We start from the raw sequence: 56,377 nt of genomic DNA on the forward strand, positions 1-56,377 counted from the left end.
CGTCCTTCTTCTCGCCGACGTTGAAGCGCACGTTCTCGAGCAGGACCAGCTCGCCCTCGCCGACCTCGAAGCCGCCGCCGAGGTAGTCCTTGATCAGCGGCACCTCGCGGCCGAGCTTCTCGCCCAGGTCGGCGGCAATGGGTGCCAGGGAGTTGTCCTCGTCCCACTTGCCCTCCTCGGGACGGCCGCGGTGCGACATGACCATGACGCGGGCGCCGGCGTCCATGCAGTGCTTGATGGTGGGCAGGGACGCCGCGATGCGCGCGTCGGAGGTCACCTTGCCATCCTTGACAGGCACGTTGAGGTCGGCGCGGATGAGCACGCGCTTGCCGGCGAGATCGAGATCGGTCAGCTTGATGAAAGCCATGTTGAACTCCCTGATATGTTTGAGATGTCTGTAGCGGAACCCCGAAGCCGGCGCCCTTCCCCTGGAGCGGGGCAGCAGCCGGCGCGGCGGTTCCCGAAAAACCTTCGGGACAGGTCACCCTGTCCGGAAGACTCTCCGGAAACGGCCGGCCGCCGGGTTGCCCCGGCGGCCGGACCTTCACGGCATCAGTTGTTGGCGACGTGCCGCGCGAAACGCAGCATGTTGCAGGTGTAGCCGTACTCGTTGTCGTACCAGGAGACGACCTTCACGAAGGTGTCGTCCAGGGCAATGCCGGCGCCGGCATCGAAGATCGACGAATAACCGCAGCCACGGAAGTCGGTGGAGACCACCTTCTCGTCGGTGTAGCTCAGGGTGTCGCCGATACCCGGGGTCTGCGAAGCCTCTTTCATGGCGGCGCAGATATCGTCATAGCTGGCGGGTTTCTCGAGTTCCACGGTCAGATCCACCACCGAGACATCGGAGGTGGGCACGCGGAAGGCCATGCCGGTCAGCTTGCCGTTCAGCTCGGGCAGCACCACGCCCACGGCCTTGGCGGCACCAGTGGAGGACGGGATGATGTTCTCCAGGATGCCACGACCGCCGCGCCAGTCCTTCATGGAGGGGCCGTCCACGGTCTTCTGAGTGGCGGTGGCGGCGTGCACGGTGGACATCAGGCCACGCTTGATGCCCCACTTGTCGTGCAGCACCTTGGCAACAGGGGCCAGGCAGTTGGTGGTGCAGGAAGCGGCCGAGACGATCTTCTGGCCGGCATAGGTCTCGTGGTTGACGCCATAGACGAACATCGGGGTGCCGTCCTTGGAGGGCGCGGACATGATGACCTTGGGCGCGCCGGCGTCGATGTGCTTCTGGCAGGTCTCCTCGGTGAGGAAGAAGCCGGTGCACTCGAGCACCAGATCGACACCGATGTCGCTCCAGGCCAGGTTGGCCGGATCGCGCTCGGCGGTCAGACGGATGGTCTTGCCATTGACCACCAGGTTGCCCCCCTCGGCCTTCACGTCACCCTTGAAGTTGCCGTGCACCGAGTCGTACTTGAGCATGTACGCCAGGTAGTCGGCGTCCAGCAGGTCGTTGATGCCGACCACTTCCAGGTCGTCGGCGAAATCCTGGACGATTGCGCGGAAGGCCATGCGGCCGATGCGGCCGAAGCCGTTGATACCTACTTTGATCGTCATGTCGTCAACTCCTCAACTTGGGATTTCGATTTCTGGTTGAAAACCGGGGCAGCCGGTCAGCCGCAGACTTCGTCGATGGCCTTGAGAACGTTCTCCACGGTGAAGCCGAACTCCTTGAACAGCTCACCGGCCGGCGCGGACTCGCCGAAGGTGCCGATGCCCAGGATGCGACCGTTGCAGCCGGCGTACTTCCACCAGCCGTCGGTCGCAGCGGCCTCGACCACCACGCGGTTCTGTACCGAGGAGGGCAGCACCGACTCGCGGTAGTCGGCATCCTGCTGGTCGAACACATTGGTCGAGGGCATGGACACCACGCGGACCTTCTTGTCGGAGGCCTCGGCGGCCTTGATCGCCAGATCCACCTCGGAACCGGTGGCGATCACGATGCAGTCCGGGGTGCCGTCGCAGTCGCGCAGCACATAGCCACCGCGCGCGATGTTGGCGATCTGCTCGGGGGTGCGCTGCTGGAAAGGCAGACCCTGGCGCGAGAACACCAGGCTGGTCGGGCCGTCCTTGTATTCGATGGCGGCACGCCAGGCGACAGCACTCTCGACCGTGTCGCAGGGACGCCAGGTGTTCATGCGTGGCACCATGCGCAGGGTCGGGATCTGCTCCACCGGCTGGTGAGTGGGACCGTCCTCGCCCAGGCCGATCGAATCGTGGGTGAACACGAAGATGGAGCGGATTTTCATCAGCGCGGCCATGCGAATGGCGTTGCGCGCGTATTCCGAGAACATCAGGAAGGTGGCGCCGAAGGGGATCCAGCCGCCGTGCAGGGCGATGCCGTTCATGATGGCCGACATGCCGAATTCGCGCACGCCATAGTTGACGTAGTTGGCATGCGGATTGTCCTTGCGCATCGGGCGATGGCCAGACCACTCGGTGAGGTTGGAGCAGCCCAGGTCGGCCGAACCGCCGAACAGCTCCGGCAGGGCCGCGGCATAGGCTTCGATGGAGGCCAGCGAAGCCTGGCGGGTGGCCTTGTTTTCCTGCTTCTCGTTGCACTCGGCGACGAAAGCATCGGCCTTCTGTTCCCAGTCGGCGGGCAGTTCGCCGGCCATGCGGCGCTTGAACTCGGCGGCCAGCTCGGGATAGGCGGCCTCGTAGGCCTTGAACTTCTCTTCCCAGGCGGACTGCGCAGCCTTGCCCTTCTCGCGCGCATCCCAACCCTTGTAGATCTCCTCGGGGATCTCGAAGGGACCGTATTTCCAGCCCAGGGCTTCCTTGGTCAGCGCCACCTCGTCCTCGCCCAGCGGCGCGCCGTGACAGGCGTGCGAACCGGCCTTGTTGGGCGAGCCGTAGCCGATGGTGGTCTTGCAGCAGATCATCGAGGGCTTGTCGGTCACCGCCTTGGCCTCCTCGATGGCCCTGTTGACCGCCTCGGCGTCGTGACCGTCCACGTCACGCACCACGTGCCAGCCATAGGCCTCGAAGCGACCCGGGGTGTCATCGGCGAACCAGCCCTCGACGTGACCGTCGATGGAGATACCGTTGTCGTCCCAGAAGCAGATCAGCTTGCCCAGACCCAGGGTGCCGGCCAGCGAGCAGGCCTCGTGGGAGATGCCTTCCATCAGGCAGCCATCGCCCAGGAAGACATAGGTATGGTGATCGACGATCTCGTGACCGTCACGGTTGAACTCGGCGGCCAGGGCACGCTCGGCGATGGCCATACCCACGGCATTGGTGATGCCCTGCCCCAGCGGCCCGGTAGTGGTCTCCACGCCCGGTGCATAGCCGTATTCGGGGTGACCCGGGGTCCTGGAGTGCAGCTGACGGAAGTTCTTCAGATCCTCGATACTCAGGTCGTAGCCGGTCAGGTGCAGCAGCGAGTAGATCAGCATGGAACCGTGACCATTGGACAGCACGAAGCGGTCACGATCCGGCCATTGCGGATCGTTGGGGTTGTGCTTCATGTGGTCGTTCCACAGCACCTCGGCGATATCGGCCATGCCCATGGGTGCGCCGGGGTGTCCGGAATTGGCCTTTTGAACGGCGTCCATACTCAACGCGCGGATGGCGTTGGCGAGTTCTCTGCGTGAGGACATGGGTCTCTCCTGTCAAAGACGAAAAAATCTGTCCCGGCGCGGAGAGCGCCGAGAATTGGAAAATTCAATTGTCGTCGCGCAACGGCCTTCCGCGTTGGTCTCGAAGCGCCGTGGAAACGGCAGCAGGCCTGCGAACGCAAAATGGTGCGGTATTCTCGCCCAGGTGGGGCTGGCGGGGCAAGGTAAGGATTCCGCGAATATTCCAATGTGCCCATAAAGAGCCGGACACACCCCCTAACAGGAAACCACCAAGCATTTGATTTTTCGAGACTTGAACCGGAAAACGGTGAGTCACTCGTCTCGCCACTTGATCGAGCAGCCCATGCTGGGGATCTGCTCGGCCGGCCCCTTCCCCGTGAGCGCCACCTGCTTCATGGCCTCGAACAGGTCGCGGCGCACGTCTGGCGGCGCGGCATCCTTGCGACTGGCATCCAGCCGCCCCCGGTATTGCAGCTCGCGGTTCGCGTTGTAGCCGAAGAAGTCCGGGGTACACACCGCGCCATAGGCCTTGGCGACTTCCTGGGTTTCATCGAGCAGATAAGGGAAGGGGAAGTCCATGCGCTCGGCGATGGCCTTCATGTTCTCGAAGGAATCCTCCTCGTAGAGCGAAGGGTCGTTGGACATGATGGCCACGCTGCCGATGCCGTATTCCTTCAGTTCACGCGCATCGCGCACGATGCGATCCAGCACAGCCTTTACATAAGGGCAATGATTGCAGATGAACATCACCAGCACGCCTTTCTCGCCCATGCAGTCATCGAGCGTCCACTCTCGCCCATCCACGCCGGGCAGGCGGAAATCCACCGCGGGCTTGCCAAATTCACATACCGGGGTCTGCAGGGAAACCATCTACCACCTCGCTCTCGTCTCGTTCAGGTTGGTCATGAATCAGCCGCATTCTTCCAGATGCCCCCCGCCCCACAACAAATGCTAGAATCGCGCGCTTGGCGATTTGCGTGACACAGCTACAGGGACTCGAACCATGGCCAACGAATTCATCTTCACCTCCGAATCGGTCTCCGAGGGGCACCCCGACAAGATGGCCGACCAGGTATCGGATGCGATACTCGATGCCATCCTCGCCGAGGACCCGCATGCGCGCGTGGCCTGCGAAACCCTGTTCAAGACGGACATGTGTCTGATCGCCGGCGAGATCACCACCACCGCCAAACCCGATTACGAGCGCGTCATCCGCGAGACCATCCGTGACATCGGCTACACCAGTTCGGAAATGGGCTTCGACTGGGAGACCTGCGCGATCATGACCGCGCTCGGCGTGCAGTCGCCCGACATCAACCAGGGCGTGGACCGCGAACGCCCCGAGGACCAGGGCGCCGGTGACCAGGGCCTCATGTTTGGCTATGCCACCAACGAGACCGCGGAGCTGATGCCCGCCCCCATTCTCTACGCGCACCGCCTGGTGCAGCGCCAGACCGAGGTGCGCAAGAGTGGCGAGCTCGACTGGCTGCGCCCCGATGCCAAGAGCCAGGTCAGCTTCCACTACAAGGACGGCAAGCCGCTATCCATCGATGCCGTGGTGCTCTCCACCCAGCATGCGGACACCATCGGTCAGGCCGCCCTGCGTGACGCGGTGATGGACGTGATCATCAAGCCGGTGCTCGAACCTACCGGCCTGCTCACCGCGGACACCAAGATCCACATCAACCCCACCGGCAACTTCGTGATCGGTGGTCCCATGGGCGATGCCGGACTGACCGGGCGCAAGATCATCGTCGACACCTATGGCGGCTCGGCGCGCCATGGCGGCGGAGCCTTCTCCGGCAAGGACCCCTCCAAGGTGGACCGCTCCGCCGCCTATGCCGCTCGCTACGTGGCCAAGAACATCGTCGCCGCCGGGCTGGCCGACCGCTGCGAGATCCAGGTCTCCTACGCCATCGGCGTGGCCGAGCCGACCTCCATCATGGTCGACACCTTCGGCACGGGGCAGATCCCGGACGAGCGGATCGTGGAACTGGTACGCGAGCATTTCGACCTGCGCCCCTACGGCATCCTGCGCATGCTCGACCTGCTCAACACTAATCGCATCAAGTACCGCAGGACTGCCGCCTACGGCCACTTCGGCCGCGAGGACGAGGGCTTCACCTGGGAAGAGACCGACAAGGCCGAGGCCCTGCGCGCCGCCGGGGGCTGACCGGACCGGAAGACGGCGGGGGGCGAAAGGCGCCAGGGGAAACCTGCGGCACCGGAAATGTCGGCCGAAACCCGACCTGCAGCACCCGCCATCAGGGCGAACCGCAGGTCAGGCTTCGGCCCGATACCACACGACCACTGCGGCATCCCTCAGGGCTCTCTCAGCCCCTCTGCCTCCGGCGGCAACACCGTCTCGCGGTAGGCATGCCAGCTCGCGTGCCCCAGCAAGGGCAGCACCAGTGCCATGCCCAGCAGGGCGGTGGCGAATCCCAGCAGCATCAGCAGCCCGATCAGGACGGCCCACAGCAGCATCGGCCCCTTGTTCTTGAGCACCGCGTTGATGCTGGTGAGCGCGGCGGTGATGGCATCGGTATCGCGGTCGAGCATCATCGGCAGCGAGACCACACTGATCGAGAACACCAGCCCCGCGAAGATCGAGCCCACGGCGCTGCCGATGGCCAGGAACTGCACCACGCCCAGCCAGCCAGCTTCCTCGTCGACAGGCGCAAAGATGTTGACCATGGCCGCAGCGCGCGCCCAGATCAGCAATACCACCAGCAGCACGATGGCGAACAGCAGCTCATTGCGCAGCTGATAGCGGCTCTCGCGCAGACACACACCCAGGCGCGGCACCCGCCCCTGCTCGAGCTGGCGACTGATGGAATACAGGCCGAAGGCCAGCACGGGGCCGGCCAGGATGAAGGCCAGCACCAGCGAGAACAGGGCCACGGTGTTCCCACCGTCCCAGGCCAGCCAGCTCAGCAGGTCGAAGAAGATCACCAGCGAAAAGCCGTACACCAGGCTGGGACCGGGGGCCCGTTTCATGTCCTGCCAACCCAGGCGCAACCAGCGCAGGGGCGCGCCCATGTCCAGGGTCCGGATGGTATGGAACAGCGGCTCGAGCGGCCGCTGTTCATCGTCACGCTTGACGACGTGCGTCTCGGACATCTCTCTCTCCTCACTCTTGACTGAACGCCTCTCTGACGGAGGCTGTTGTCAACTATAGACCATCGGATCCGGGCGGCTGGCGGGCCACCCCGGAATCCGGGTAGAATCCGCCATCCGCCGCTCAAGACGCGCCACCACCGGCCGACACGGAGGGGCGGCAGGCACACAACGCCGATCCGAGGAGCGCTGCAACCCGCCAGGGCCAGGCTCGGATCCGCCACAGACGATGTTTCCAACGGCGCTCACTCGATGTTTTGACTTCAGGAGTGGAACCATGAGTGAGTTCACCGACTACAAGGTCGCCGACCTGTCCCTGGCCGACTGGGGCCGCAAGGAAATCGCCATTGCCGAGACCGAGATGCCGGGCCTGATGGCCCTGCGCGAGAAGTACGGCCGCGACAAGCCGCTGACCGGCGCGCGCATCACCGGCTCCCTGCACATGACCATCCAGACCGCGGTGCTGATCGAGACCCTGGTGGAACTCGGCGCCGAGGTACGCTGGTGCTCGTGCAACATCTTCTCCACCCAGGACCATGCCGCCGCCGCCATCGCCGCAACCGGCATCCCGGTGTATGCCTGGAAGGGCGAAACCCTCGAGGAATACTGGTGGTGCACCGAGCAGGTGCTCAACTGGCCGGACGGCAAAGGCCCCAACATGATCCTCGACGACGGGGGTGATGCCACCCTGCTGGTGCACAAGGGGGCCGAGTTCGCCGAGACCGGCGTGCCCGAACCGAAGGAAGGCGACGCCGAGGAATGGCGCGTCATCCTCGACACCCTGCGCCGCAGCCTGGCCGAGGACCCGCAGCGCTACAAGCGCATGGCCGAGGGCATCCGCGGCGTCACCGAAGAGACCACCACCGGGGTACACCGCCTCTACCAGATGATGGAGGAAGGCAAGCTGCTGTTCCCGGCAATGAACGTCAACGACTCGGTCACCAAGTCCAAGTTCGACAACCTCTACGGTTGCCGCGAATCGCTGGTGGACGGTATCAAGCGCGCCACCGACGTGATGATTGCCGGCAAGATCGCCGTGGTCTGTGGCTACGGCGACGTGGGCAAGGGCTCGGCGCAATCGCTGCGCGGCCTCGGCGCCACCGTCTGGGTCACCGAGATCGACCCCATCTGTGCCCTGCAGGCAGCAATGGAGGGCTACCGGGTAGTGATCATGGAAGAGGCCGCGCCGCTGGCCGACATCTTCGTCACCACCACCGGCAACAAGGACATCATCACCCATGACCACATGGCGGCGATGAAGGACCAGGCCATCGTCTGCAACATCGGCCACTTCGACAACGAGATCCAGGTCGAATCGCTGCGCCAATACGAGTGGATCAACATCAAGCCGCAGGTGGATCAGATCGTGTTCCCCGATGGCCACCGCATCACCCTGCTGGCCGAGGGCCGGCTGGTGAACCTGGGCTGCGCCACCGGCCACCCCAGCTTCGTGATGTCCAACTCCTTCACCAACCAGGTGCTGGCGCAGATCGAGCTGTTCACCAAGACCGACCAGTACCCGGTGGGCGTCTACATCCTGCCCAAGAAGCTGGACGAAGAGGTCGCCCGCCTGCACCTGGAGAAGATCGGCGCGCACCTGACCACCCTCACCCAGGAACAGGCCGACTACCTGGGCGTGCCGGTCGAAGGCCCCTACAAGCCCGATCACTATCGCTACTGACCGGGGGAAACCACAAAGGACACGAAGCGCACAAAGCGATATAGCTGAAAAGGCTCGCCTCTTTGAGTACAGCAGGCAACGGGGCGGTTTGTGGTAATAGGCGCAGCCTCAGACGGCCACTCATCCCTCGGAATCTGGACCTGACCCGGCCGCCTCTGCCCATATGCTCTTCGTGTTCTTTGTGTTCTTAGTGGTGAACAAAGCATGAACCCAGACAAAACCTTCAGTTTCGAGCTGTTCCCGCCCAAGACCGAGAAGGGCATGGTCAAACTGCAGTCCACGGTGGCTCGGCTGGCCGAGCGCCGCCCGGCCTTCTTCTCCTGCACCTACGGGGCGGGCGGTTCGACACGGGACCGCACCTTCGCCACCGTGGACTGGCTGGTCTCGCAGGGTATCGACACCGCGCCGCATCTCACCTGCATCGGCAACAGCATCGCCGAGACGCTAGAGATCCTGAACCGCTATCGTGAACAAGGCATCCGTCGTATCGTTGCACTGCGCGGTGACCCGCCCTCGGGCACCGGTCTGGGCGGTGGCGAGCTGACGCATGCCAGCGAGCTGGTAGCCCTGATTCGCGAGCATTTCGGCGATCACTTCCACATCGAGGTCGCTGCCTATCCCGAGATGCACCCGCAGGCGCCGAACTTTCTGGTCGACCTGGACAACTTCCGGACCAAGGTCGAGGCCGGCGCCGACTCGGCCATGACCCAGTACTTCTACAACGCGGATGCCTATGTGCATTTCGTGGAGCAGATACGCGCGCGCGGCGTGGACATCCCCATCGTGCCGGGGATCATGCCGATCACCAACTACAGCAGCCTGGCGCGCTTCTCCGATGCCTGCGGCGCCGAGATCCCGCGCTGGATCCGCAAGCGCCTCGAGGCCTATGGCGACGACGTGGAGAGCATCCGCGCCTTCGGCCTGGAGGTCGTCACCGGGCTATGCGAGCAGCTGCTGGCTGCCGGCGCACCGGGACTGCATTTCTACACCATGAACCAGGCCGATCCCACGCTGGCAATCTGGGACCGGCTGGGCCTCTGAGTCCCTCATGCGCGAGCACCGGATCTTCAGCCCGACGCCCCTGGAGACCGGCCAGACCGTGGCGCTGGACGCAAATGCCGCGCGCCACCTCCTGGCCACCCTGCGTCTGAACGATGGCGCCCGCATCCTGCTCTTCGACGGCAGCGGACGCGACTTCGCCGCCGTGCTGCGTATCACGGGCAGGCACCAGGCTGTTGCCGAGGTGGGTACCGTGCTGCGCGAGGAGCCCCCGCCGCCGTTGCACCTGCACCTGGCCATCGGCATCTCCCGCGGCGAGCGCATGGATTATGCGATGCAGAAGGCGGTGGAGCTGGGCGTGGCGGAGATCAGTCCGCTGTTCACCGAGCGCACCCAGGTAAAGTTATCGGGCGACAAGCAGGAGAAACGCCGACAACACTGGCTGGGGGTCATCCGGCATGCCTGCGAACAGTCGGGCCGCGCGCGACTGCCGCTGCTGCACCCGCCGCAGCGTCTGAGCGACTGGTTGTGCGCACCGCCGTTGCCCGGTCTGCTGCTCGACCACCGCGCAACGCGTTCCCTGCCCGAGCTGCCCGCACCGGGTGACCGCCTGTCGCTGCTGGTCGGACCAGAAGGTGGGCTGAGCGAGGCCGAGCGCAAGGCGGCGTGCACTGCGGGACTCACCGGAGTGCGTCTGGGCTCACATATCCTGCGCACCGAGACCGCACCACTGGCTGCACTGTCAGCGATCCAGGTGTTGTGGGGGGATTTTCGTTGAGCAGCGCAGAACTCAGGCCGGCGCAACGGCCTCCAGTTCACGCTCCAGTGCGGGCAGGTCGGGGATGACAGTCGCCTGCCCATCGAAACGCAACGCAGCACGCAGCGGTCGCTCACGCCAGTTCTCGGGCATCGGCGTACCTTCCAGCATCGACTCCTGGATACGGACAAGACGGGGAATGTTCGCTGCCACGATACCCACGAAAGGACGCCGCGCCTGCGGGTCGAGCACATGACAGACCACGATGCGCTGCCGCGGACTTTCCGCCACCATGGATTCGCCCAGCAGCATCTCGAAACGCACCACCGATAGCCGCCGCTGGCGCCAGTCCGTCTCACCCGCGACCCAGTCGGGCCTGTCCGGCAGGGCGGAGACACCGTGAAAATCTATGATCTCAGCCACCGCTGCATTGGGCAGCAGCAGCGAGACATCCGTTTGCAAGGGGATCACCAGCCCGCGGATCTCCCGTGGATAGGCCGGCGTATCACTCACGACGTCACCTCGGCGAGCACGGTATAGATGTTCTCCAGCAATTCCGACTCCTGGTAGGGCTTGCCCAGGTAGTGGCGCACGCCCAGCTCCTGTGCATGCTCCCGGTGCTTGCTGCCGGTACGCGAGGTGATCATGATGATGGGAATGTCCTTGAGCGCCTCGGTACTACGCATGTGCCGCGCCAGCTCGAAGCCGTCCATGCGCGGCATCTCGATGTCCAGCAACATCACGTCCGGCCGCTCGGTCTGCAACAGGGTCACCGCGTCCACACCATCACGCGCAGTGATGACTTGCATATTGTGACGCTCGAGCAGGCGACTGGTCACCTTGCGCACCGTGATCGAATCGTCCACGACCATGACCTTGACTCCGGCCGCTTCGTCGTCACGTTCCGCCAGGGGCTCGGGCATCGCCTGGCGCGCCGACTCCATGCGCACCAGGGCACCGATATCGAGAATCAGCGCGATACCCCCGTCAGCCAGAATGGTGCCACCTGTGAACCAGCGGATACTGGCCAGCTGGGTGCCCAACGACTTGACCACGATCTGGCGGTTGTCAAGCAGGCGATCGACCTGGATGGCCATGCGATGTTCACCGGAGTGCACGAGCAACAGGGGCATCCAGCGCTCGCCTTCAGGCAGGTGGGGAGACCCGGTGCCCAACAGGCGGCCGAGATAACGCACCGTGTATTCGTGTCCACCATAGGAGAAGGTCGCACGCTCACCCCGGTAGCAGGCCTCCAGCTCGCTGCGCGGAATGCGCGCGATACCGGCCAGACTGCCATGGGGCACGGCAAACACCTCGTCGTCGATCCCGACCAGCAGGGCATCGCTGATCGCCAGGGTAAAAGGCAGGCGTATGGTGAAACGGGTGCCGCTGCCCGGCTGCGAATCGATATCCAGCGTGCCGCCGAGCTGCTTGACCTCGTTGACCACCACGTCCATGCCGACGCCGCGGCCAGCCACCTGGGTCACCTCATGGGCAGTGGACAGCCCCGCCTCCAGAATGAAGGCATCCAGATCATCGTCGTCGATATGGGCCTCGGGATCGAGCAGACCACGCTCGATCGCCTTGCGGCGGATGGCCTCGCGATCCAGGCCGCGGCCATCGTCGCTGACCTCGAGCACCACGTCCGAGCCATCCCGGCTCACAACCAGCGACACCTTGCCGACCGGCGGCTTTCCGGCAGCCTCGCGATCGGCCGGCGCCTCGATGCCGTGTACCACCGCATTGCGCAGCAGGTGTTCGAGCGGCGCCATCATGCGCTCCAGGATAGCGCGATCCATCTCGCCCGCGGCGCCGGTCAGGGTGAGTTCGGCCCGCTTGCCGACCGTCTCGGCAGTCTGCCGTACCACGCGCTGCAGACGCGAGGCACGCGAGCCGACCGGGATCATGCGCGTCCTCAGCAAGCCATCCTGCAGGTCATTGATGACCCGCGACTGCTGCTGCAACAGGGTATCGGTGTCCCGGCTCTGCTCCTGCAGGGTCACGCTGAGGCTGTTCAGGTCCTCGGTGGTCTCGGCCAGGGCGCGCGACAATTGCTGGATGGTGGAATAGCGGTCCATCTCCAGCGGATCGAAACCATCCGGCAACTCGCCTTCGTGCTCGCGCTCGTGACGCGACAGGATCTGCGCCTCGGTCTCGTTCTCCAGCTTGCGCAGCTGTTCGCGCAGGCGACCGATGGTCTGCGCCAGTTCGTCCAGGTTGTAGCCAAGCGTCTTGTTCTGCTGCTCGAGGCGGGCGCCGTAGATACTGACCTCACCCGCATTGTTGACCATCTGGTCGAGCAGGTCGGCGCGCACCCGCACCCGTTCCTTCGAGGTGGTGCTCTTTTCCTCTTCGGGCGGCGGCGGGCGACGTGGCGGCTCGTTCTCCTCGGCAAGGCGACCGCGCGCGGGAAACTGGATGATCCGGGAATCTGCCGACACCCCCGCCAACAGTTCGCTGTCGCCGGCGGCGACCATGGACGATGAGGAAACGAGGTCCGACTCGATCAGCAACTCGGAATCGGTGAGCAACTGGGAATCGGTCAGCAAGGTGGACTGGGACAGGCCAGAGGCCGCCTGTTCCAGCGAATCCAGCTCCGTATCGTCCAGCAACTCCAGCTCACTGGCATCTTCCTCGATATTTAGCCGGGCCGCCCGGTCGTCGCCTGCCTCACCGGGTTCCTGCGTCGACAGGGCAAAGGATTCACCTCGTGCCGCCGCCTGGAGGTGCTCGACCAGGGCTTCCTGCACTTCGACCGCTTCGTCTTGTTCGAGCGCCTCGATCTGCGCCGTCAGGACATCCAGTGCCTGCCGGGTAAGGCGGACGATATCAGGAGTGGAATGTACCCGTTGATCGACCACGCTCTCGAGCAAGGACTCCATCGCGTGACTCAAATCACCGATGGCCGTCACCCCCGAGAGCCGCGCCCCGCCCTTGATGGTGTGCAAACCACGTTGCATGTGGACCACGGGCAGCAGATCGTCCGGCCTCGCCTGCCAGTCCGCCATGCCGGACTCCAGACGGTCGAGCAGTTCCCGCGCCTCGTCGACGAAGATGGCGACCAGCTCCTCGTCATAGGGCGACGTTTCGTCTCCCGACTGGGCCGTTTCAGCTCCTGTTCCGGTATCTTCGGCGCCCTCCAGGACCTCGATCTCGAGCTCGATCTCTTGCACCAGGGCCTGCCAGGAAGGCATCTGGGCTCCGGGCACATGGATTACCGCCAGCAACGCGCTGATCACGAAATGCCCGCGTTCGAGCAGATCGATAGCCGCCTGATCGGTCCGATGCGCCAGCTCGTGGCGCAGATTGGCCCAGCGCTCCAGGGCACCGGCCAACCCGGCCACCGAGGCGATCTGCGCCATGTGGGCACTACCGCGCAAGGTGTGCAGTGCACGACGCAGCTCATCGTTGAAGACACAGCCATTGGCGATGCCGCGGCAACGGGCAATAAAGGACTCCATCGTCGCCAGGTGGTTCTCTGCCTCCCGGACGAAGATCTGGTGCAGCGTCTCGTCCAGCTCGATGGGAGGGCGTTCTTCCGTGGTGGGGGTAAGGATGGACTCGTCTTCCTGATCTTCGGCTTCTGCAGACAACAGCGAAGAAATCTCCTCCTCATCGTCGTCCTCGTCGAGCGCGAGAATCAGCGGTTCGGTATCGACCTCGATCTCCGTTTCGGCCACCTCGCCTTCCAACACCACGTCGAACTCTTCTTCGAACCCTGAGGCCTGCTCGAGCGCTTCCTCAAGGGGTTCGTCTGCGGCCGCGGCCTCCTCGGACGGGGTACCTGCGGCCAAGGACTCCGCCCTGGCCTGCAGTTCCAGCACGCCGTCGACCGCAGCACTACCACTCTCGCGAGCCTCGATCAGCATTGGCAGCAGTTCGAGCGCTTCCTCGACAATCGTGAAAACCTCGGTATCCGCCCTGCGGGTACCGTCGATGACACGATTGAGCAGATTTTCCAGCGCCCAGGCAAACTCCCCTATCTCCAGGGCACCCACCAGGCGTCCACTGCCCTTGAGGGTATGGAAGGACCGCCGGATGCGCGTCAGCGCTTCACGATCGGCGGGGTCCTCCCGCCACACGGGGAAATGGGCCTGCAGGGTCTGCAGCTCCTCGCGTGCCTCCTCGACGAAGATCGACAGGATTTCGGAATCCAGCACCGAGGAGCCGTCGTCGGCCAGTGCCGAGACCGGCTCGCTGGAATAGACGCCGGCGTCTGCCTGCCCGCCCTCTTCGGCGCGCCCCTGGTCGGGTTGCTCGACCGCATTCACCGAGACCGAGTCGTCCCCGGTGACTTCCGTTGCCTCCGTCACCGGTGCCGACGGTTCAGCACCTGGCGCCTCGTCCTCCAGCGCGCCCGCAACAACCGGATCCTCGGCCACTGTCCGCTCTCCGGCGCAGGACGATTCGGCCAGCCCCAGATGATCGGCCGCCTCACCGGCCACCACCAGCGCACGTCGGCGATCAGGCGAAGGCTCGAGCAGCGATTCGCGATGCACCTCGATACCACTGATCATGTCTCCCAGGCGATCACGCTCGCCTGCATCGGGCGCTTCCCTCTGCCCGGACAGCAGCGCCTCGACATAACCCTGCAGACGCACGAACAGGTCGCCTACCACCTGTTGATCGAGCACGCTGAATACACCAGACAGACGATGCAGGATCGCCGGCACCGGGTCCAGGATGCCGACCGTGCCGGTGTCGAAATAGGTGCTCAGCGCTTCCTTGATCCGGGCCAGTTCGACGAAAGCCTGGTCGAGCGCCACTTTCAGATACTGCCGGTATTCGCCTTCCGGCACGATGGCCTCGTCGGCGGCCGCTTCATCCTGCGAGAGGGCCGGCTCCGAGAGCGTCGGCAAGGCCGACTGCACCGACAGCAGATCCCAGGCCAGGTGGTCGAGCCGGGCTTCATCGGGCGGTTCGCCTTTTTCCACCGCATCACGGATCATGTCGGCATGCGGTACCAGCCGGCTCCGCAACCCTCCCTGACCGATCATCCCCAGCGTATCGGCCATGCGGCGGATTGGCTCGGCGAGCGAGGCGAAACGTTCAAGATCGTGTCGGTCGCCCCGCATGTAGAGGTCGAGCTGGTCCTTGATGCGCTGCAGGTCCTCTTCCAGCGCCTGTGCGACACTCTCGAACAACTCGCGCCCTGCGCCGATGAACCGCCCCTCGCGCAGATCCTCTTCCGAGAGGTCGGGGAAACTGTTCGCCAGATCGGCTGCACGGCGCACCGCCAGCACCACGGGATCGGAAGAATCGGAACGGGCGATGTAATAGAGGAAGTTCTTCAGCAGCTCGACGGGGAAATCCTGGGCGACCGCCTCTTCCCCTTGATCGATCATCCGCTTGAACACCCGATCGAGTTGCCCGTAGAGCAGCTTGACGGCGGGCGTTGTCTGCACGCTGCCTTCGGCGATCGCAACCAGCAAGGCCTCGGCGGCATCCAGCAGGCGTCGCAGCCGCGCGGTTCCCGCGGCAGACGAGACCCGGTCAATCAGGCCTCGCAGCACCTTGAGGCCACCCGGCGTGTCGAGATCGCGGAACCACTTGAGCAAGGCGCGGTGGTAATCCATGCGCAGTCCCGCCACCAGCTCCGGGAGTTGCGGATTGCCGCTGCCTTGTTCCACGGGCTCGGCTGCCAACTGGGCATCCAGGCGCGGTGCGAACAACGAGGCCTCGGACACCAACGGCGCTTCGCGCGCGGCCCGCAGGTCGTTCATCAGGGGCAGCAGGATCAGCGGGATGTCGGGCTCTCCCGATTCAATACGGTCGAGGTAGGCCGGCAACTGCGCGATACCGAGCATGAGGACCTCGGCGGCGGCTTCGCGACTGCCGACACGATCCTCGTTCATGCCCCGGGCGAGCCATTCCAGTTCGTCTGCCAGCATGGCCGCGCCATGGATCTGGGTCAGCGTCAACGCGCCCCGGACCTGATGCAACGAGCGGATAGCAGGCGCCAGGTCCTCGGCATCGCCGGCGACAAAGTCTTCCAGCACCAGGCGGGCCTGGCGCAGGTTTTCCTCCACCTCCCGGCGTATCCAGTGCAGGCCGCTATGATCCAGGGACAGTTCTGTGGTCATCGTGCTGGCTCGTGCTGGCATCCTTGCGGCGATCAGCCGCGCAGTTCCTCGTTGGGCTCGTCCGGCAGCTTGAAGCGCGCCACCGTCTCCCGCAGCTGCTGCGCCATGTCGGCCAGCGCCTCGATGGAACGTGCGGTCTGCTCGGTTCCCTCGGATGTCTGGTGGGTAATCTCCTGGATGACGCTCATGGTGTCGTTGATGGACTTGGCATCATCGGACTGTCCGATGGCATCGGCAGCGATCTTTTCGATCTCTTCGGCAATCTGGCGCGATACCTCCTCGATCCGTTTCAGTGCCTCGCCGGCCTCCTCGGCCCGTTCGGCTCCGGAGATCACCTCGCTGGTACTGGCCTCCATGGAGATAACCGCCTCATTGGTGTCGGCCTGGATGGTCTTGACCAGGGTCTCGATCTGCTTGGTGGCATCGGTGGCACGCTCGGCCAGCCGCTGCACCTCGTCGGCCACGACGGCGAAACCCCGGCCCTGCTCGCCGGCCATGGCGGCCTGCATGGCGGCATTGAGTGCCAGGATGTTGGTCTGGTCGGCAATGTCCTCGATCAGTTCCACGATGTTGCCGATCTCCTGCGAAGACTCGCCGAGGCGCTTGATCCGCTTGGAGGTCTCCTGAATCTGATCGCGGATGCGATCCATGCCCTCGATGGTACGGCGCACCGTCTCCCCACCTTCGTGGGCAATCTCGAGCGATTCCCGCGCAACGCTCACCGAGTGGCTGGCCTTGGTGGCCATCTCGTCCATGGTGCTGGACATCTTGCGCACGATGTCCGAGGCGTTGACGATCTGTTCGCGCTGGTGTTCCGACGCTTCGGACAGGTGCATGGCCGTCGCCTTGGTCTCCTGGGCAGCACTCGACACCTGTACCGAGGTCTCGTTGATGGTTGCCACCAGACTGCGCATCTCTTCCACCGCCTGGTTGACCGAGTCGGCAATGGCGCCGCTGATGTCCTCGGTCACCGTGGCCTGGATGGTCAGGTCGCCATCGGCCAGGTCCACCATCTCGTCGAGCAGGCGACGAATGGCCTCCTGGTTGCGTCGGTTCTGCTCCGCGGCCCCAGCCTCGCGGCGTCGGGCATCACGCAGCATGGCCACCCCCAGCAGGATCAGCAGGCCGAGGGCGACTGCACCCAGCACCGTAACGATGGTCGGACCCAGCACAACCGGGCCAACACGGATCGTCCCCGCCTGTTCGCGATAGGCCGCAATCAGCGCTGCCGTATCACGGTCGAGCCTTTCCGACGACGGTGTGATCTCGTCGATCGCCTCGAGTGCCGGCAGCAGGGCAGGCGTCGCCTCGATGATCTCCCCCGCGTGATCGTTGACCGTGGCGAACAACAGGGCCACTTCTTCGAGGGCCTTGCGTCCCGCAGGGTCGGTCACCTTGCGAATGTTGAGCTGATTGTCTCCCTTGAGCATGCCTTCGAGTACTCGCCCGAACAGGTCGGCGTCCTGGGCAAACTGGTCGATGGCCGCCGCGGTATCGGCACCACCAAGCAGCACCTTGGCCACATTGTCGTCGATGCGCTGCGCCAGCATCAGTTGGCGGGTGGCGACATAGATCTGCCGTGAAGGCGCGTTGGCGCGCACCAGCAGCCGGACCACCTCGTCAGAGGTTTCCTGAAGTTGCGGGATCAATTCGCTGATCACGCCAATGAACTCTCCGATGGACAGGATGGTCTCGCGATTGCGCAAGATCTCGTCCGCATAGGAGCGCAACTCCAGCCAGCTGTTCTCGACCTTGCGCAGGGCGCCCATCACCTGCTCGGGAGACGGCGGAAGACCCTGCCCGGGAGCCCCGTTCTTGAGCTCGTTGATCAATCGCGAGAACTGATCTCGAGCAACCTGCAACTGCTGGAAAGAAGGCTCGTTGCCCCGCAGGGCCTCCAGCGAGAACTTGGCGATCTTCTGTCCCAGAACCTGTTGTTCGGCTCCCCTCAGCAGGTACTGCTGCTGGAATTCCTTCTGTCTCTCCATGATGACGAAAAGGACCAGTGTCGCCACGATTGCCACCAACAGGGCGACCGTCAGCAACGGTATGGACCTGCTCCCCCCCTTATCCTTTATGCTTTTTGCTCTCATCGGATCTCCTCGTCGAACCCGCGTCCCAACTGGTGGGACACACCGTCAGATTTCATCTCGTACCTCATTGAGCTGCAGAACGAAATGCCGGATCGGCAGTCAGCGCCGACAAGCTGAACACCGGCCACACCTCGTCTTCCACGGAAAAGGCATCAAACACGTAACGCCCCAAGGGCCCTGTCATGCGCGCATTGGACAGGCGCCGCTCTTCCGGGAAATGCCGCATACCCAACACCGCCGACACCAGCAGACCACACTCCAGGCCCCGCATGCGCACGATCAACATGCGCGCGCTCTTTCCCGACATCACTGGTTTTCCACCCAGATAGACCTGAAGATCGATCACCGGCAGCAGGTTGCCCCGGACATTGGCCAGGCCATTCATCCAGGGTTGCGCGCCTGGCACATGGGTGAGCTGGACCGGATAGGGCAGCATCTCGCGTATTTCGCTCATCGCCGAAACCAAGCGTACCCCCGCGATGCTGTAGGCCAGCCCCTCCCATGTATCCTCGGCCACCGTGACCTGCGGCATGCTGAGCGCACTGATACGGCTCTGGCGTTCGATTTCCGCCAGCACGGCCATCAACTCACCCGGAGCCAGTGCCTGGATAGCCATCCGTTCCATGCGCGTCAGCCGAGCACCTCGGCGACCACCCCGAGAAGCTGGTCCTCGGTGACCGGCTTGACCAGGTAGGCGCGGGCGCCCTGTCGCAAGCCCCACTCGCGATCGGTTTCCTGGTCCTTGGTGGTAATCATGACAACCGGAATGTGCCTTGTTTCCGGGTCGCGACTGATCTTGCGAGTCGCCTGAAAGCCATTGAGCCCCGGCATGACCACATCCATCAGGATCAGATCCGGCTTTTCGCTCTTTGCCGTCTCCAGGCCTTCCTGGCCATCGGAAGCCGTCAGGGTCTGATGGCCGGCACTGTGCAGGTACTGGGTGAGCACATGCAGTTCGGTCGGAGAATCATCTACTACGAGTACCTTCGCCATTGCTTACGCTACCTTCTTGGCAAACTGACGAACTGCATCGAGCAGTTCATCCCGGGAAAAGGGTTTGGTCAGATACTGGTCGGAACCGACGATGCGCCCTCGGGCACGATCGAACAGACCATCCTTGCTCGACAACATGATGACCGGCACATCCCGGTACAGCTCGTTGTGCTTGATAAGCGCACAGGTCTGATACCCATCGAGGCGCGGCATCATGATGTCGACGAAGATGAGATCGGGCCTGTTGTCCGCAATCACGGACAACGCCTCAAAGCCGTCATTCGCCGTCAATACTTCGCACCCAACCTTCTTCAGCAGGGTCTCGGCAGTCCGTCGGATGGTCTTGCTGTCGTCGATCACCAGCACCTTCAGGCCCTGGAGATCTGTATCACCACTGTCGCTCACTGTCTTCAACCCACCATGTACAACTTTCACTCGTTGGGTACCACCGTGGTCAGACCCCACAGCTGCCACAGCTGCCACAGCTGCATGCCGCCCCGGTAATAACGAATCTTGTCTGCCGGATAACCCAGCTTGAGCAACCCGCGAATCGCCCGCGGCGACTGCCCGCAGGCAGGCCCGTTGCAATACAACACCAGCGTCTTGGCATCCGTAAAGTCCCACTTGTCCGTCAGGTAAGGGTTCTCGGACCACCCCCATTCCTCCAGCAATTTCTCGAAGAACGTCGGCTCTTCCCGCTCCTTGACGCCGAACAGTTCAAAGGCATCCAGCACCTCGGGGTCATCGGATGCCTTGGTCAGATGCGTGAAGGGAATATTGATCGAACCGGGGATGGTCCCCTTCTGGTGCCAGGCCGGGGTGCGAGCATCGATGAGCAGGCCCTTGCCATCTCGCAGCTCGGTCTCCATGAAATCGAACAGCTCGACCTCGCCGATGACCTGGACACCCGGCGCCGGACTGATCGACTGGATACAGAAGGGAGGACACTTGCGCCCCGTCTTGGCAAAGTAGCCCTTGAGTTCGTAGTCCGGGTCCTGTACACGTTGCACCCGGATCGAACGCCCCTCGTGAACGACATGGATATAAGGTTTGTCCTTGGTCAGCGGGATGAAATCACTGCCCAGTTTCACCTCATCGGACAGAGCCAACCCGGCAGAAAGGAACCCGGCCAGCATGGTGAACACCACCAGCGTTTGCTGTACCAGGCGAACGTTCTTCGACATATCTCCCCCAAAGTTCGATATTTCCGACCACGTCCCTGGCGCGCAACAACCAGCATCCTGCCAGCCATTCAAGATTGTCGGGTCATCAATGCTGAAGCAGGCGACTCACGATCTTCTTGCGGATCTTGTCCATGCCCACGCCCCGACGATACTCCTCGAACACCTCCTGGCGACTGCGCTCGGGAAGCTTGCGGTAGAAACCATAGGTGCCGAAGTAATGCTTCTTGAGCAGGGATTCGAAATTGGCCCGCTGCGAGGCCAGGTCCCCCTTCTCTTGCGATCGCGGCGCCTGCCCGCCTGGCTCGACAGATTGCTCGACCGCCCCCGGACCCGTCGCGCGATCCGGTTCTTCGGTCAATTCGGCATCGACTTTGCCGGCTCCGGCCTCCAGTTCGGAGAGATAGTCATCGGCAGACCAGGCGACCGTACTGAATCCCAGGATTCCAACGACCGGCAGGAACCCCAGAACCGACAAAAGAAACTGTCTCTTCCCTCTCCAGCCATGGAGTACCCCCCCCTTCCATGGCATTGCAAGAAAGTGATCTCAATGGTGACCTCCCAATGTGGTGCCGGCTGACATTGTTCCACGTCTTGCGCGCCCCTCCCCCCTCTCGACATCGCGGAATCCGGTCTCAAAGTAGCAGCCAAAACCCTGAGCCGCAAGGCAGAAACGACTCCCACTGTGACTCGCTGCCCCAAACAGGCAAACCCAGAGCACATTTCCCAGAAAATCCGGCACCCGGCACACATTGCCTTGCAAACCGGTGACGGCCGAGTATCTTGTGCCCCTTGACAGCTTGCCAGACCCAAAGGAATCCGCAACATGGCACCGGCACTGCTGGTCATCATGGACCCCATCGCACAGATCAAGATCCACAAGGACAGCACCTTTGCCATGCTCCTCGAGGCGCAGGCGCGTGGCTGGGCGCTGCACTATGCCGAACAGCGTGACCTGTCGCAACGCGACGGCCGCACCCTGGTGTGTTCCAGGCCATTACGGGTGAAGGATGATGCCGCCGGCTGGTTCGAACTCGACACCACCGAAGAGGGACCTGTCGATCGTTTTCCCGTGGTGCTGATGCGCAAGGACCCACCCTTCGACCTGGACTACATCACCACCACCTGGCTACTCGACCAGCCAGCAGCAAGCGGCACCCTGGTGGTCAATCACCCGAAGGCCCTGCGCAATCACAACGAGAAGCTGGCAGCCACCCGCTTCCCGCAACTCTGCCCACCGGTACTGGTGGCCAGTGACATGGCCGCACTGGAGCGTTTCGTGGACGAACAGGGTGACGTGATCCTCAAGCCGCTCGACGGCATGGGGGGCGCCTCGATCTTCCGCGTGCGCCCCGATGATCCCAACCGTCGGGTGATCCTCGAGACCCTGACCCACCACGGCCGCCGCCAGGTCATGGCGCAACGCTTCATTCCCGAGATTCGCGACGGCGACAAGCGCATCCTGGTGATCGACGGCGAAGCCGTTCCCTGGGCCCTGGCACGCGTCCCCGCCGAAGGCGAGACCCGCGGCAACCTCGCTGCCGGAGGCCAGGGCGTCGGTGTGGCATTGAATGATCGCGATCGCGACATCGTCGCCGCCGTCGCCCCCTTCCTGCGCGAAGCGGGTATCCTGTTTGCCGGGCTGGACGTGATCGGCGACTACCTCACCGAGATCAACATCACCAGCCCCACCTGCATCCGCGAACTGGATGCCCTCTATTCACTCAATATCGCCGGCACCCTGATGGACCACATCGAGCAGACGATCGCCGTATGAATCACCCGAGACCTTACCGCTTCCGCTTCGTCATAGTCCTGGGCATGCTGTCGGCGATTCTGCTGGGCGGCGGCTGTTCGCGGCAACTGCCATCACAGTATTTCCGCCTGCTCGCCTTCGGCACCATCATGGAACTGGAAGTCATCGGCGTGGACCGGCAGAAGGCGCAGGCTGCCTACCAGACCCTGCAACAGGACTTCCAGTTCATGCACAAGGCCTGGCACGCCTGGGACCCGGGGCCGCTGGGCCGCATCAATCAGGCGATCGCGGACGGCCGCACCATCGCCGCTCCGCCGTCGGTCCTGCCCCTGCTGAGAATCTCGCAGGAACTGGCGCGCAAGAGCGACTACCTGTTCGACCCCGGCATCGGCCGCCTGGTCGAGCTCTGGGGTTTCCACAACAGCGACCTCGAGCCGCACGCCCCGCCCCGCGACGAAGACATCGAGGCGCTGGTCGCTCGACACCCCAGCATCCGCGACATGAAGCTCGAAGGCTTCCACCTCTCCTGCGACAATCCCGCAGGCAAACTCGACTTCGGTGCCGTCGGCAAGGGCTACGGCATCGATCGCGCCATCGAGCGCCTGCGCGAGATGGGCATCACCGACGCCATCGTCAACGCCGGCGGCGACCTGCGCGCCATCGGCTCGCGCGCCGGCAACCCCTGGCGCATCGCCATCCGCGACCCCGACGGCGGAAGTATCTTCGCGCTGCTCTCGGTCAGCGGTGACGAGGCGGTGTTCACCTCCGGAAACTACGAACGGAACTTCACCTGGAAGGGAAAGTTCTATCATCACATCATCGACCCGCGCACAGGACGGCCGGCAGTCGGCACCGCCTCGGTGACCGTACTGCACCCCGACGCCACCACCGCCGATGCCGCAGCGACCGCGCTGTTCATCGCCGGTCCTGACGACTGGTATCGGGTGGCGCGACAGATGGGCATCAAGTACGTGTTGCTGATCGACACCGAGGGAATGGTGTACATGAATCCTGCGATGCAGAAACGGATCGAGTTGCAAAAGCCCGTGCAAGACATCCATATCAGCGAGCCGCTCTGAATCCCGAACCATGAAGGAACGGCCGACAGGACAGATCACCCGTGAACCCCTGGGCCTGGCCCTGCTCGGGGCCACGGTGGTGCATGCCTTCGTGATCCTCGCCATCGGCTTCGATATCCAGCGCAACAACCCGCCAGCGCCGGAGCGCACGCTGGACATCACCCTCGTAGTCCCCGAGAAGAAACCCGAAAAGGTCGAGAAGCCGGACTTCCTGGCCCAGGCCTCGCAGCTCGGCGGGGGCGAGCAGGTACAGAAGAATCGCCCCAGCAACCCGCTGGGCAATCCCCGGGCGATCCGCAAGCAGCAGAAGCCGGCGCCCGAGCTGGTTCGCGCCGGCGCGGTCCGCCCCGAACCGCGCCAGCAGAAGCAAGTGATCACCACCCGGCACGCCGACCGCAAGGAAACCGTGCGCAAGCCCAGACCCACCATCAAGGCCACACCGCGCCCACGCGTTGCCCAGTTGCTGGCCAGCACCCAGAAGGAGATCGACCGCCTGACCGCGGAACTCGACCGCCACGCCCAGGCCGCGTCCAAACACAAGCGCCGCAAGGTACTCAACGCCAGCACCCAGGAATACAAGTACGCCAGCTATCTCGAGGCCTGGCGGCGCAAGGTCGAGCGCATCGGCAATCTCAACTACCCCGACGAGGCCAAGCGCAAGCGCCTGTACGGCGCGCTGATCCTGCACGTGGCCGTGCGCGCCGACGGCAGCATCGAGCAGATCCGCCTGCTGCGTTCCTCCGGTCACAAGGTCCTCGACGACGCGGCCATCCGCATCGTCCGCCTGGCCGCCCCCTTCGCGCCCTTCCCTCCCGAGATCCGCAAGGAGGTGGATGTGCTCGACATCACCCGCACCTGGCAGTTCCGCAGCGGCAACCGCTTGTTTTCCGAGCCCTGAGCCCGCATCTGTATTGCGGGAAACGCTCAACCGCCGGATACTCATGCCATGGATACCAGCAACCTGACCAACCATCTGCTGATCGCCATGCCCAGCCTGCGGGATCCCAATTTCTCGCACACGGTGACCTATATCTGCGAGCACAGCCCCAACGGCGCCATGGGCATCGTCATCAACCGCCCGATCGACATTCGCGTCAGCGAGGTGCTCGAACAGATGGAGATCCCGAGCGACGACCCGGGCGTGAAGGAGGCACCGGTCTACCTGGGCGGACCGGTCGAGGAACAGCGCGGCTTCGTGCTGCACGATTCGGACCAGGAATGGGAATCCACCCTGCGCATCAACGACCAGATCAGCGTCACCACCTCGCGCGACATCCTCGAGGCCATGGCCCGCGGCGAAGGGCCCGCGCATGCCCTGGTGGCGCTGGGCTACGCCGGCTGGGGACCGGGGCAACTGGAACAGGAGATCCTCGACAACAGCTGGCTGAGTGCCCCGGCCGATCGCGCCATCCTCTTCGAACTGCCGCCGCCACACCGCTGGGAGGCCGCGGCGCGGCTGATCGGGGTGGATCTCAACCGCCTGAGCACCGACAGCGGCCACGCCTGATGGCTACCCTGCTCGGCTTCGACTACGGGAGCCACAAGATCGGCGTGGCCGTCGGCCAGACCCTGACACAAAGCGCCAATCCCCTCACCACCTTGGGCAACCGACGCGGAAAGCCCGACTGGGAGCGCATCGGCACCCTGATCGAAGAATGGCAACCCGACGCCCTGGTGGTCGGCCATCCCTTCGAGATGACCGACCGCGAAGCAAACAACGCCGAACCCGCCAAGCGATTCGCGCGCCAGCTGCACGGACGCTACCATCTGCCCGTGCACCTGATCGACGAGCGCCTGACCACGCGTGCGGCCTGGCTCGACCTGGGTGCGGAAGCAGCCCGCGATCCGACCCGCGTCGATGCCTGGGCTGCCAAACTGATACTCGAGACCTGGCTGAGACAATGACCGAGGCACCACGACACATCTTCATGCAGCATGACGGCATCATCGACCTGATCGATGGCATGACCGGCATCCTGCGCCACTACCTGCGCGACCGCGAAATCGACGACCCCGCAATCATCGGCATCCACACCGGCGGGGCTTGGATCGCCCACGAGCTGCACCAGCGGCTGGACTGCCCCGGCCCGCTCGGTCTGCTCGACATCAGCTTCTACCGCGACGACTTCACGCGCATCGGTGTCAACCCGCAGGTCCGCCCCTCGCGCATCGAGTTCGATGTGGACGAGCGCAACATCGTACTGGTGGACGACGTGATCCAGAGCGGGCGCACCATCCGTGCGGCCATGAACGAGATCTTCGACTTCGGCCGACCGGCCAGTATCACCCTGGTCACCCTGATCGAGCGCAACGGCCGCCAGCTGCCCATCCAGCCCGACGTGGTCGGCCTGAGCCTGCCACTGCCCACGCACGAACACATCCGCCTCACCGGGCCCGAGACCTACAGCCTGGAGATCAGCCGCCGCACCGATGCATGAATACGAAGGTTCGGCCCGGGGACGGGCCTCCTACGGTGGGAGTGGCGTCCTCGTCGCGAACACTCCCTGCAAAGCATGCGACCCGCCCCGCGGACTGTTACTGAGACAACCCTGAGTAAAGCGACACTCAGCGGGTCTCAGGGCGTTCAGCCACAAGGCGCACAGGCAGCAGGCATGGCCATTCCATGTCAAGCCAGCGCAACACCGTGGATGGCCCCCCTGATGCCCGCCCACGGGGAGCGCTCTGAGCGTTGCTTTACTCAGGGTTGTCTCAGTACAATGCGCGCAATGGCGAGCGACAGACGACAGAACATCCAACTGACGCCGGATGGCCGCCTTCGCCATTTCCTGACCATCGAGGGACTGAGCCGCGAACTGCTCACCCACATCCTCGACATCGCCGAGTCCTTCGCCACCCTGCCGGGCCGGCCGGTCAAGAAGGTTCCTGCGCTGCGTGGGCGCATCATCACCAACCTGTTCTTCGAGAACAGCACCCGCACCCGCACGACCTTCGAACTGGCCGCCAAGCGGCTGTCCGCCGACGTACTCAACTTCAATGCCAGCACTTCGGCCACCGCCAAGGGCGAGACCCTGCTGGACACCCTGCGCAACATCGAGGCGATGCACAGCGAGATGTTCGTGGTGCGCCACAGCCAGTCGGGCGCGGCGCATTTCATTGCCCGCCATGCCGCCCCCGGCGTGAGCGTGATCAACGCCGGCGACGGCCGCCACGCCCACCCGACCCAGGCCATGCTGGACATGTTCACCATCCGCCGTCACAAGGGCGATTTCACCCCGCTGCGGGTGGCCATCGTCGGTGACATCCTGCACTCGCGGGTGGCACGCTCGCAGATCCTCGCCCTCAACACCCTGGGCGTGACCGAGGTGCGCGTGGTCGGCCCACGCACCCTGATCCCCACCGAGGCGCGGGCGCTGGGTGTGCACGTCTATCACGACCTCGACGAGGGCCTGCGCGACGTGGACGTGGTCATCATGCTGCGCCTGCAGAAGGAACGCATGGATGGCGCCCTGCTGCCCAGCGAATCCGAATACTTCCGCCTCTACGGCCTGACCAACAAGCGCCTGGAGGCGGCCAAGCCGGATGCCATCGTCATGCACCCCGGCCCCATGAACCGCGGCGTCGAGATGGACTCCGAGGTGGCCGACGGACCGCGCTCGGTGATCCTGCAACAGGTTAGCTACGGCATTGCAGTGCGCATGGCGGTCATGAGCCTGTGCATGCAGACCCATGCCGAGGAGCGGGGAGAGGCATGAACATCAGCATCCTCAACGGCCGCCTGATCGACCCGGCCAACGGCATCGACGACACCCTGGACCTGCACATCCAGGGCCAGCAGATCCTCGCCATCGGCGCGGCGCCCGAAGGCTTCGAGGCACAGGAGACCATCGATGCCAGCGGCTGCATCGTCTGCCCGGGGCTGGTGGACATCGCCGCCTCGCTACGCGACCCCGGCCCCGGCCGTATCGACCTGGCCAGCGAGACTGCCGCTGCCGCGCGTGGTGGCATCACCACTCTGGTGTGCACCCCGGACACCCAACCGGTGATCGACACCCCTGCGGTGATCGAGCTGATCCACCGTACCGCGCGCAAGCTGCGACGCACCCGGGTACTGATCGCCGCCGCCCTCACCCAGGGACTGGACGGCCAGCAACTGGCCAACATGGCCGCGCTGGCCCGCGCCGGTGCGGTCGCCCTGAGCAATGCGCGACATCCGCTGGCCAACACCCTGGTCGAGCGCCGTGCCCTGGAGTATGCCGCCACCTTCGGCCTGACCGTGATGCTGCGCCCCGAGGACCCGCACCTGCGTGCCGGCGGCTGCGCGCACGAGGGCGCGGTGGCTACCCGACTGGGCCTGCCCGGCATCCCCAGTTGCGCCGAGACGGTGGCCGTGGCGCGCGACCTGGCGCTGGCCGAACACACCGGTGCCCGGGTGCATTTCCATGCCCTGTCCACGTCCGGCGCCGCCAACCAGCTGCGCGAGGCCCAGGCCGCGAAGCTGCCGGTCAGCGCCGATGTCGCCGCTCACCAGCTGCACCTGACCGAGATGGACATCGAAGGTTTCGACGCCGACTGCCACGTCTCGCCACCGCTGCGCACCCTGGCCGACCGCGAGGCCCTGCGCCAGGCGGTGGCCGACGGCACCATCGCGGCCATCTGCTCTGATCACCAGCCCCACGAGCTGGACGCCAAGGAGGCTCCCTTCCCCGAGACCGCCCCCGGCATCTCGGGCCTCGAGACCCTGCTGGCGTTGACCCTGCGCCTGGTAGACGAAGGCGTGCTGTCACTCACCGAGGCCATCGCCCGGGTCACCTGCGGCCCGGCCGATCTGCTCGGCCTGCCCCATGGGCGGCTGGGCGCGGGCAGCCCCGCGGACGTCTGCATCTTCGAGCCCGACACCCCCTGGACACTGCACCGCTCGGCACTGTGCAGCGAGGGCCGCAACACCCCCTTCGACGGCTGGGAATTCGAAGGCCAGGTCACCCATACCCTGTTCAACGGGCGCGTGGTCTACCGGCGCGACGCACGAGAACCCACCCAAGTGACCTCCAATTGATCTGGCGCAAAGACGTCGGTGCGCAACCGGCACACACTAAAGGCTCGAAGTCGAATCCGGCATATCTCTCTCCGCCGAAACTTCGATGCTTATCTCACTCTTATGACTGACCTTGCCCGCCTCGATGAGGCGTTTTTTTTACGCCAGATAACGCCCAGCCGCCGCAATGGCGATGTTGCACAGGCCGATCATGGTGTTGGTACCCACCAGCACACGGATCTGCGCCAGCGCCTGCCCGCCCGCCGGCCAATCCTGCGCGGCCACCGCCCGTTTCAGGCGTCCGTAGGGTGCGAAGAAGACGTGCATGAAGATCAGCATCATGACAATACCGATGCCGAACATGGCATGGATGTAGAGCGGGCTACCGGCAAAGCCCCCGAAGACCCCGAACATCATCCACAGCCCGGTACCGAGGATGATCAGCACGCTCAGCCACACCCAGGGGAAGAAGCGCCCGAACACCCCGACCCACAGGGTCAGGCGCACCGGCGGCTCGAGCTGCGCAGCGGCGACCGGCCGCAGCACCATGTAGGCGAAGAACATGCCGCCCACCCAGATGACGACAGACAAGACATGCAACGTGACCATTGCACTCATGGCCCCCCCTCGAGACAAAACGGTTAAAATTGTCGGCATTCTACACCGCGCACCACGCCACCGAAGCAATACCCGCTACCATGCAGGCCTCCGATCACCACGTCGCCGTACTGGGCGCCAGCCCCAAGCCAGCACGCTATGCCAACCAGGCCATCCGCCTGCTGCTCGAGCACGGCTACCGGGTGACGCCCATCCACCCACGCTTTCGCGAGATCGAGGGGCTGACAGTCGCCAACACGCTGGACCAGGTGCCACGCCCAGTGGATACCCTCACCCTCTACGTCGGCCCCGAACGCCTGGAACCGCAGATCCCGGCACTGGTCGCGCTCGCGCCCGGCCGGGTGATCTTCAATCCCGGCACCGAATCGCGCGTCTTCCAGCAGGCGCTGGATGCCGCCGGCATTCCCTGGTTCGAGGCCTGCACCCTGGTACTGCTCAAGACCAGGCAATTCTGACTCCTCCAGACCCATGGCACGCTCACCCCATATCACCCGAGAAGGTTTCGAGGCACTGAAGGCGGAGCAGCGCGCGCTCTGGGACAAGCGCCGCAAGGTGGTGAAACACCTGGCCGCCGCCGCGGCCGAGGGCGATCGCTCGGAGAACGCCGAGTACATCTATCGCAAGAAGCAGCTGCGCGACCTGGACCGGCGCATCCGCTACCTGCAGAAGCGCATTCCCGAGCTGAAGGTGGTCGAGCGCGCCCCCGATGACCCCGAACGGGTGTACTTCGGCGCCTGGGTGGAACTGGCCGACCGTCAGGGAGAGACCCATGCCTACCGCATCGTGGGCGCCGACGAGTTCGATCCCAAGCGTCGCTGGATCAGCATCGACTCGCCGATGGCGCGCGCCCTGCTCGGCCGCGCCCTCGACGAGCCGGTGCGCGTGCGCCTGCCCGACGGCGAGGCCGAATTCGAAATCATCGACATTCGCTACGACAACCCGGCCTGAAATTTCGCCGGCACCGGCCGATAACAGCCTCGAAGCAATCGACCAGGAGCCATCATGCAATCCCGACATGCCTACCTGCTGCTCGGCTGGCTGTGCGTCGGCCTCGGCCCCCTCGGGGCCCTGCTGCCGCTGATGCCCACCACCGTGTTCCTGCTGATCGCCGCCTGGGCCTTCTCGCGCAGCTCGCCGCGCTGGCACCGCTGGTTGCGCGAACACCCGCGCTTCGGACACCTGGTGCGCGGATGGGAAGAACACCACGCCATGCCCGCGCGCGCCAAGCGCATCGCCTGGACCGCCATGGCCCTGTCCTGGGTCCTCACTGCCGCCCTGTTCGGCCCGGCATCGGTGGCTGCACTGGCCTGTGGCCTGTGCCTGCTCGGGGTCGCCTGCTACATCGCCCGCCTGCCGGTGATGGAGGCCTCGCGGCAGACTTGAACTTCGCCCTCTGAATCCGCACATTAGGCGCGACTCAACACTCGGAGAAAACGACGTGCGTCTGCTGCTGTTCCTTGCGACCAACGTGGCCGTGCTGGTGGTCATCAGCCTGATGTTCCGCCTGCTCGGCATCGACGACCTGCTGGCCGCCAACCGGGTCGATCTCGACCTCAACGCCCTGTTGATCTACTCGGCCATCATCGGCTTCTCGGGCTCGCTGATCTCGCTGTTCATGTCCAAGTTCATGGCCAAGCAGGGCATGGGCGTGCAGGTCATCGAGCAGCCCACCAACGGGGTCGAACTGTGGCTGGTGGACACCGTGGCCCGTCAGGCCCAGGCGGTGGGCATCGGCATGCCCGAGGTCGGCATCTTCGAGGGACCGCCCAATGCCTTTGCCACCGGCTGGAACAAGGACGACGCCCTGGTAGCCGTCTCCACCGGTCTGCTCTCGACCATGAACCGTGACGAGATCGAGGCGGTGCTGGCGCACGAGATCAGCCACGTGGCCAACGGCGACATGGTGACCCTCACCCTGCTCCAGGGCGTGGTCAACACCTTCGTGGTGTTCCTCTCGCGGGTGGTGGGCCATATCGTGGACCGAGTGATCCTCAAGAACGAGCGTGGCCACGGTATCGGCTTCTTCATCGCCTCCATGGTGGCCCAGGTGGTACTCGGCATCCTCGCCTCGATGATCGTGATGTGGTTCTCGCGCTGGCGCGAATACCGCGCCGATGCCGGCGCTGCGCAACTGGCCGGCAAGTTCAAGATGATCTCGGCACTGCGCCGCCTGCAACAGGCGCACACCGCGCCCCTGCCCGACGAGATGGCCGCCTTCGGCATCGCCGGCGGCAAGGTCAGCGCGCTGTTCGCCAGCCATCCGCCCATCGAGGAGCGCATCGCCGCGCTCGAGCGCCTGCCCTGACAGGTGGGAACCACGAAGGGTACAAGGGGCACAAAGGCCTTCAGGCAGACCTGCGTGGGAGAATACGCAAGGGACCCACATTCCCACACTTCGTGTGCTTTGTGTCCTTTGTGGTGAATTACCCGTCGCGTCCCTGGCGGCTCCAATGATCAGGGGGCCAGGGCGGTCAATGCGGCCATGATGTCCGAGGCCTCCAGGCCCTCGAAGGCCGCACGCTCGAACAGGGTGAAGCTGCCGGCCAGCTCCGACCAGGCGAAGCCGCCGCTCCATTCCGGCAAGGGATGCTGCCCCTGGAAACGGCGGCGCAGCAGGTACAGCCGCCCGGGGCGATAGAGCAGGTTGAAGGCGTGATTGTCCCGGTAACAGGTCTCGACCGCCTCCCAGGCGGCAGCCTCGTCATCCAGCCGAAGACAGGGCACGGGATAGTCCTCGGTGCCGCCGTTGTGCGACCAGCGCGCGTCTTCCACCGGATAGATCCCGCCTTCTTCCAGCACGAAACTCTGGAAATGCTGGTGGTTGACCGAGGCGAAGGCGCCGTAGGCGTTGAAGCCGAAGCCCAGCCCCGGCAGCTGCTCGCCCGCCCTCTCGCATAGCCGCCAGACCAGCCCGTGGGCCACACGATCGAGCACCTGTGGACGACAGGCCTTCGGTTCGATCAGCAACAGCCCGTGCAGCGGCGCGAAGGGAAACTTGTTGTAGAGCAGGCGGCAGGATTGCCCTTCCAGTTCGCCTTCCCAGAGGATCTCCTTGCGCAGGAAGGGCCGGTCAAAATGAAAACCCGCCGGATCGAAGGGCCGTTGCAGGCTGTCGATCACCGCGTCAGCCATGCGTGGCGGACGCAGGGCGCGCAGCAGATTGTATTGCAGCTGCCAGGGGCCGGTCGCGCGCCATTCGGTCGAGGGCAAGGCCTCCAGTCCCAGCAGGGCCAGGCGCAGGAACACCGCCACGTCGTCCTCGGCATCCACCGGCCGGGCGCCACGCGCCAGGGTCTCACGCAGCGCGTGGCGATGCCGCACGAAACGCGCCACCAGCGCTCGCCACAGGCGCTCACGCAGGGCCGGCTCGTGGGTGGTATTGGCCAACACCAGGATGAATACCCCCAGCCCGTCGTGGTCCGTCAGCATGCGCTCCAGCCCGTCGCCGAAGGCCTCTGTGAAGACGGTGCGATCCCGCCAGAACACCGGTAGCTCAGTCATGACGATGCGCATGCTCCGGCGGTTCGGGCACCGGGTCCACTCCACCTTCGTGCCAGGGATGGCAACGCGAGACGCGACGGATGCCCAGCCACAGGCCACGCAACGGCCCCCATTTTTCCATCGCCTCGATGGTGTAGGCCGAGCAGCTTGGGTAGTAACGGCAGTTGTTGCCCAGCACCGGGCTGATCAACAGTTGGTAGGCGCGCACCAGCGCGATGAGAAAGCGTTTCATGCACGCATTCTACCCGCAGTAGAATGCGCTGATGAACGGCAGCCTGTACCTGTTTCCCACCTGTCCCGAGGCCGCGCCCGACCCGGCCCCGGTGCTTGCCGCCCTCGAGGCCCTGCAAGTGGCCGGCACACCACTGGCCGAGACGGTCGGCAAGCGGGTATTTCACGCCGGTGAGGGCTTTGCACGCGAGGTGATCTTCGCCGGCTGCTCGCCGCACTTGCGCTTCGAAGCCGCACACGCCAACGACCGTGACTTCTGCCACCTCGCCCTGCACGGCCCACTACCAACCCCCCGGCTGTTCACCGGCCCCCGCACCGGCAGGCCGCGCTGCCCGAGTTGTCGCGCCCGCCTCGACGACTGGCGCGAGCGCGCCGTCGCGCCACTCTCGACACTGCCCTGCCCGGCCTGCGAGGCGGCCTGCCGGGCCATCGATCTCGACTGGCGGCAACAGGCCGCGATCGGGCGGCTGCTGGTGGAACTGCGCAACGTGTTTCCCGGCGAGGCCACGCCCAGCGATCGGCTGCTCGCGGCACTGCACAAGGCCACAGGGATCGACTGGCGTTACGGCTGGGCAGCAATGAGCGAAGCGCCCTGATTCAGGCGCTGCGCACCTCGGCACCGGCCGGCGGATCGGCCAGCACGCAACGGTTCTTGCCGGCACGCTTGGCCTGGTACATGGCCTGATCCGCGCGTTCGAACAACTGCTCGGCCGTCTCTCCCGGCCCGGCCACCGCCACCCCGCCGGAAAGCGTGATCTTCACCGGCTTGTTGTGCGAATGCATGCCGGCCTGCTCGACCTGACGGCGCATCATGTCGGCCACCTTGAGCGCGGCCTCACCATCGGCGCCCGGCAGCAGGCCGACGATCTCCTCGCCGCCGTAACGGGCGAGGAAATCGGTCTCGCGCAGGCTCTCGGCGAGGATCTTCCCGATCAGCGCCAGCGCGCGGTCACCGGCCTTGTGCCCGAACACGTCGTTGATCTGCTTGAAGTCGTCCACATCGAAGACCACCAGCGCAAGCGGGGTACCAAAGCGTCGCCAGCGCGCCAGTTCCTCGTCGATGCGTGCCTCGAAGGCGCGCCGGTTGGGCAGGCCGGTGAGCGGATCGCGCATCGCCTGCTGGCGGGTCTCCTCGACCTGACGGCGCAGGTCGAAGGCCTCGCGTTCCAGGGCCTCCAGCTGGCGCTTCATCAGTGCCGCCTGCTGCTCGGCCTGCACGTCACGCTGTGCCTCGTCCTTGATATGGGTGGCCACATGCTGCTGGATGCGGTCGAGGGTCTGAATGACCTGTTCACGCAACTGCGCCAGCCCCTGGTTCTCCTCCATGCGGGCGGACAGCCCCCCGACCTCGCTGCTCACCGCACGCCCCAGACGCATCCCGCTCTCGCGCGAGGCTCGGCGGCGCTCGCTGTCGCCGAGCATGTAGTCGTCCAGCGCCTCGAGGCGCTCGCTGAGCTGGGCCAGGAACACGCTGGAGGCCTCGGCGTCGCGATGCGCGCGATCCAGCGCGGTGGCCGCCATGTTGCCGATCTCGCGCACGACTTCCACCCAAGCGTCGCGTGGCGCCCCCTCGGCCAGTTGCTCGCGCAGGGCATCGACCCGCTGGCGCATGTCGTCCGGCCAGTCGATGGCATCGATGACCTCACGCAGCAAGGCGTTCGGATCACTCTGCCCGCCTCGGTGCAACAGACGCCCGAGCAGGCCGCTGCCAGCCTCCCTCGTGGTGTCCTGCCGAGCCTCGGCCTGCTGTTCACCAAACAGCAGGGCCGCCAGTTCGTCGAGCTGGCGCTCGAACAGGTCGCCCTGGACCCGGTCGTCCTGCGCCTTGAGCAGGGCATCGCCCAGCTCCTGGGCCTGTTCGATCAGGCGTTCCGGGGTGCCTTTCTTGACTGCCTTGCGCAGGCGTGACAGATGCGGGTCGAGCAGCGGGTCGAGGCCGGTGGTGGCCACGCACAGGCGCGAGATCAGGCGCAGCAGTTCGCGCTCGGCCTCCTGACGGCGCTTCTCCTCGCCATCGAGCTGCTCGGCCAGCTGCAGATAGCGATCACGCCACTTTTCCTGATCACTCATGGCGACCTCAGGCGGCCAGATGGATACGCTCGGGGATCAGCAGCTCCACACACACGGGGAGGTGGTCGCTCAGCGGGTAGTCGAGTACCCGGGCATTGAGCACCTGCAGGGAATCGGAGACCAGGATGTGGTCGATACGCCGCACCGGACGCCAGCTGGGGAAGGTCGGCTTGCTGCAACCCGGTTCACGCAGGCCATTGTGTTCGACGAAATGCCGAAATTCGGTGGTGTCGCAACTGGTATTGAGATCACCCATCACCACCACGTGTTCGGCATGGCGCAGGCGTTCGGCGATAAAGTCGAGCTGGCGACGCCGGTGCCGCCGCGACAGTGCCAGGTGCAGAGTGCAGACATGCAAGGCGTCGTCACCCTCACCAAACTCCAGCACCATGGCGCCACGGCCGTTACCGGGAGGCAGGCGATATTTGCTGACCCGGGTCGGCGCAAGGCGACTCAGAAAGCCGTTGCTGTTCTGCGCGATCATGCCGATGTCGCGGTTGACCTGCCGGTACCAGTAGGGATAGCCGGCACGGTGCGCCAGGTACTCGGTCATGTCGAGAAACCCGCTGCGCAGGCTGCCGGCATCGACCTCCTGCAGCCCCATCAGGTCGTAACCACGCAGCATCTGCGCGATCCGGTCCAGATTGTGGATGCGATGCCGGCTGGGCAGCACGTGCCGCCAGCCCTTGGTGAGATAGTCCCGGAACTGGCTGGTATCGATCCCGGCCTGGATGTTGTAACTCAGCAAACGCAGGCGCTGGCCGGCGCTCAGGCTGGAAGGAGTATCGATACTGGCGGTTTCCGATCTGTCCATCTATCTCATTCACTTTCTTCCTGGCGTTCCCTGCGAACGCGCTCCGCCAGGAAATCGGCCAGTTCAATCATTCCTTTAAAGTCCAGTCCGCGCCCGCTGCGATAACGGCCGTCGATCACCAGCGAAGGCACGGCACGCACCCCGTAACGACGCATCAGCGCGGCCGCCCGGTTGGTGCGCGTGGCCACCGCGAAGGAGTTCATGGCCTGGCGGAACTTGTCGATGTCCACCCCCTGTCCGCGCAGGAAGGCCTCGATGGCATCCTGGTCCTTGAGACGATTGCGCTTCTCGTGGATCTCGTTGAAGAAGGCCGCATGCACCCGGTCCAGTTCACCCATGGCCTGCAGGGCATAGTAGACCTTGGCATGCAGATTGGCGACACCGCCGAACATGGCGGGCACGCGCACGAATTCCACATCGTCCGGCTTGTTGGCCAGCCAGTTCTTGACGAAGGGCTCGAAGTGATAGCAATGGGGGCAGGTCCACATGAAGAACTCGATGACCTCGATCTTGTCGCCGGGCTTGCCCACTGGCGGTTCGGGCAGCAGCACCTCGTAGTGGGTGTTCTCCTCGAACTCGACTGCCACGGCAAGCGATGCCAGAGACAGTAGCGCGGATGCGAACAGAAGCTTTGCCAGATGTTTCACGTTTTCGACTCCCTATAGGTTCTCGTTGCCCGTTCCGGGACCAGGCCCCTGCTATCAGTTTAGCCAGCTCGCCGGGGCGGATCACTGCCTTGGAACCCCGGTCCCGCCTGGAGTTCCTGTCAACTCCTGCCGTTTATACGAAAAAGGCGGCCCAGCGGCCGCCTCTTTACTCACGCGATGTATGCGGATCGCCGGATCACTGCAGGCCCTGGACGTACTGGGCAACCGCCTCGATCTCTGCATCGGTCAGCTTGCTGGCGACCCCACGCATCATGGAACCCGCATCGTTGCTACGCGCACCACTGCGGAAGGCCTTGAGCTGCTTGACGACATAACCGGCATGCTGACCCTTCAGCGCGGGGAACTTCGCCTGCGGGTTGCCGGCCCCGGTGGGCGAGTGACAGGCCGCGCAGGCCGCCACGCCGGAGGTGGCGTTGCCGGCGCGATAGATCGTCTGGCCCAGCTCCAGCTTGTCTTCGGCCGTCTTGCCCGGCTTGACCTTCTGGCTGGAGAAATAGGCAGCCAGGTTGGCCATGTCCTGTTCGCTCAACGGCGCCACCATGGCGGTCATGGTGGGATCCTTGCGCTTGCCGCTCTTGAAGTCCTGCAACTGCTTGAGCAGGTAGTTCTCGTGCTGACCGGCCAGCTTGGAGAAATTGGCAGCCACGCTGTTGCCATCTGCACCGTGACAGCCGGCACAGGTACCGGACTTGGCCTGACCGGCAGCGGCATCACCTGCGGACATGGCCGGCGCGGCGACCACACAAGAGATCATGGATACGGCGAACAATACTTTTTTCATGGCTTTCCCCACAAAATCAAAAAACCGAATTGGCAAATCAGAGCGCAATTATAAGGAAATTCTGATGTAACTGCCAATCCACACGCGACTTCGCGCACGCCATCCGGTCTGTTCGGCCCGGGGACGGGCCTCCTACTGGAGGGTTGCGACATAGGCCGCCACGTTGTCGATGTCGGTATCGCTCAGGCCCTTGGCCATGGCACGCATGGTGGCATTGTCACGCTTGCCTGACTTGAAGGCCCGCAGTTGCGCAGCGACATAGGCCGCATCCTTGCCGGCGAGCGGCGGATACCCCAGGGCAGCATTGCCCGTCCCATCCGGCCCGTGACAGCCCGCGCAGACGACGAAGCGTGCCTTGCCCGCGGCCAGGTCCGCCGCGCCAGCATATCCCGCGTGAGCGAACAGGGCAGCACAGATCATCATGACGAGTGGTTTGTTCATTCCGCTCTCTCTCCGCCAGCTTGCCAAGACTCTCGCTCCCTGCTGATCAGCGTCGGGTATGGAAATCGTCGAGAATGCGCCAGCTTCGCCCACCACCTTCGAGGCGCAGGGCAAACTGCCAGTGCATCTGCCTTTGACTGCATACCGGCAGGATAGTTTCGCCTTCCCAGCGCCCCGGGGCCGCAGGTTTCAGGCGCACGCGATTGGGGGCCATCGTCATGTTCAGTCCGGTGATATCGCCAGCCAGTGGTCTCCAGTCACCGCGGTCGATGGTCACCACCACGCGCACCGGTTGCATCAGCGGCACGGGGCGGGGCGTCAAGGTCAGCGTCAGCACCGCACCATCGGGCAGCGCATGCCGGCAGGGCCCATCCGAAAGATGGCAGGCCAGCGCCGGCCCGATGCGCGGCACCTCTTCCGGTACCGACAGATACCGTGCGCCAAAAAACCCGGCCAGACCCAGTAACAGCACGCCCCCCAGGGACAACAGGGATCTTCTCACAACTACCTATCTCCCCCATCCGTCTGCCGATGGTTGCAGCCCGGGCACGCCGCGTCAAACCTCGCCCTCGGCCCGTGCGCGGCAATCCGCCAGCCGCGCAATCTCCTCGTTGCTCAGTGCGCGCCAGCGCCCCGGCGCCAGTTCAGGATCCAGCACCACCCCGCCGACCGACTCCCGGTGCAGGCGCAACACCCGGTTGCCCAGCGCTGCAAACATGCGCCGCACCTGGTGATAGCGCCCTTCGTGCAGGATCACCCGTGCGCGGCGGTCGTCCAGGCGCTCGAGCCGGGCCGGCCGGGTCGGCCGCTTCTCGCCACGCAGCACGATACCCTCGGCAAAGCACGCCTCGGCCTCTGCCACCAGTGGCTCGGCCAGCTCGGCGACATAGGCCTTGGCGCAGCCGCGTCGCGGCGAGGTGACCGCGTGCGACCAGTCGCCATCGTCAGTGAGCAGAAGCAGGCCTGTGGTGTCGCGATCGAGTCGACCGACGATATGCACCCGCGCGGCCAAATCGGGGGGCAGCAAATCGAGCACCGTGGCATGAATGGGGTCGCGCCGCGCACACACCAGTCCGGTCGGCTTGTTCAGCATCAGATAGACGGGACCCGCCAGTGCCACCGGCTCGTCACGCCAGCGCACCGCCGCGTCAGGCGGCACGCGCAGCCCGGGGTCGCGCACCACCTCACCGTCGAGGGTGACGCGCTGCTTGCGGATCTCGATCCCGGCCTGCTTGCGCGACAGGCCGGTGGCCTGCGCCAGCAGGCGGTCGAGACGGATGAACTCGCTGGACGTAGATCTGTTCATGGCGCGCAAGCATAGCGTTCGCTCAGCCCTGCCGACTACAATATCGCCATGAAATTCTCGCAACTGGCCATCGGACAGCACTTTGCCTGGCAAGGGCAGACCTGGGTGAAATCCACCCCCCTGCAGGCCGACCCCGTCGAGGGCGGGAAACGGCGGCTGGTGCCGCGCTCGGCTACGGTCGAACCGCTGGAGGCCGAGTCCGCAGCCGACACCCTGCCGGCATGTCCATCACAGATTCCGCTCGAGCGCCTGGAACAGGCGATGGATGCCTTCGGTCGCGAACTGAGCGACATCGGCAGCGGACTGGACGCCGAGGCGAGCGCCCAGGCCCTGCGCCAGTTGCAGAAAGCCTTCGCCCGGCTGCGCCATCGCCTGGATCTCGACAGATGACTAAAGAGACGCACGAAATCTATGTCTTCGGCACCTGCCTGATCGATCTGCTGCGCCCGGAGGCCGGGATGGCCGCGCTGCGCCTGCTCGAGCGCGCCGGTTTCCGCCCCCTCTTTCCGCAGGCGCAAAGCTGTTGCGGCCAGCCGGCCTTCAACAGCGGCTACCGGCACGAGGCTCGGGCGGTGGCACGCGCCCAGCTCGCGGCCTTCGCGCGCGAGCTGCCGGTCGTGGTGCCCTCAGCCTCCTGCGCCGGCATGATCCGCAACCACTGGCCCGCGCTGTTCGCCGGCGAACCCGAGGAGGCGCAGGCCCGGGCACTGGCCGCGCGCACCTTCGAGCTGTGCGAGTTTCTCGATCGCGCCGGGCTGGTGCTGCAGGATCGCGGCGAGTCGGTGCGTGTCGCCCTGCACCATTCGTGCAGCGCGCGCCGCGAGACCCGCACTACCGCCTCCGCCGAGCGCCTGCTCGAGCAGCTGAGTGGCGTCGAGTGCCTGGCGCCTGCACACGCCGAGGAATGCTGCGGCTTCGGCGGCACCTTCGCCATCAAACAGGACGCCCTCTCGGCGGCGATGGCCGACAGCAAGTGCGACGCCGTGCTCGCCACCAGTGCCGAACGCCTGCTCTCGCAGGACGCCGGCTGCCTGCTGCACCTGCAGGGCCGGCTGGCGCAGCGCGGTGACACCCTGCCGGTGCAGCACATCGCCGAGTTCCTGTGGGAGCGCATCGCATGAACGTGCCCGGCTCGATGACAACCCTGCGCGCCCGTGTGCGCGAGGCACTGGGCAAGGCCCCGGTGCGGCGCAACTTCCGTGCCGCGATGGACGGCATCCGCGCCAAGCGCGCCGCGGCCCTCCCCGACGCCACCGACTTCGCGCAGCGCCGGGCACGCGCCGCCGCGATCCGTGCCCGCGCACTGGCCCGCCTGCCAGAGTTGCTTGAACGCCTCGAGCAGCGTCTCGAGGCCAACGGTATCCAGGTGCACTGGGCCGAGGACGCCACACAGGCCAACGCCATCGTGCTCGACCTGCTGCACCGGGCGGGCGCGCGCTCGGTGATCAAGGGCAAGTCCATGGTCAGCGAGGAGACCGGCCTCAATGACGCCCTGGGCGAGGCCGGCGTCGCGGTGGTGGAATCGGACCTCGGCGAATACATTGTGCAACTGGCCGGCGAGCCGCCCTCGCACATCGTCGCGCCCGCCATCCACAAAAACCGGCACGAGGTGGCGGCCCTGTTCCAGGCCCACCACCCGCAGCGCGAGGCCACCGAAGACATTGAAGGCCTCACCGCCGAGGCGCGGCAGGTGTTGCGGCGGCGCTTCGCCCAGGCCGACGCCGGCATCTCCGGGGTGAACTTTCTGGTGGCCGAGACCGGCACCCTGGTGCTGGTGGAGAACGAGGGCAACGGCCGTTTGAGTACCAGTGCCCCACCGCTGCACATCGCGATCACCGGCATCGAGAAGGTGATCGAGCGCCTGGACGAGTTGCCACCCCTGCTCGACCTGCTCACCCGCTCTGCCACCGGCCAGCCGATCACCACCTATGTCAATTTCATCAGCGGCCCGCGGCGTGCCGATGAACTCGACGGCCCGCGCGAGGTACACCTGGTGCTGCTCGACAATGGGCGCGCACGCATCCATGCTGATCCACTGTTCGCCGACACCCTGCGCTGCATCCGCTGCGGCTCCTGCATCAATCACTGCCCGGTCTATGTGCAGGTCGGCGGACACGCCTATGGCAGTGTCTATCCCGGCCCCATCGGTGCCCTGCTCGAACCACAACGCCTGGGACTCGAGGCCGGCGGCAGCCTGACTTCCGCCTGCACCCTGTGTGGCGCCTGCGGCGACGTCTGTCCGGTGGCCATCCCCTTGCCCGGTCTGATCAACCAGCTGCGCGCCGAGGGCGTCGAGCCTCGACCCGACTCACCGCTCCCCGATGCGGGTCGCCTGCGCCACCGCGGCGAGGCATTGCTGTGGCGACTGTGGGCGACGATCTACGCCCACCCTCACCGCTACCGCTGGCTGGCCCGGCTGCTCACGGCGCTGCGCAGACTCGCGCCGCGGCGGCTCGGGGCCTGGACACGCTGGCGCGAGGCACCGCGACCGGCGGCACGCGATCTGCACCGACCTGGCGCGCGAAGCGGGGTTCTCCGATGAATGAAGCACGCGACCACATCCTGAAACGCTTGCGCACCGTGCGGCGCGAGGCGCCGGATACCGGCGCGCCCTCACCGGCAACGGGAGCCGACGGCGAAACGCTGATCGCCCGTTTTCGTGCCGCCCTCGAGGCCGTGCGCGGCGAGGTGCATCGCCTGCGCGACGGCGACTGGGTGGGTTGGCTGGCGCGCGAGCTGCCGGCGCGCGGGGTCGGTAACCTGCTCGCCGGCACCGGGGAGATCGGCCACACCTTGCAGGCGCATCCCATCCCGGGCGTGACCCTGCATCGCTACGACCGCCCGGTGGAGGACTGGAAAGACGCGTTGTTCGACCACATCGATGCCGGCATCACCGGCTGCCGGGGGGCGATCGCCGCAACCGGCAGCCTGATCCTCTGGCCCGGCCCGGAGGAGCCCCGACTGCTGTCGCTGGTGCCGCCATTGCATATCGTGCTGCTGGATGCCGCAAACCTGCATGCCGACCTGGCGACCGCGATCCGCTCCCAGGGCTGGGCACAAGGCCTGCCCACCAACGCCCTGCTGATCACCGGCCCGTCCAAGACCGCCGACATCGAACAGACCCTGACCTGGGGCATCCACGGCCCGCGCGAGCTGGTCGTGTTGATCCTTGGTTAGCGGGAGTGGCAGGAAAACCACGAAGCACACAAAGAGCACAAAGATTCCTGAGTAGTCTCAAACCTGATCCGACAGGCACCTCCGGAAAAGCTGCCGGCTGTCAGGTCAGAGCGCGACGACTACAGTCCATGAACATGGACGCTTCGTGATCTTTGTGATCTTTGTGGTGAATTCCCGTGCACGGCCTGGAAACATCCCACGTCCCTGCCACAAAACCTTCGCGTCCTTTGCATCCTTCGCGGTTTTCCGACCCTCAGGTCTCGCCTGCTTCGTGGCGCGCGCGGATGAACTGGCTGTGTGGCACGTACAGCAGGTCGGCGAGGCGACGGATGAGGTGTTCCTCGTAGTGGTGGATCCGGCCGTCGGCCCAGGCCACCGACCAGAGGTCGTACAACAGGCGGTATTTCTGTTCGCGCGAGAGCCGGCGGTTGAGGGTGTCCAGCCAGGCGTGCAGAGAGATGCCTTCGGCCGATTCGCGACGCGCCTGTTCCAGGAGTTCCTCGAGCGCGGCAGGCTCCAGCTCCCAGCGCGTGCGCAACAACTCGCGCAGGCGAGAAAACTCCGCCTCGTCGAAATCGTGATCGGCACGCGCCACCTCGAACAGCAGCACCGCGCAGGCAAGGTGCAGGTCACGCTCGTCGTCCGGCGCTTCGTCTTCGGCGGCCTGCAACCAGCCCGCCACCCGATCGAGCAGGCCCATTCAATCACCCAGGGTCTTGTGGGTGCCGTCGCAATACGGCGGTGTGGCGGTATGCTTGCAGCAGCACATGCCGCGCTTGCCGCCCTTCTCCTCCCGGAAGCAAAGCGGCTCGATGCCGGTACCCTGGTGCGAACCGTCGCAGAAGGGCTGGGTCTTCGAGCGCCCGCAGGCGCACCACCAGTATTCCTTGCCAGCCTCGAGCTCGACAATAATGGGCTTCTTCTGTGCGATCACGGGTTCTGTCATGACACTGTCTCCGGGCTGCAATTGACCATCATCAAAACATACTGCCCCGCCACGGGCTACCCTGACATCGTTCCGACTGTTGTATCAGGAGGCAGTGACGATGGACGTATTCGGCGAACTCTTCAACGACTGGACCGGAATTCTGACCCTGGCGGTACTCGCCTTCATGCTGGGCATGGGCGTGTTCTACCTGCTCTATTTCCTGCGCAAGTCGGGCGAGGACGGCTGAGCCCCGCCGCGACCGCGAACCGCCATCACACCGGCTTGTAGATCTCCGCACCCTGACGGCGGAACTCCTCGGCCTTTTCCTTCATGCCCTCCTCGACCGCGACAGCAACGTCCTTGAAGCGGTTGGCCTCGGCGTACTCGCGCACGTCCTGGGTAATCTTCATGGAGCAGAAGTGCGGGCCGCACATCGAACAGAAGTGTGCCACCTTGGCCGAGTCCTTTGGCAGGGTCTCGTCGTGGTATTCGCGCGCGCGCTCCGGATCCAGTCCCAGGTTGAACTGATCCTCCCAGCGGAACTCGAAGCGCGCCTTGGACAAGGCATTGTCGCGGATCTGCGCCCCGGGCAGGCCCTTGGCCAGGTCGGCGGCATGCGCCGCCAGCTTGTAGGTGATGATGCCTTCGCGCACGTCGTCCTTGTCGGGCAGGCCCAGGTGCTCCTTGGGCGTCACGTAGCAGAGCATGGCGGTGCCGTACCAGCCGATGTTGGCCGCGCCTATCCCCGAGGTAATGTGGTCGTAGCCCGGCGCGATGTCGGTGGTCAGCGGCCCCAGGGTATAGAAGGGCGCCTCGAAGCAGTCGCGCAGCTCCTTGTCCATGTTCTCCTTGATCATCTGCATGGGCACGTGCCCCGGCCCCTCGATCATCACCTGCACGTCGTGCTTCCAGGCGATCTGCGTCAGCTCACCGAGCGTCTCGAGCTCACCAAACTGGGCGGCGTCATTGGCATCCGCGATACACCCGGGGCGCAGGCCATCACCGAGACTGAAGGACACGTCGTAGGCCTTCATGATCTCGCAGATCTCCTCGAAATGGGTGTAGAGGAAGTTCTCCTTGTGATGCGCAAGGCACCACTTGGCCATGATGGAGCCGCCGCGCGAGACGATGCCGGTGACCCGCTCGGCAGTCAGCGGCACGTACGCCAACCGCACCCCGGCATGGATGGTGAAGTAGTCCACGCCTTGCTCGGCCTGCTCGATCAGGGTGTCGCGGAAAATCTCCCAGGTGAGTTCCTCGGCCTTTCCACCGACCTTTTCCAGAGCCTGGTAGATGGGCACGGTCCCTATCGGCATGGGCGCATTGCGCAGAATCCACTCGCGAGTCTCGTGGATGTGCTTGCCGGTGGACAGGTCCATCAGGGTATCGCCGCCCCAACGCGCCGACCAGACCATCTTCTCCACCTCTTCGGCGATACCGGAGGTCACCGCCGAGTTGCCGATGTTGGTGTTGATCTTCACCCGGAAGTTGCGGCCGATGATCATCGGCTCCAGCTCCAGGTGGTTGATGTTGGCCGGGATGATGGCGCGTCCGGCAGCAATCTCGTCACGCACGAACTCGGGGGTGATCTCCTCGGGCAGGTTCGCCCCCCAGGACTGACCCGGGTGCTGCTTCAACAGCTTCGCGTAGCGCGGGTCACGGCGTAACTCGTCGAGCTTCATGTTCTCGCGGATCGCCACGTATTCCATCTCGGGGGTGACGATGCCCTGGCGGGCATAGTGCATCTGGGTGACGTTACACCCCGGTTTTGCCCGGCGCGGCGCGCGCACATGTTCGAAACGCAGGTGCGCGGTGTCCGGGTCGGCCTGGCGAGCGCGACCGTACTCCGATGTCGGGCCGGGCAGCGGCTCGGTATCTCCGCGCTCCTCGATCCAGGCACGACGCAGCTCGGGCAGGCCGCGCAACAGGTCGATCTCCACCTCGGGGTCGGTATAGGGGCCGGAGGTATCGTAGATATAGATCGGCGGGTTCTCCTCGGCACCGAAGCTGGCCGGGGTGGGCGACTGGGATACCTCGCGCATGGGCACGCGAATGTCCGGACGCGAGCCCTGCACATAGACCTTGCGCGAACTGGGGAACGGCTGGGTGACCTCTTCGGAGAGTTCAGCGGTCTTCTTGAGAAAATCTTCCGGGATGGCGCTCATGACGGGTCTCCGTTGGCGGGGAGACCGGGAGCACGATGCCCGCCGATTCAGCCTCCCTACGCCAGTATTGACTGGATCAGGTTCCGAGGGTGCCTCTCAGCCCGTGGACCGGCCGGTCCGCTGGGCGCCCCTGGCTGCTTTCCCGAGAAGTCTACTCGGAATTGCCCGCGCGACATAGTCCGTCCTTACTGCCCTTTCGGCCCCCGAACGGGCCTCCTGCTGCAGGAGCAGCGTCCCCGCCGCGAATGTGCGGCCCGAGGACGGACCCTCTCCCCCGTTGCTTGCCCACCGCCGGAATTCCCCTTAGGCTTACGCCGTCTCATTCGACCGCACCGGAGATTGGCATGCTGGCACCGAACACCGACAAGGCCCGCTTCAACATGGTGGAACAACAAATCCGCCCGTGCGAGGTCATTGACGAGCGGGTGCTCGAGACCTTCAAGACCATTCCCCGCGAGCACTTCGTGGACGAGGAGCAGCGCCCCCTGGCCTTCGCCGACACTCAGCTGCCGCTGCCCAATGGCGAGGTCATGATGAAACCCCTGCAGGAAGGCATCATGTTGCAGGCGCTGGATGTGCAGCCAGGCGACCGGGTGCTCGAAATCGGCACCGGCAGCGGCTTCGTCACCGCCTGCCTTGCCCATCTCGGCGGCAAGGTAACCAGCTACGAGATCGCCCCGGAACTGAGCGCGCGTGCTGCCGAGCGCCTGGCCGCGCTGGGCATCGAGGCCGAGCTGGTGACAGGCGACATCTTCGCCGCCGAGCTGCCCGAGGGCAGCTTCGACGTGATCGCGGTTACCGGCTCGCTGCCACAACCCAACGAGCAACTGGAGCGCCTGCTCGCGCCCGGCGGCCGGATGTTCCAGATCAAGGGTGAGCCACCGGTGATGTGCGCCATCCTGGTGACCCGCACCGAAGACGGCACCCTGCTGCGCAAGGGCCTGTGCGAGACCCTGCTGCCACCGTTGAAGAACGCCCCGCAGCCGGAGCATTTCACCTTTTGAAGAACCTCTCTCCTCGCGAGCTGGACGCGTGGCTGCGTGAACACCGGCCACGGCTGCTCGACGTGCGCGAGCCCTGGGAATACACCCTCTGTCACCTTGAGGGGTCGGAACTGGTGCCCATGCGCGAGATCCCGATCTGGGCCGAGACCGCCGATCCCGAGCAGGAGATCGTGGTGATCTGTCACCACGGCATCCGCAGCCGCCAGGTGGCGATCTACCTGGAGAGCCGGGGCTTTCGCAATGTCATCAACCTCGTCGGCGGCGTCGAGGCCTGGGCGCGCGAGATCGATCCGCAGATGGCGACCTATTGAGGTCGGCCAGGTCGTTCGGCCCGGGGACGGGCCTCCTGCTCCAGCAAGGCATACAGCCTTTGCAAGGCCCCCCGGTTACGCTCGACCAGGGCACGCCCCGCCTCGCCGGCCGCCGCACGCGAGCTGGCATCGGATAGCCAGTCACCGACCACCTCCGCCAGAGCCACGGCATCACCGACCTCGCGCGCGGCGCCGGCCTCGAGCAGCATGCGGCTGATCAGGGCAAAGTTGAAGGTGTGAGGCCCGAAACAGACAGGCACGCCCTGTGCTGCGGCCTCGAGCATGTTGTGACCACCAACCCGCGCCAGGCTGCCGCCGATGAAGGCGGCGTCCGCTGCCCCGATCAACACTGGCAGCTCGCCCATGGTGTCGGCCAGGTAGACAGGATCGTCCGCGCCCGGCAGCTGCCCGGCCGAACGCCGCACCGGCTGGTACCCGGCACGAATGATCTGGGGAACCACGCGGTCGAAGCGTTCCGGGTGACGCGGCACCAGGATCAGCAGGGCCTGCGGCAGGCGGCGCAGCAGCCGTGCATGCGCGGCCAGCGCAATCTCCTCCTCGCCCTCATGGGTGCTGGCCGCAATCCACACCGGCCGCCCCGCCCAGTGACGGCGCATCACCTCCACCTGTTCCACCACGCTGGCGGCAATGGTCATGTCGAACTTGATGCTGCCGGTCACCACGACCCGCTCCCCAGGCACCCCGGCCTTGCGAAAACGCCGGGCGTCGTCCTCGGTCTGCGCAGCCACCCGGTCGACATCAGCGAACACCCGGCGCGCAAAACCGCCGAGCCGCTGATAACCACGCAGCGAACGCTCCGACAACCGGCCGTTGGCCAGTATCGTCTCGATGCCCCGTGCACGGCACAGGCGCAGCAGGTTGGGCCAGATCTCGGTCTCGACCATCAGCAGGCGCGCGGGTCGGACCCGATCGAGAAAGCGCGTCAGAAAGGGCGGCAAGTCCCAGGGCATGTAGGCATGCAGCACCTGATCGCCGAACAATCTGCGTACCTGGTCCGAGCCGGTGGGTGTGGTGGTGGTGAGGATGATCGCCTGTTCCGGGTGCGCTTCCAGCAGCAGCCGGACCAGCGGAGCGACGGCCTGTACCTCGCCCACCGACACGGCATGGATCCAGATCCCTCCGGCGGCGGGCGAGATCTCGGTGCGACCGAAACGCTCGCGCAGCCGACGACGATAGGCCGGCGCGCGGCGGCTGCGCCAGAGCAAGCGCAACAGTGCGAACGGCAACGTCAGGGTCAGCAGAAGGGTGTACAAGGCATACATTGCGGGTCGGGCGCGCGTCCGTACCGGGAGCGCACCAGACTACCCGAGCAGCGCCGTGGGCACCAGCTGCGCTAAACTGCGCGCCCATGAGACCCTCGGATCCCCTGCTGCATCCCTGCCACTGGCCCAGCTGGGCGGCGCTCGGCCTGCTGCGCCTGATCGTGCTCCTGCCCTGGCCGGTGATCATGGCGGTCGGCGCCGGCGTCGGCCATCTCATCCACTTCTTTGCGTTGCGCCGTCGCCATATCGCCGAGATCAACCTGCAACGTTGCTTCCCGGGCATGGCGCCAGAGGCACGTCGACGCCTGATCCGCGCCAACTTCGTTGCCATGGGCCGCGGACTGATGGAAGTGGCCATGGCCTGGTGGTGGCCTCAGGCAAGGCTGGAATCGCTGCTGGTCGCCATCGAAGGCGCGGAGCATCTGCCACCGCAGGATGATGGCCGCGGCACCATCTTCCTCACCGCGCACTTCAGCTCACTGGAACTGTCCGGACGCTACCTGGGGGCACGCCGCCCCTGCCGCGCCATGTACCGTCCCAACGAGAACCCGGTGATCCAGGCCATGTTTGAACGGTACCGCCAGGCTCACACCCTGGGCATCATCCCGCGCGACGACGTGCGCGGCATGCTGCGCGCACTGAAGGCGGGCGAAGGCGTCTGGTTCGCTCCCGACCAGAATTACGGCCACAAGGGCAAGGTGTTCGCCGACTTCTTCGGCGTGCCGGCAGCGACCCATACCGCCACCAGCCGCTTTGCCCGCGCCAGCGGCGCACGGGTGATTCCCTTCGTGCTGTTTCGCGAGCGCCATGGTTACCGACTGCGCATCGAACCCGAACTCGACAACTTCCCGTCGGGCGATGATCAACAGGATGCTGCGCGCATCAACACCCTGTTCGAAGACTGGGCCCGACGCCTGCCTGCGCAGTACAACTGGATCCACCGCCGCTTCAAGACCCGCCCGGATGGTGGTCCCCCGCCCTATCCCGCCAAAAGGCGCCGATAAGGCCCCACCTCTCCCTGATAGAATGCGGCTTTTCCCGACGTGACCCGACCATGCAGTTCATCGACCTCAAGACCCAACAGCTCCGCATCCGCGACGATCTCGAGCAGCGCCTGAGTACCCTGCTCGATCACGGCCAGTACATCCTCGGCCCGGAAGTGACCGAAATGGAGGAAACGCTGGCCGCCTACGTCGGCGTGAAACACTGCGTCTCGGCGGCCAGCGGCACCGACGCCCTGCTACTGGCACTGATGGCGCTGGAAATCGGCCCGGGCGACGAGGTCATCACCACGCCGTTCAGCTTCATCGCCACTGCTGAGGTGATCGGCCTGGTCGGTGCAACCCCGGTGTTCGTGGACATCGATCCTGTCACCTACAACATCGACCCGGCCGCTATCGTGGCCGCCATCACCGAGCGCACCCGCGCCATCCTGCCGGTGGGCCTGTTCGGTCTGTGCGCGGACATGGATACCATCGGCGAGATCGCCGCAGACCACGGCCTGCCGGTGATCGAGGACGCGGCACAGAGCTTCGGCGCGCGATACAAGGGACGGCGCTCCTGCGGCCTGTCCACCATCGGCTGCACCAGCTTCTTCCCGGCCAAGCCGCTGGGATGCTACGGCGACGGCGGCGCCTGCTTCACCAACGACGAGGCACTGGCCTCCCGCCTGCGCGAGCTGCGCAACCACGGACAGGATCGCCCCTATCACCATCCACGACTGGGCATCAACGGCCGCATGGACGGCATGCAGGCGGCGGTGATCCTGTCGAAGATAGCGATCTTCGACGAGGAGGTCGAGGCGCGCGCGCGGATCGGCGCCCGCTACAGCGCCCTGCTCGCCGATGCCGATTGCATCACTCCCTATATCCCCGCCGATTACGACAGCGTCTACGCCCAGTACACCCTGCAAGTGAAAGACCGCGAGCGCGTGCAGCAGACGCTGCGCGAGGCCGGCATCCCCAGCGCGGTCTACTACCCGGTGACCCTCGACCAGCAGCCGGCGCTGCGCGAGATCGGCCGCAGCGCAGGCAGCCTGGAGGTGGCACACGCCCTGGCCGAGCGGGTGGTCAGCCTGCCCATGCACCCCTATCTCGATCCCGAGACCCAGGATCGTATCGTGGACGTGTTGCGCGGGGCATTGTGAGGATGTTGCTCGGCGGTTTCCTTCCCCCTCCCCGGCCCTCCCCCGCACGCGGGGGAGGGAGTATTGGTTGCCGGCCCGCGCGCGGGGGTGAGGACCGGGATGGGGGAGCCGCTGACGCGACCAGGGCGGGCGCCTGATGCAGACCCTTCCTCCCTCCAGCCGTCAGACCCTGCTGCGCCTGCTGGGCTATTTCCGGCCACACTGGAAGCTCTTTGTCGCCGGCATCGTCGGCATGGTGCTGCTGGCCGCTTCTGAAGCCGGCATCCCGGGGCTGCTCAAACCCCTGCTGGACGGCACCTTCGTCGAGAAGGACCCCGTCTACATGAAATGGGCGCCGGTGGCGCTGATCGTGCTGTTTCTGTTCCGTGGCCTGGCCCAGGTGGTCAGCAACGCCGCCTTTGCCGCCATCTCCATGCACCTGATGCACACCCTGCGCGAGCAGATGTTCGAGCGTCTGCTGCATCTTCCCGCCGCCTTCTACGAACGCACCATCAGCGGCAACCTGATCTCGCGCTTCACTTACGACGTCAGCCAGATCTCGCACGCGGGGGTGCAGCTGTTCAGCGCCCTGGTCAAGGACTCGCTGACAGTGGTCGGGCTGCTGATCTACGTCTTCTGGCTGGACTGGCAACTCAGCCTGTTCACCTTCGTCCTGCTGCCGACGGTGGCGCTGATCGCCAAGTACGTCGGTCGCCGCCAGCGCCGACTCAGCCGCGCCCTGCAGGACAGCTTCGGCAACATGACCCATGTGCTGGAAGAGACCACCCGGGGACACAAGGTGGTCAAGATCCACGGTGGCCAGGACTATGAGCGCAGCCGTTTCGAACGCATCGCCCGCGCCATCCGCCACCAGCAGTTCAAGCTGGCGGTCGCCGCCACCATCGGAGTTCCCATCGTCGAGTTCGTCGGCGCCCTGATCATGGCCGCGGTGATCTGGATCGGTACCGGACGCGCCGCCGAGGACCAGCTCACCGTGGGCGGTTTCGTCGCCTTCTTCACCGCACTGGGTCTGCTCTTCTCGCCGATCAAGCGCCTGACCAAGCTCAACGATCCCTTGCAACGTGGTCTGGCCGCGGCCGAGAGCGTGTTCGCCCTGCTCGACCAGCCGCTCGAACAGGACACCGGCACGCGCTGCCTGCCGGACACCCGCGGCGCGTTGCGCTTCGAAGGGGTACGCTTCCGCTACCCCGAAGCCGAATGCGACGCACTGGGTCCCTTGGACCTGGAGATCGCGCCGGACAGCTTCACCGCCCTGGTCGGTGCTTCAGGCAGCGGCAAGAGCACCTTCGTGAGCCTGATCCCGCGCCTGCACGAGGTGAGCGCCGGGCGCATCCTGCTCGACGGCATCGACACCCGCGAGCTGGCACTGGCCGAGCTGCGCCGTCACATCGCCTTCGTCGACCAGCAAGTGATCCTGTTCAACGACAGCATCGCCGCCAACATCGCCTACGGCATGGATGCCGACCGCGAGGCCATCCGCCAGGCCGCACGCGATGCCGGTGCCCTGGAGTTCATCGAGGCCCTGCCCGAAAGTTTCGACACACTGATCGGCGAGAACGGTATCAAGCTCTCCGGCGGCCAGCGCCAGCGCCTGGCCATCGCCCGCGCGCTGATCACCGATGCCCGTATCCTGATCCTCGACGAGGCCACCTCGGCGCTGGACACCGAGTCGGAACGCCTGGTGCAGCAGGGCCTGGAGCGCCTGCGCACCGGCCGCACCATCCTGGTCATCGCACACCGCCTGTCCACCGTGCAGAAGGCCGACCGCATCCTGGTCTTCGAGGCCGGGCGCGTCGTCGAGGACGGCACCCACGAGGAGCTGATGGCGCGCCGGGGTGTCTACCATCGGCTCAACCAGGCGCAGCTGTTCGGGGAATGACCCGTGCTGTTCAACAGCCTCGAATACCTGCTGCTGTTCCTTCCCCTGAGCCTGACCGGCTATTTCGTACTCAACCGCTGGCGCCTGACCGAGGCGGCCACCGGCTGGCTGATCGTCGCCTCGCTGGTCTTCTATGCCTGGTGGAAACCGGACTACCTGCCCCTGCTGCTGTTCTCGGTCCTGTTCAACTACCTGCTGGGACACATCGTCGGCTGGACCTCCCGATACCGACGCCCGGCCCTGATCTTCGGCATCGCGGTCAACCTGGGACTGCTGGGCTTCTTCAAGTACGCCGATTTCACCCTGACCAACATCGAGCGCCTCACCGACCTGCCGATGCCACACCCGGAGCTGGCCCTGCCACTGGCCATCTCGTTTTTCACCTTCCAGCAGATCGCCTATCTGGTGGACAGCTACCGCGGCCTGACCCGCGAGTACGACTTCCTGCGCTACACCCTGTTCGTCACCTTCTTTCCGCAACTGATCGCCGGTCCCATCGTCCACCACAAGGAGATGATCCCGCAGTTCCAGCGCCGCCGGGGACGCCTGCTCCACTATCGCAACATCAGCCTGGGCATCTTCATGCCTGACCCTCGGCCTGTTCAAGAAAGTGATCATTGCCGACTACTTCGCCACCGTGGCCACGCCGGGCTTCGATGGCGGACAGGCACTCGACCTGTTCAGTGCCTGGGCCACCTCGTTGTCCTACACCTTCCAGCTCTATTTCGACTTCAGCGGCTACAGCGACATGGCGATCGGCGCCGCGCTGATGTTCAACATCCGCCTTCCCTTCAACTTCGACAGCCCCTACAAGGCACGCGACACCCAGGAATTCTGGCGGCGCTGGCACATCACCCTGTCGCGCTTCCTGCGCGATTATGTCTACATCCCGCTGGGCGGCGGACGCAGCTCCCTGGCACGTGTCTCCAGAAACCTGATGATCACCTTCCTGCTCGGCGGCCTCTGGCATGGCGCGGGCTGGACCTTCGTGTTCTGGGGCTTCCTGCACGGGGCAGCCATGGTGATACACCGTGTCTGGCGATACCTCGGCGGGCACCTGCCCAGCTGGCTGGCCTGGTTTGTCACCTTCAACTTCATCAACGCCAGTTGGGTATTCTTCCGTGCCAACAGCTGGAACGATGCCCTGCGCGTCCTGCGCGGCATGCTCGGACTGGAGGGCATCACCCTCTCCGACAAGCTGCTGCGATTTTCCCCCTTCCAGGCACTCGCCGACATGGCACCCACCCTGTTCGGCCACATGACACTGGGCCGTACCCCCTACGTGGCACTGATCGGCGCCTTCCTGGTGACATTGCGTCTGCGCAACTCCCAGCAGTGGATGCGCGACTTCCGCACCACACCGGCCAGCCTGGTGCTGGTCACCCTGGTGTTCATGGCCATCCTGATGAACCTGTCGAAGGTCAGCGAGTTCCTTTACTTCAATTTCTGAACCATGCGCACCATCTCGCCCCGCCAGTTCGTCCTTGGTTTCATTACGGCCATCTCCCTGTTCGTGCTGTTGCACGCACTCACCTGGCAGTTTGCCGTGCGACAGTTGCTGCAGCACAAGAACGGCTTGGTTACCGGCGACCTGGCACGCCTGGGCTATATCTCGGACCTCGTGCATCGCCGGCGCACCCACACCACCTTGCCACGACGGCACCTCGAGGCCGGCGACCTGCAGGACCAACGGGTCGATCTGCTGACCATCGGCGATTCGTTTTCCAACGGAGGCGCCGGCGGCCCCAATCCCTGGAACCAGGATTTCATCGCCAGCGGCTGGGGCTGGAATGTGCTCAACCTGCGTGGCTTTCCCGGCCTGCACAACGACATGGATCTGGTCCGTGCCCTGCTGCGCGCTGGGCTGTTGCAGGAATGGGGCGTCCGTTACGTGCTGCTGGAGTCAACCCAGCGCAAGATCGCCTCACGCTATGCCAATACGCCACCGCCCCATGCACTGCCGTCGCGCGAGGCGCTGATTGCTCACTACCGTTTTGGCAGACCGCGCCCGACACAGGACCCGCTGGCCTTGCCCGATGTGGCCTGGATCAACGACGGCAACATCAAGTACTGGTGGAATCGCATCATGTATCATCTGGATGACTGCGCCTTCATTTCCAAGGCCTGCCGCACCCGGCTGCGCACCCACCGCTTCAGTATCGGTGACGGCAGGGACCTGCTGTTCTATCGCGGCGACCTGCACGCCATATCGCGCAACAATGCCAATGCCGTGCAACGCATGAACAGCCGGCTCGAGGTGCTGGCCGACGAGCTGGACCGACAGGGCATCGGCCTGATCGTGATGCCGGTGGTGACCAAATACGAACTCTACCGGCCAGACATCGCCGATGGCGACTACCCGCCCGACCCGCTGTTTCCCGGCTGGCGCAGGCTGTCTCACCGCTTCGTGCTGGTCGATACCCAGGCCATCCTGCGTCAGGCCATCAAGGCTGGCGAACTGGACACCTTCTACATCGATGACTCGCACTGGACCCCCAAGGCCTCGGCACATGTCGTCGACGCCCTGGGCAGACTGCTGGGTGACGACCGATGAGCACCACCGCGCCTTACCGCTACCGACCCGACATCGACGGCCTGCGTGCCATCGCCGTCCTGGCGGTGATCGCCTACCACGCCCTGCCCGAGCACGTCCCCGGTGGTTTCGTGGGCGTGGACGTGTTCTTCGTGATCTCGGGCTTCGTCATCACCTCGGTGATCCTGCGGGACCATGCGCAAGGCCGGTTCTCGCTGCGCGACTTCTGGCTGCGCCGTGCACGCCGCATCCTGCCACCATTGCTCCCGGTGATGCTATTCAGCGCGCTGGCGGCCTGGTTCGTGCTCATGCCCCGTGAACTGGCCAAGTTCGGCAATACCCTGGCCTCCCAGGCCCTGTTCGCCTCGAACATTCACTTCTATCACAACAGCGGCTACTTCGACGCACCGGCACAATCCAACCTGTTGCTGCATACCCGGTCGCTCTCGGTGGAAGAACAGTTCTATATCCTCTACCCGCTACTGTTGCTCCTGCTGTTGCCCAGACGCCGCCTGCTACCGGTATTGCCATTGCTGGCAGCCGCCTCGTTTGCCACCTCGATCTGGCTGACCCACAACGATCCAGTCGGTGCCTTCTACCTGCCGCACAGCCGGGCATGGGAGCTGCTGCTGGGTGCCCTGCTGGCCTGGCAGGCCGAGAGAGAAAAGGCCCCACCACTAGCCGGGGTAGCGGGCACCACCGGCCTGCTGATGATCTTCGTCGCCTGCTGGTGGTTCGACGACAACACCCGTTTCCCCGGCCTTGCTGCCCTGTTGCCTGCCGGTGGCGCGGCCCTGGTCATTCTGGCGGGCAACCATGGCACCCCGATGGCCACCCGCCTGCTCGCCCGTCGCCCACTGGTGGGCATCGGCCTCGTCTCCTACTCGCTCTACCTGTGGCACTGGCCCTTGTTGACCCTGGCGCGCCACCTCCTGGGAAATGCCATCCCTTCCTTCGTGCTCGCCGGCGTGTTGCTGGCCACCCTGCTGCTGGCGGTTATCTCCTGGCGATTCATCGAGAACCCGGTCCGCCACCGCCGGATATTGCAGGACAACCGGCACCTGGCGCGAGCCGCCTTCGCCGGCCTGCTCACAGTCGCCATCACCGGCAAGACACTCAACGCCGCCAAGGGCGTGGCCGCACGTTTCCCCGCTCCCGTGGCCGACATGTACGAACAATCGCAACGGAAATTCCCGGGCTGCACACCTGTCCGCCACACACAACGCGGACTGCTCTGCCTGCACGGCCCGACCGACAGCCCCCCGACCTTCCTGCTCTGGGGTGACAGCCACATGGGTGCGTTGTGGCCCGCCTTCGACCGCATCGCCGAACGCAACGGCTGGAATTACCTGGTGTATTCCTGCCCTCCGGTCGTCGGCCTCTACCTCACCGATCGCAACCCGGACGCCGCCCATGCCCCCTGCCTCGACAGCAGTGAGCAACTATTGACGCAATTGCGGGAGATCCCCCTGGTCTTCCTGATTGCACACTGGTCGGTGTACCTCGAAGGACACGACCCCAAGGCGCTGGATGCGCGTAACCGACAGCCCTTCTATGCCAACCGGGACACCATCGCCACCACGGCAAAGGCCAGCCGCGAACTGTTTGTTCCCGCCTTCAGGGAAACCGTCAAACGATTGCTCCAGGCGGGACCCCGGAAGGTGGTGATCGTGCGCCAGGTGCCGGAATACCCCTTCTGGGTACCCAACGAGCTGGTGCGCACGGCGCTCCGGGGAAAACCGCTGCAAACCGTGGGCATCCCACTGGCCACCCATCGCGAACGCCAACGCCACGCCGACTCACTGTTCGACCAACTGACCTCTGCCAGGGTACAGGTACTCGATCCGACCAACTTCCTGTGCTCCGACGGACAATGGTGTCTGACAGCACGGCAGGGACGATCGCTGTACCGCGACGACGACCATCTCTCGCTGTGGGGCGCGCAGCTGCTGGAACCCCTGCTGGCACGTACATTCGAAGACCTGGCGCTGCAATGACCCCAGCGAATCCCCATAATGCTCTGCACAGTCTTTCGGTACCTGTCGCCATGATCTGTATCACCATGCAATACCCCGTCGGCACGGCCACCTCGGGCATCACGGAGCCTGCCTGATGCCTGTCTCATCCCCCCTCGTCCTCTGGCGCCTGCTCGATGGCCGGCGCGGCCACCGCACCCAGATCGATGGCTTGTGCGAGGCCCTGGCC

General features: G+C 65.1%; 58 protein-coding genes and 2 riboswitches (2 of these 60 only partly in view). Of the genes, 31 read left to right on the top strand and 27 right to left on the bottom strand.

The window, feature by feature from the left end:
* The 4 genes from EBS_RS09815 to EBS_RS09830 all read right to left on the bottom strand — a co-directional run.
* Positions 1-367, bottom strand: partial view of a phosphoglycerate kinase gene (locus EBS_RS09815; RefSeq protein WP_043108491.1) — the 5' portion only. The gene continues 824 nt to the left of window position 1, outside the view; 367 of the gene's 1,191 nt are visible here — the first part of the coding sequence; the start codon lies at positions 365-367; the stop codon falls past the left edge of the window.
* 185 nt (positions 368-552) lie between these two features.
* On the bottom strand, positions 553-1,560 hold the full coding sequence (gene gap, locus EBS_RS09820; protein WP_043108494.1) for a type I glyceraldehyde-3-phosphate dehydrogenase: 1,008 nt from the start codon (positions 1,558-1,560) through the stop codon (positions 553-555).
* A gap of 56 nt (positions 1,561-1,616) precedes the next feature.
* Complete coding sequence (gene tkt, locus EBS_RS09825; protein WP_043108495.1) at positions 1,617-3,605, bottom strand: transketolase; 1,989 nt, start codon at positions 3,603-3,605, stop codon at positions 1,617-1,619.
* Positions 3,606-3,896: 291 nt separating this feature from the next.
* Positions 3,897-4,454, bottom strand: a complete 558-nt coding sequence (locus EBS_RS09830) for a thioredoxin family protein (RefSeq protein WP_043108496.1) — start codon at positions 4,452-4,454, stop codon at positions 3,897-3,899.
* Positions 4,455-4,587: 133 nt separating this feature from the next.
* Between EBS_RS09830 and metK the strand changes: the two genes are divergently transcribed.
* On the top strand, positions 4,588-5,757 hold the full coding sequence (gene metK, locus EBS_RS09835; RefSeq protein WP_043108497.1) for a methionine adenosyltransferase: 1,170 nt from the start codon (positions 4,588-4,590) through the stop codon (positions 5,755-5,757).
* A 149-nt stretch (positions 5,758-5,906) separates the two neighbouring features.
* Here the strand turns inward: metK and EBS_RS09840 are convergent, their stop codons facing one another.
* On the bottom strand, positions 5,907-6,704 hold the full coding sequence (locus EBS_RS09840; protein ID WP_043108499.1) for a DUF2189 domain-containing protein: 798 nt from the start codon (positions 6,702-6,704) through the stop codon (positions 5,907-5,909).
* A 172-nt stretch (positions 6,705-6,876) separates the two neighbouring features.
* Positions 6,877-6,955, top strand: a riboswitch (S-adenosyl-L-homocysteine riboswitch).
* 23 nt (positions 6,956-6,978) lie between these two features.
* Here EBS_RS09840 and ahcY point away from each other — a divergent pair.
* The 3 genes from ahcY to EBS_RS09855 all read left to right on the top strand — a co-directional run bounded on the left by ahcY (position 6,979) and on the right by EBS_RS09855 (position 10,159).
* Complete coding sequence (ahcY, locus tag EBS_RS09845) at positions 6,979-8,382, top strand: adenosylhomocysteinase (protein ID WP_043108500.1); 1,404 nt, start codon at positions 6,979-6,981, stop codon at positions 8,380-8,382.
* 204 nt (positions 8,383-8,586) lie between these two features.
* Positions 8,587-9,423: a methylenetetrahydrofolate reductase [NAD(P)H] gene (gene metF / locus EBS_RS09850; RefSeq protein WP_043108502.1), complete on the top strand. Its 837-nt coding sequence runs from the start codon at positions 8,587-8,589 to the stop codon at positions 9,421-9,423.
* A gap of 7 nt (positions 9,424-9,430) precedes the next feature.
* Complete coding sequence (locus tag EBS_RS09855) at positions 9,431-10,159, top strand: 16S rRNA (uracil(1498)-N(3))-methyltransferase (RefSeq protein ID WP_043108503.1); 729 nt, start codon at positions 9,431-9,433, stop codon at positions 10,157-10,159.
* Between the two features lie 12 nt (positions 10,160-10,171).
* Here EBS_RS09855 and EBS_RS13080 read toward each other — a convergent pair whose 3' ends face one another.
* From EBS_RS13080 to EBS_RS14310, 8 genes are all read right to left on the bottom strand, one after another.
* Complete coding sequence (locus tag EBS_RS13080; RefSeq protein WP_052199486.1) at positions 10,172-10,651, bottom strand: chemotaxis protein CheW; 480 nt, start codon at positions 10,649-10,651, stop codon at positions 10,172-10,174.
* Positions 10,648-16,221 carry a hybrid sensor histidine kinase/response regulator gene (locus EBS_RS13310; protein ID WP_070104737.1) on the bottom strand — a complete coding sequence of 1,858 codons (5,574 nt, stop codon included), beginning with the start codon at positions 16,219-16,221 and terminating at the stop codon, positions 10,648-10,650. Before EBS_RS13310 ends, EBS_RS13080 begins: the two co-directional genes overlap by 4 nt.
* Before the next feature lie 32 nt (positions 16,222-16,253).
* Positions 16,254-18,314: a methyl-accepting chemotaxis protein gene (locus tag EBS_RS09870; protein ID WP_043108504.1), complete on the bottom strand. Its 2,061-nt coding sequence runs from the start codon at positions 18,312-18,314 to the stop codon at positions 16,254-16,256.
* A 64-nt stretch (positions 18,315-18,378) separates the two neighbouring features.
* Positions 18,379-18,930, bottom strand: coding sequence for a chemotaxis protein CheW (locus tag EBS_RS09875; protein WP_043109660.1), 552 nt, complete (start codon positions 18,928-18,930; stop codon positions 18,379-18,381).
* 14 nt (positions 18,931-18,944) lie between these two features.
* On the bottom strand, positions 18,945-19,307 hold the full coding sequence (locus tag EBS_RS09880; RefSeq protein WP_043108506.1) for a response regulator: 363 nt from the start codon (positions 19,305-19,307) through the stop codon (positions 18,945-18,947).
* A gap of 3 nt (positions 19,308-19,310) precedes the next feature.
* Complete coding sequence (locus EBS_RS09885; RefSeq protein ID WP_043108508.1) at positions 19,311-19,712, bottom strand: response regulator; 402 nt, start codon at positions 19,710-19,712, stop codon at positions 19,311-19,313.
* A gap of 26 nt (positions 19,713-19,738) precedes the next feature.
* Positions 19,739-20,491 carry a rhodanese-like domain-containing protein gene (locus tag EBS_RS09890; RefSeq protein ID WP_231892795.1) on the bottom strand — a complete coding sequence of 251 codons (753 nt, stop codon included), beginning with the start codon at positions 20,489-20,491 and terminating at the stop codon, positions 19,739-19,741.
* Positions 20,492-20,576: 85 nt separating this feature from the next.
* On the bottom strand, positions 20,577-20,849 hold the full coding sequence (locus tag EBS_RS14310) for a hypothetical protein (protein ID WP_171816234.1): 273 nt from the start codon (positions 20,847-20,849) through the stop codon (positions 20,577-20,579).
* A 465-nt stretch (positions 20,850-21,314) separates the two neighbouring features.
* On the opposite strand from EBS_RS14310, the gene gshB reads away from it, so the two are divergent.
* The 8 genes from gshB (at position 21,315) to EBS_RS09935 (ending at position 28,337) form a co-directional block, all read left to right on the top strand.
* Positions 21,315-22,265 carry a glutathione synthase gene (gshB, locus tag EBS_RS09900; RefSeq protein WP_043108510.1) on the top strand — a complete coding sequence of 317 codons (951 nt, stop codon included), beginning with the start codon at positions 21,315-21,317 and terminating at the stop codon, positions 22,263-22,265.
* Positions 22,262-23,323 carry an FAD:protein FMN transferase gene (locus tag EBS_RS09905; protein ID WP_231892796.1) on the top strand — a complete coding sequence of 354 codons (1,062 nt, stop codon included), beginning with the start codon at positions 22,262-22,264 and terminating at the stop codon, positions 23,321-23,323. Before gshB ends, EBS_RS09905 begins: the two co-directional genes overlap by 4 nt.
* Before the next feature lie 10 nt (positions 23,324-23,333).
* Positions 23,334-24,221, top strand: a complete 888-nt coding sequence (locus EBS_RS09910; RefSeq protein ID WP_043108512.1) for an energy transducer TonB — start codon at positions 23,334-23,336, stop codon at positions 24,219-24,221.
* Between the two features lie 48 nt (positions 24,222-24,269).
* Positions 24,270-24,830 carry a YqgE/AlgH family protein gene (locus tag EBS_RS09915; RefSeq protein WP_043108513.1) on the top strand — a complete coding sequence of 187 codons (561 nt, stop codon included), beginning with the start codon at positions 24,270-24,272 and terminating at the stop codon, positions 24,828-24,830.
* The gene (gene ruvX, locus EBS_RS09920) at positions 24,830-25,228 is read left to right on the top strand and encodes a Holliday junction resolvase RuvX (protein ID WP_043108514.1); all 399 of its coding nucleotides are present in this window, start codon (positions 24,830-24,832) and stop codon (positions 25,226-25,228) included. Before EBS_RS09915 ends, ruvX begins: the two co-directional genes overlap by 1 nt.
* Complete coding sequence (gene pyrR, locus EBS_RS09925; protein WP_148307731.1) at positions 25,225-25,761, top strand: bifunctional pyr operon transcriptional regulator/uracil phosphoribosyltransferase PyrR; 537 nt, start codon at positions 25,225-25,227, stop codon at positions 25,759-25,761. The genes ruvX and pyrR overlap by 4 nt, the downstream gene beginning before the upstream one ends.
* A 288-nt stretch (positions 25,762-26,049) precedes the next feature.
* The gene (locus EBS_RS09930; protein WP_043108516.1) at positions 26,050-27,036 is read left to right on the top strand and encodes an aspartate carbamoyltransferase catalytic subunit; all 987 of its coding nucleotides are present in this window, start codon (positions 26,050-26,052) and stop codon (positions 27,034-27,036) included.
* Positions 27,033-28,337 (top strand): dihydroorotase, encoded by a 1,305-nt coding sequence (locus EBS_RS09935; RefSeq protein ID WP_043108517.1) that lies wholly within the window; start codon positions 27,033-27,035, stop codon positions 28,335-28,337. Before EBS_RS09930 ends, EBS_RS09935 begins: the two co-directional genes overlap by 4 nt.
* A 138-nt stretch (positions 28,338-28,475) precedes the next feature.
* Here the strand turns inward: EBS_RS09935 and EBS_RS09940 are convergent, their stop codons facing one another.
* Positions 28,476-28,934, bottom strand: a complete 459-nt coding sequence (locus EBS_RS09940; RefSeq protein WP_043108518.1) for a CopD family protein — start codon at positions 28,932-28,934, stop codon at positions 28,476-28,478.
* 29 nt (positions 28,935-28,963) lie between these two features.
* Here EBS_RS09940 and EBS_RS09945 point away from each other — a divergent pair, with 29 nt between their 5' ends.
* From EBS_RS09945 to htpX, 4 genes are read left to right on the top strand one after another with little or no spacing between them, the layout of a single operon-like run.
* Entirely contained in the window at positions 28,964-29,389 is a 426-nt protein-coding gene (locus tag EBS_RS09945) for a CoA-binding protein (RefSeq protein ID WP_331711228.1), read from the top strand.
* A gap of 13 nt (positions 29,390-29,402) precedes the next feature.
* Positions 29,403-29,882, top strand: coding sequence for a transcription elongation factor GreB (gene greB / locus EBS_RS09950; RefSeq protein WP_043108519.1), 480 nt, complete (start codon positions 29,403-29,405; stop codon positions 29,880-29,882).
* Positions 29,883-29,936: 54 nt separating this feature from the next.
* Positions 29,937-30,317 carry a YbaN family protein gene (locus EBS_RS09955; RefSeq protein ID WP_043108520.1) on the top strand — a complete coding sequence of 127 codons (381 nt, stop codon included), beginning with the start codon at positions 29,937-29,939 and terminating at the stop codon, positions 30,315-30,317.
* Between the two features lie 55 nt (positions 30,318-30,372).
* Positions 30,373-31,239: a protease HtpX gene (gene htpX, locus EBS_RS09960; protein WP_043108521.1), complete on the top strand. Its 867-nt coding sequence runs from the start codon at positions 30,373-30,375 to the stop codon at positions 31,237-31,239.
* A 149-nt stretch (positions 31,240-31,388) separates the two neighbouring features.
* Here the strand turns inward: htpX and EBS_RS09965 are convergent, their stop codons facing one another.
* The gene (locus EBS_RS09965) at positions 31,389-32,435 is read right to left on the bottom strand and encodes a GDP-D-glucose phosphorylase 1 family protein (protein ID WP_052199488.1); all 1,047 of its coding nucleotides are present in this window, start codon (positions 32,433-32,435) and stop codon (positions 31,389-31,391) included.
* Positions 32,428-32,667, bottom strand: a complete 240-nt coding sequence (gene yidD / locus EBS_RS09970; protein WP_043108522.1) for a membrane protein insertion efficiency factor YidD — start codon at positions 32,665-32,667, stop codon at positions 32,428-32,430. Before yidD ends, EBS_RS09965 begins: the two co-directional genes overlap by 8 nt.
* Positions 32,668-32,698: 31 nt before the next feature.
* Between yidD and EBS_RS13085 the strand changes: the two genes are divergently transcribed.
* Positions 32,699-33,262, top strand: coding sequence for a hypothetical protein (locus EBS_RS13085; RefSeq protein ID WP_052199489.1), 564 nt, complete (start codon positions 32,699-32,701; stop codon positions 33,260-33,262).
* A 1-nt stretch (position 33,263) separates the two neighbouring features.
* Here the strand turns inward: EBS_RS13085 and EBS_RS09980 are convergent, their stop codons facing one another.
* The 7 genes from EBS_RS09980 to EBS_RS10010 form a co-directional block, all read right to left on the bottom strand.
* A complete protein-coding gene (locus EBS_RS09980) occupies positions 33,264-34,736 on the bottom strand; it encodes a GGDEF domain-containing protein (protein ID WP_043108523.1) in 1,473 nt (490 codons plus the stop codon).
* A 7-nt stretch (positions 34,737-34,743) separates the two neighbouring features.
* Positions 34,744-35,550, bottom strand: a complete 807-nt coding sequence (locus EBS_RS09985; RefSeq protein ID WP_052199490.1) for an endonuclease/exonuclease/phosphatase family protein — start codon at positions 35,548-35,550, stop codon at positions 34,744-34,746.
* Positions 35,551-35,555: 5 nt separating this feature from the next.
* Entirely contained in the window at positions 35,556-36,137 is a 582-nt protein-coding gene (locus tag EBS_RS09990) for a thiol:disulfide interchange protein DsbA/DsbL (protein ID WP_052199491.1), read from the bottom strand.
* Positions 36,138-36,393: 256 nt separating this feature from the next.
* Complete coding sequence (locus EBS_RS09995; RefSeq protein ID WP_043108524.1) at positions 36,394-36,999, bottom strand: c-type cytochrome; 606 nt, start codon at positions 36,997-36,999, stop codon at positions 36,394-36,396.
* Between the two features lie 132 nt (positions 37,000-37,131).
* A complete protein-coding gene (locus tag EBS_RS10000) occupies positions 37,132-37,440 on the bottom strand; it encodes a c-type cytochrome (RefSeq protein WP_043108525.1) in 309 nt (102 codons plus the stop codon).
* Positions 37,441-37,486: 46 nt separating this feature from the next.
* On the bottom strand, positions 37,487-37,942 hold the full coding sequence (locus EBS_RS13090; RefSeq protein ID WP_148307732.1) for a hypothetical protein: 456 nt from the start codon (positions 37,940-37,942) through the stop codon (positions 37,487-37,489).
* 54 nt (positions 37,943-37,996) lie between these two features.
* On the bottom strand, positions 37,997-38,719 hold the full coding sequence (locus EBS_RS10010; RefSeq protein ID WP_043109676.1) for a pseudouridine synthase: 723 nt from the start codon (positions 38,717-38,719) through the stop codon (positions 37,997-37,999).
* 75 nt (positions 38,720-38,794) lie between these two features.
* Here EBS_RS10010 and EBS_RS10015 point away from each other — a divergent pair, with 75 nt between their 5' ends.
* From EBS_RS10015 to EBS_RS10030, 4 genes are read left to right on the top strand one after another with little or no spacing between them, the layout of a single operon-like run.
* Positions 38,795-39,136 carry a hypothetical protein gene (locus EBS_RS10015; protein WP_043108526.1) on the top strand — a complete coding sequence of 114 codons (342 nt, stop codon included), beginning with the start codon at positions 38,795-38,797 and terminating at the stop codon, positions 39,134-39,136.
* Positions 39,133-39,867, top strand: a complete 735-nt coding sequence (locus tag EBS_RS10020) for a (Fe-S)-binding protein (protein ID WP_043108527.1) — start codon at positions 39,133-39,135, stop codon at positions 39,865-39,867. The genes EBS_RS10015 and EBS_RS10020 overlap by 4 nt, the downstream gene beginning before the upstream one ends.
* Positions 39,864-41,288 (top strand): lactate utilization protein B, encoded by a 1,425-nt coding sequence (locus EBS_RS10025; protein WP_052199493.1) that lies wholly within the window; start codon positions 39,864-39,866, stop codon positions 41,286-41,288. Before EBS_RS10020 ends, EBS_RS10025 begins: the two co-directional genes overlap by 4 nt.
* Positions 41,285-41,923 carry a LutC/YkgG family protein gene (locus tag EBS_RS10030; protein ID WP_043108528.1) on the top strand — a complete coding sequence of 213 codons (639 nt, stop codon included), beginning with the start codon at positions 41,285-41,287 and terminating at the stop codon, positions 41,921-41,923. The genes EBS_RS10025 and EBS_RS10030 overlap by 4 nt, the downstream gene beginning before the upstream one ends.
* A gap of 253 nt (positions 41,924-42,176) precedes the next feature.
* Here EBS_RS10030 and EBS_RS10035 read toward each other — a convergent pair whose 3' ends face one another.
* Both EBS_RS10035 and EBS_RS10040 read right to left on the bottom strand, forming a co-directional pair.
* Positions 42,177-42,623: a tellurite resistance TerB family protein gene (locus tag EBS_RS10035; protein WP_052199494.1), complete on the bottom strand. Its 447-nt coding sequence runs from the start codon at positions 42,621-42,623 to the stop codon at positions 42,177-42,179.
* Positions 42,624-42,869: a CDGSH iron-sulfur domain-containing protein gene (locus tag EBS_RS10040; RefSeq protein ID WP_043108529.1), complete on the bottom strand. Its 246-nt coding sequence runs from the start codon at positions 42,867-42,869 to the stop codon at positions 42,624-42,626.
* A 100-nt stretch (positions 42,870-42,969) separates the two neighbouring features.
* Here EBS_RS10040 and EBS_RS13715 point away from each other — a divergent pair, with 100 nt between their 5' ends.
* Complete coding sequence (locus EBS_RS13715) at positions 42,970-43,098, top strand: DUF3149 domain-containing protein (RefSeq protein ID WP_081999925.1); 129 nt, start codon at positions 42,970-42,972, stop codon at positions 43,096-43,098.
* Positions 43,099-43,123: 25 nt separating this feature from the next.
* Here EBS_RS13715 and thiC read toward each other — a convergent pair whose 3' ends face one another.
* Entirely contained in the window at positions 43,124-45,016 is a 1,893-nt protein-coding gene (gene thiC, locus EBS_RS10045; protein ID WP_043108530.1) for a phosphomethylpyrimidine synthase ThiC, read from the bottom strand.
* A gap of 36 nt (positions 45,017-45,052) precedes the next feature.
* A riboswitch (TPP riboswitch) is annotated at positions 45,053-45,158 on the bottom strand.
* 202 nt (positions 45,159-45,360) lie between these two features.
* Here thiC and EBS_RS10050 point away from each other — a divergent pair.
* Both EBS_RS10050 and EBS_RS10055 read left to right on the top strand, forming a co-directional pair.
* Entirely contained in the window at positions 45,361-46,020 is a 660-nt protein-coding gene (locus tag EBS_RS10050; protein WP_043108531.1) for a protein-L-isoaspartate O-methyltransferase family protein, read from the top strand.
* Positions 46,017-46,331, top strand: coding sequence for a rhodanese-like domain-containing protein (locus EBS_RS10055; protein ID WP_043108532.1), 315 nt, complete (start codon positions 46,017-46,019; stop codon positions 46,329-46,331). The genes EBS_RS10050 and EBS_RS10055 overlap by 4 nt, the downstream gene beginning before the upstream one ends.
* Here EBS_RS10055 and waaA read toward each other — a convergent pair.
* On the bottom strand, positions 46,325-47,614 hold the full coding sequence (waaA, locus tag EBS_RS10060) for a lipid IV(A) 3-deoxy-D-manno-octulosonic acid transferase (RefSeq protein WP_052199495.1): 1,290 nt from the start codon (positions 47,612-47,614) through the stop codon (positions 46,325-46,327). The genes EBS_RS10055 and waaA overlap by 7 nt on opposite strands.
* 86 nt (positions 47,615-47,700) lie before the next feature.
* Here waaA and lpxL point away from each other — a divergent pair, with 86 nt between their 5' ends.
* The 7 genes from lpxL to EBS_RS10095 form a co-directional block, all read left to right on the top strand.
* Positions 47,701-48,618: an LpxL/LpxP family Kdo(2)-lipid IV(A) lauroyl/palmitoleoyl acyltransferase gene (lpxL, locus tag EBS_RS10065; protein ID WP_043108533.1), complete on the top strand. Its 918-nt coding sequence runs from the start codon at positions 47,701-47,703 to the stop codon at positions 48,616-48,618.
* A gap of 50 nt (positions 48,619-48,668) precedes the next feature.
* Positions 48,669-49,760 carry a DegT/DnrJ/EryC1/StrS family aminotransferase gene (locus EBS_RS10070; RefSeq protein ID WP_043108535.1) on the top strand — a complete coding sequence of 364 codons (1,092 nt, stop codon included), beginning with the start codon at positions 48,669-48,671 and terminating at the stop codon, positions 49,758-49,760.
* A 136-nt stretch (positions 49,761-49,896) separates the two neighbouring features.
* Positions 49,897-51,639, top strand: a complete 1,743-nt coding sequence (gene msbA / locus EBS_RS10075) for a lipid A export permease/ATP-binding protein MsbA (protein WP_052199496.1) — start codon at positions 49,897-49,899, stop codon at positions 51,637-51,639.
* A gap of 610 nt (positions 51,640-52,249) precedes the next feature.
* Positions 52,250-53,089 carry an MBOAT family O-acyltransferase gene (locus tag EBS_RS14890; RefSeq protein WP_331711229.1) on the top strand — a complete coding sequence of 280 codons (840 nt, stop codon included), beginning with the start codon at positions 52,250-52,252 and terminating at the stop codon, positions 53,087-53,089.
* Positions 53,090-53,092: 3 nt separating this feature from the next.
* Positions 53,093-54,193, top strand: coding sequence for an alginate O-acetyltransferase AlgX-related protein (locus EBS_RS10085; protein ID WP_043108536.1), 1,101 nt, complete (start codon positions 53,093-53,095; stop codon positions 54,191-54,193).
* Positions 54,190-56,169, top strand: a complete 1,980-nt coding sequence (locus EBS_RS10090; RefSeq protein ID WP_043108537.1) for an acyltransferase family protein — start codon at positions 54,190-54,192, stop codon at positions 56,167-56,169. Before EBS_RS10085 ends, EBS_RS10090 begins: the two co-directional genes overlap by 4 nt.
* A gap of 115 nt (positions 56,170-56,284) precedes the next feature.
* On the top strand, positions 56,285-56,377 hold the 5' end (the start) of the coding sequence (locus EBS_RS10095) for a mitochondrial fission ELM1 family protein (protein WP_043108538.1). Its footprint extends 819 nt past the window's final position; the window shows 93 of its 912 coding nt (coding positions 1-93); it begins with the start codon at positions 56,285-56,287; its stop codon lies beyond the right edge, outside the window.

This window comes from endosymbiont of unidentified scaly snail isolate Monju (assembly GCF_000801295.1).
In the GTDB taxonomy this organism is placed as follows: Bacteria; Pseudomonadota; Gammaproteobacteria; order Chromatiales; family Chromatiaceae; genus MONJU.

Coding starts and splice junctions, on each gene's coding strand:
- gap (WP_043108494.1), bottom strand. CDS start 1,560: ATGACGATCAAAGTAGGTATCAACGGCTTCGGCCGCATCGGCCGCATG.
- tkt (WP_043108495.1), bottom strand. CDS start 3,605: ATGTCCTCACGCAGAGAACTCGCCAACGCCATCCGCGCGTTGAGTATG.
- EBS_RS09830 (WP_043108496.1), bottom strand. CDS start 4,454: ATGGTTTCCCTGCAGACCCCGGTATGTGAATTTGGCAAGCCCGCGGTG.
- metK (WP_043108497.1), top strand. CDS start 4,588: ATGGCCAACGAATTCATCTTCACCTCCGAATCGGTCTCCGAGGGGCAC.
- EBS_RS09840 (WP_043108499.1), bottom strand. CDS start 6,704: ATGTCCGAGACGCACGTCGTCAAGCGTGACGATGAACAGCGGCCGCTC.
- ahcY (WP_043108500.1), top strand. CDS start 6,979: ATGAGTGAGTTCACCGACTACAAGGTCGCCGACCTGTCCCTGGCCGAC.
- metF (WP_043108502.1), top strand. CDS start 8,587: ATGAACCCAGACAAAACCTTCAGTTTCGAGCTGTTCCCGCCCAAGACC.
- EBS_RS09855 (WP_043108503.1), top strand. CDS start 9,431: ATGCGCGAGCACCGGATCTTCAGCCCGACGCCCCTGGAGACCGGCCAG.
- EBS_RS13310 (WP_070104737.1), bottom strand. CDS start 16,221: ATGACCACAGAACTGTCCCTGGATCATAGCGGCCTGCACTGGATACGC.
- EBS_RS09870 (WP_043108504.1), bottom strand. CDS start 18,314: ATGAGAGCAAAAAGCATAAAGGATAAGGGGGGGAGCAGGTCCATACCG.
- EBS_RS09875 (WP_043109660.1), bottom strand. CDS start 18,930: ATGGCTATCCAGGCACTGGCTCCGGGTGAGTTGATGGCCGTGCTGGCG.
- EBS_RS09880 (WP_043108506.1), bottom strand. CDS start 19,307: ATGGCGAAGGTACTCGTAGTAGATGATTCTCCGACCGAACTGCATGTG.
- EBS_RS09890 (WP_231892795.1), bottom strand. CDS start 20,491: ATGTCGAAGAACGTTCGCCTGGTACAGCAAACGCTGGTGGTGTTCACC.
- gshB (WP_043108510.1), top strand. CDS start 21,315: ATGGCACCGGCACTGCTGGTCATCATGGACCCCATCGCACAGATCAAG.
- EBS_RS09905 (WP_231892796.1), top strand. CDS start 22,262: ATGAATCACCCGAGACCTTACCGCTTCCGCTTCGTCATAGTCCTGGGC.
- EBS_RS09910 (WP_043108512.1), top strand. CDS start 23,334: ATGAAGGAACGGCCGACAGGACAGATCACCCGTGAACCCCTGGGCCTG.
- EBS_RS09915 (WP_043108513.1), top strand. CDS start 24,270: ATGGATACCAGCAACCTGACCAACCATCTGCTGATCGCCATGCCCAGC.
- ruvX (WP_043108514.1), top strand. CDS start 24,830: ATGGCTACCCTGCTCGGCTTCGACTACGGGAGCCACAAGATCGGCGTG.
- pyrR (WP_148307731.1), top strand. CDS start 25,225: ATGACCGAGGCACCACGACACATCTTCATGCAGCATGACGGCATCATC.
- EBS_RS09930 (WP_043108516.1), top strand. CDS start 26,050: ATGGCGAGCGACAGACGACAGAACATCCAACTGACGCCGGATGGCCGC.
- EBS_RS09935 (WP_043108517.1), top strand. CDS start 27,033: ATGAACATCAGCATCCTCAACGGCCGCCTGATCGACCCGGCCAACGGC.
- EBS_RS09940 (WP_043108518.1), bottom strand. CDS start 28,934: ATGAGTGCAATGGTCACGTTGCATGTCTTGTCTGTCGTCATCTGGGTG.
- greB (WP_043108519.1), top strand. CDS start 29,403: ATGGCACGCTCACCCCATATCACCCGAGAAGGTTTCGAGGCACTGAAG.
- EBS_RS09955 (WP_043108520.1), top strand. CDS start 29,937: ATGCAATCCCGACATGCCTACCTGCTGCTCGGCTGGCTGTGCGTCGGC.
- EBS_RS09965 (WP_052199488.1), bottom strand. CDS start 32,435: ATGACTGAGCTACCGGTGTTCTGGCGGGATCGCACCGTCTTCACAGAG.
- yidD (WP_043108522.1), bottom strand. CDS start 32,667: ATGAAACGCTTTCTCATCGCGCTGGTGCGCGCCTACCAACTGTTGATC.
- EBS_RS13085 (WP_052199489.1), top strand. CDS start 32,699: ATGAACGGCAGCCTGTACCTGTTTCCCACCTGTCCCGAGGCCGCGCCC.
- EBS_RS09980 (WP_043108523.1), bottom strand. CDS start 34,736: ATGAGTGATCAGGAAAAGTGGCGTGATCGCTATCTGCAGCTGGCCGAG.
- EBS_RS09985 (WP_052199490.1), bottom strand. CDS start 35,550: ATGGACAGATCGGAAACCGCCAGTATCGATACTCCTTCCAGCCTGAGC.
- EBS_RS09995 (WP_043108524.1), bottom strand. CDS start 36,999: ATGAAAAAAGTATTGTTCGCCGTATCCATGATCTCTTGTGTGGTCGCC.
- EBS_RS10000 (WP_043108525.1), bottom strand. CDS start 37,440: ATGAACAAACCACTCGTCATGATGATCTGTGCTGCCCTGTTCGCTCAC.
- EBS_RS10015 (WP_043108526.1), top strand. CDS start 38,795: ATGAAATTCTCGCAACTGGCCATCGGACAGCACTTTGCCTGGCAAGGG.
- EBS_RS10020 (WP_043108527.1), top strand. CDS start 39,133: ATGACTAAAGAGACGCACGAAATCTATGTCTTCGGCACCTGCCTGATC.
- EBS_RS10025 (WP_052199493.1), top strand. CDS start 39,864: ATGAACGTGCCCGGCTCGATGACAACCCTGCGCGCCCGTGTGCGCGAG.
- EBS_RS10030 (WP_043108528.1), top strand. CDS start 41,285: ATGAATGAAGCACGCGACCACATCCTGAAACGCTTGCGCACCGTGCGG.
- EBS_RS10035 (WP_052199494.1), bottom strand. CDS start 42,623: ATGGGCCTGCTCGATCGGGTGGCGGGCTGGTTGCAGGCCGCCGAAGAC.
- EBS_RS10040 (WP_043108529.1), bottom strand. CDS start 42,869: ATGACAGAACCCGTGATCGCACAGAAGAAGCCCATTATTGTCGAGCTC.
- EBS_RS13715 (WP_081999925.1), top strand. CDS start 42,970: ATGGACGTATTCGGCGAACTCTTCAACGACTGGACCGGAATTCTGACC.
- thiC (WP_043108530.1), bottom strand. CDS start 45,016: ATGAGCGCCATCCCGGAAGATTTTCTCAAGAAGACCGCTGAACTCTCC.
- EBS_RS10050 (WP_043108531.1), top strand. CDS start 45,361: ATGCTGGCACCGAACACCGACAAGGCCCGCTTCAACATGGTGGAACAA.
- waaA (WP_052199495.1), bottom strand. CDS start 47,614: ATGTATGCCTTGTACACCCTTCTGCTGACCCTGACGTTGCCGTTCGCA.
- lpxL (WP_043108533.1), top strand. CDS start 47,701: ATGAGACCCTCGGATCCCCTGCTGCATCCCTGCCACTGGCCCAGCTGG.
- EBS_RS10070 (WP_043108535.1), top strand. CDS start 48,669: ATGCAGTTCATCGACCTCAAGACCCAACAGCTCCGCATCCGCGACGAT.
- msbA (WP_052199496.1), top strand. CDS start 49,897: ATGCAGACCCTTCCTCCCTCCAGCCGTCAGACCCTGCTGCGCCTGCTG.
- EBS_RS10085 (WP_043108536.1), top strand. CDS start 53,093: ATGCGCACCATCTCGCCCCGCCAGTTCGTCCTTGGTTTCATTACGGCC.
- EBS_RS10090 (WP_043108537.1), top strand. CDS start 54,190: ATGAGCACCACCGCGCCTTACCGCTACCGACCCGACATCGACGGCCTG.